Here is a 56,237-nt window from a genome sequence, read left to right as displayed (position 1 = left end):
AGTACTCCACCGTTGCCCGGCTCGCTCAGCGTCTGCTTGACCAGCAGGTTGTCCTGGAAGCACTTGATCGTGGTGATCGGTCCGGAGAACACGTCGCGCCCACCGAACTGGAGGAACTGCGTGTCGCAGCTTCGGATGTCGGGGCCGATCTCGTCTGCCAGGTCTGCGGTTGCCACGGGTTCAGTCATAGGCGTCAGGATAGTGGGACGACTCTGCGGCGAGCGCGTGCCGTGACCATTGCCATGACAGGCACCACCGGGCCCCCTCGCTGCAGCCCTTGGCGTAGTACCGCAACAGCTACACTTGACGCGTCCTGGCATAGCGAGCGGTAGATAGGTCATCATGGTCAGCTCATCCAAGGGTGCGACGCCCACCGTGGTCGGCAATGCAGCAGACTGGCGCCGCCTCGAACCCACGAAGTTGACGCCGATCCTCAGCGCCTCTCTCGACGCATTCTACGAACACGGCTTCCACGGCACCTCGGTACGGGACATCGCCCGCCGAGTCGGTGTCACGGTACCCGCTCTTTACTACCACCACGAAAACAAGGAAGCCGTTCTCCTCGCTCTCCTGGAGCTTTCCACCAGCGACGTGCTGGAACGGGCGCACGCGGCGAGTGCCGACGGCGGGGACGACCCCGTTCAGCGACTCGCCAATGTCATCGAGGCAATCGTGCTGCGGATGACCATGCGATCCCGTCTGGCGGCGCTTGAAAGCGAGGTGCGCTACCTGAGCCCGGAGAACCGGCAGCGGTACAGCACGGTCCGCAAGGGTGTCGAAGAACTGGTCCTCGAGATCGTCAAGGAAGGCAAGAAGCGGGAGCTCTTCGACGTCGCCGATGCCGCGGAGACCACGCGGGCGCTGCTCGGGATGTGCCAGTCTATTCCGCGGTGGTACCACGCCGAAGGCAAGCTGACCCCGGACGCCGTGGCCCGCAAGTATGTAGAGATCGCCATGAAGACCGTCGGATCCACGGTAGCCCCCACCAAACCGAAGCGCAGGCGCACCGCCGAAGTGTGACCGGCGGTGCCCCTGGCTTCGGCCCGAATCCGATCTAGGAACCCAGACTCGGTCCCTCGACGACGTCGAATTCTGTTGTAGTGGTGGCCGGTTCGTCGCTGTTGGGTGGGTCGTAGGTGAACTCGGCGACGTATCGGCCGGCCTCATGGACGCGGGTTGCGACCGTGGCGCCACCGAGCGTGAGGGGAAGGGTCCGGGTCGTCACGTCACCGTCTGGTTCCGTGAGTTCGAGAAGGACCGGTGTGGTGCCGTCTTCGCCGGTCGGTGTCGGCATCACGAGTACGCCGAGCGTCACGAGGTTGTTGGCGTAGACGGTGCCGATCGGGGGCAGAACGTTGATCTGGTATGCGGTGGCTGCGGTTGCTGTGGGAGCCAGCCCTACCGTGGCCGCACCGGCCAACGCGGCAATGGTCATGGTCGCTCGCGAGAAGTTCATGCACGATCCCTTCCTGTCGACGGCGTCTCAGACCGCAGTCACGTTACGGCAGGGAAGGGGTGAGTCGATGGATCTTCACCGCGTGTTCGAGAACAGTTCGACCGCAGGAGTTTCCGGATCATCGCACCCGAAAACTCTTGAAGGTGAGGCGGTATCCGTGCTCTTCATACCCGGAGTGCGCTGCACATGGGGCGTTTCGGGGAAGGTGTCCGCTTTCGCGACCTTGTACCGGGGTGGCGGCCGCTGTCCACGGCCGCCACCCGTGAGTACTTCTCAACAACGGGCTGAGAAGTACTCACAAGCTATTTCAGCTCGGCGAGGACGGTGCCTTGGGTGATGGCGGCGCCGGGTTCGACGGTCAGGCCGGTGACGATGCCGGCCTTGTGGGCGTTGACCGGGTTTTCCATCTTCATGGCCTCGAGGACGGCGATGAGGTCGCCCTCGGCGACTTGTTGGCCTTCCTCGACGGCGACCTTGACGACGGTGCCCTGCATCGGGGCGGTGACGGCGTCACCGGAGGCGGCACCGCCACCGGCGCCGCCGCGGGTGCGGGCCTTCGGCTTCTTCCGGACGGCACCATTACCGCCGGTGGTGGGGGCGCCGAGGCTGAACTGGCCGGGCAGGGACACCTCGACGCGGCGGCCGCCGACCTCGACGACCACGTTCTGCCGGGGCAGAGAGTCGTCCTCGTCGACCGGTTGGCCGCCGGTGAACGGTTCGATCTGGTTGTTCCACTCGGTTTCGATCCACTTGGTGTAGACGTCGAAGCCGGTGCCGTCACCGATGAACGCGGGGTCGGAGACGATGGCCCGGTGGAACGGGATGACCGTGGCCAGCCCCTCGACCTGGAATTCGGCGAGGGCGCGGCGGGCGCGGGCGAGGGCCTCGTCGCGGGTGGCGCCGGTGACGATGAGTTTGGCGAGCATCGAGTCGAACTGGCCGCCGATCACCGACCCGGTTTCCACACCGGAGTCCATCCGCACACCGGGGCCGGTGGGCGGGACGAACTTGGTGACCGGGCCGGGGGCGGGCAGGAACCCGCGGCCGGCGTCCTCACCGTTGATCCGGAACTCGAAGGCGTGCCCGCGGGGGGTGGGGTCCTCGAGGATGTCGAGTTTCTCGCCGTTGGCGATCTTGAACTGTTGCAGCACCAGGTCGATGCCGGCGGTTTCCTCGGTGACCGGGTGTTCGACCTGCAGGCGGGTGTTGACCTCGAGGAAGGAGACGGTATCGCCCTGGACCAGGTATTCGACGGTGCCGGCGCCGTAGTAGCCGGCCTCTTTGCAGATGGCCTTGGCGGAGGTGTGGATCCGGTTGCGTTGGTCGTCGGTGAGGAACGGGGCGGGGGCCTCCTCGACGAGTTTCTGGAAGCGGCGCTGCAGGGAGCAGTCGCGGGTGCCGGCGACGATGACGTTGCCGTGCTGATCGGCGATGACCTGGGCTTCGACGTGGCGGGCCTTGTCCAGATATTGTTCGACGAAGCATTCCCCGCGGCCGAACGCGGCGACGGCCTCGCGGGTGGCGGAGTCGAACAGTTCGGGGATTTCTTCGATGGTGTGCGCGACCTTCATGCCGCGGCCGCCGCCGCCGAACGCGGCCTTGATCGCGACCGGAACCCCGTATTCCTTCGCGAACGCGACGACCTCGTCGGCGTTTTTGACCGGGTCTTTGGTGCCGGCGGCCATCGGGGCCTTCGCTTTTTCGGCGATGTGCCGGGCGGTGACCTTGTCGCCGAGGTCGCGGATCGATTGCGGGGAGGGGCCGATCCAGATCAGGCCGGCGTCGATCACGGCCTGGGCGAAGTCGGCGTTCTCGGAGAGGAAGCCGTAGCCGGGGTGGATGGCATCGGCACCGGACTTCGCGGCGGCGTCGAGGATTTTGTCGAACACCAGATACGATTCGGCGGAGGTCTGCCCACCCAACGCGAACGCTTCGTCGGCCAGGCGCACGAACGGGGCATCGGCGTCGGGTTCGGCGTAGACCGCGACACTGGTGTACCCGGCATCGGCGGCGGCCCGGATCACCCGCACTGCAATCTCACCGCGGTTCGCGACGAGCACCTTGGAAATACGTGCACTACTCATCGAAATGTCTTCCCTTTTCTGCAAGTGTCAGTAGCCTGCGTTGACTAGTACCGCGGCGGCGGCCACCTGTCGGCGCAGGATGAGAGCTGGTGTGCCCCACGGGTCTTCGTCGGAAACGGGAGCGTCCGCGGTGGAGCCCGCCGAGGCGAGTGCCGCGAAGACCGCCAGCACCGCGGCGATGTCCGTATCGCTCGGGTTCCCCCGGAACGTCACGACCGGCGCCGCCGGTGCCTGTTCGGTCATCGCGACTCCCGACGCGATCTCGTCGAACACCTCGTCGACCACAAGTTCGGCGGTCATAGTGCCGAATGATTCGCCGCCGCTCATAGCGGAATGTTTCCATGCTTCTTGGGCGGGAGGGTGACCATTTTGCGTTCGAGGAGGCGCAGGGCGGCCACGATCTGTCCGCGGGTGTGGGAGGGCGGGATGACGGCGTCGACGTAGCCGCGTTCGGCGGCGACGTAGGGGTTGACGAGGGTGTCTTCGTATTCGCGTTGCAGTTGCAGGCGCAGTGCGTCGACGTCGTCGCCGTTCTTGGCGGCCTCGAGGAGGCGTTTGCGGTAGACGAAGCCGACGGCGCCGGAGGCGCCCATGACGGCGATCTGGGCGGTGGGCCAGGCCAGGTTGACGTCGGCGCCCATGTGTTTGGAGCCCATCACGTCGTAGGCGCCGCCGTAGGCCTTGCGGGTGATCACGGTGATCTTCCCGACGGTGGCCTCGCCGTAGGCGTAGAGCAGTTTCGCGCCGCGGCGGATGATGCCGTTGAACTCCTGGTCGGTGCCGGGCAGAAAGCCCGGGACGTCGACGAGGGTGATGATCGGGACGTTGAACGCGTCGCAGGTGCGCACGAAGCGGGCGGCTTTTTCGGAGGCGTCGATGTCGAGGCAGCCGGCGAAGACGGTGGGCTGGTTCGCGACGATCCCGACACTGCGGCCGTCGACGCGGCCGAAGCCGACGACGATGTTGCCGGCGCGTTCGGCCTGGACTTCGAGGAATTCGTCGTCGTCGAGGATCCGGCGGATCACCTCGTGCATGTCGTAGGGCTGGTTCGCCGAGTCCGGGATCAGGGTGTCGAGTTCGAGGTCCTCGTCGGTGAGGAAGTCTTCGATGGCGCCGGGGATCGGGTCGGTGGGCTGGGTGCGGGGGGCGGCGGCCTGGTTGTTGCTGGGCAGGTAGGACAGCAGGTCCTTGACGTAATCCAGGGCGTCTTGTTCGCCGGAGGCGACGTAGTGGGCGACGCCGGATTTGACCATGTGGGTGTGTGCGCCGCCGAGGTCTTCCATGGTGACGTCTTCGCCGGTGACGGTTTTGATCACGTCGGGGCCGGTGACGAACATCTGGGAGGTTTTATCGACCATCACGACGAAGTCGGTGAGGGCGGGGGAGTAGACGTGGCCGCCGGCGGCGGGGCCCATGATCAGCGAGATCTGGGGGATCACGCCGGAGGCCTGGACGTTGCGGTGGAAGATTTCGCCGTACAACCCGAGGGAGACGACGCCTTCCTGGATGCGGGCGCCGGCGCCTTCGTTGATGCCGATCAGGGGGCGGCCGGTCTTGAGGGCGAGGTCCATGACCTTGACGATTTTTTCGCCGTAGATTTCGCCGAGGGAGCCGCCGAAGACGGTGGCGTCCTGGGAGAAGACGCACACGTCGCGGCCGTCGATGGTGCCGTAGCCGGTGACGACGCCGTCGCCGACGGGGCGGTTGTCGGCGAGGCCGAAGTTCACGCTGCGGTGGCGGGCGAGGGCGTCGAGTTCGACGAAGCTGCCGTCGTCGAGCAGGGCGGTGATGCGTTCGCGGGCGGTGAGCTTGCCCTTCGCGTGGACCTTCTCGACCGCTGCTTCACCGCTGGGGTGCTGCGCCTCGGCCTGACGATTACGCAGGTCGGCGAGCTTTCCCGCGGTCGTGTGAATATCGGGCGTAACCGCCGAATCTGTGACTGTCATCTAGAACTGCTTCCCGTCGAGGCTGTCGGAACCTGCGGTCACCCTCAGGGGTGCGCGGCTCGTGGGGCTACCACTCGGACGTCGCCACTTTAACGCACTACTTATCGATCGCTCACGTGTGCTGCGTCACTCCACCCCACGGCCATGGCGCTTTTCATAGTCCTCTCGGGTGCGGTCGGCCCGGCGCTGAGCCTTCGCCGTGAGGAGGTCGGGGTCGAGTCCGTGACTGAGAAGACGGTGCCGACGATAGATGTTCATCAACGCGACCGCGAAGTACAACAGCGGCAGCAGGAGCAGCGCCATCATGGCCAAGGGGACCCAGATCGGACCGGGTATGAGAAGGAACAGCAACAGTACTGCGACGACCGGAAGCATGAATCGAAGGACGTACCGCACGGAGGCGCCGGGACCCACGAGGTCGTTGCGGACCCATTCCTGCATGGAGTCCGGAAGCGTGCGACCGAACAGATACCCGACGTACTGGCTGGGACTGGGACGCTGCGGATCGGCCATGGGTTTCAGAATAGTGCCGACATGCGGAAACGAACTCGACGGCAGTGTGCCGTCGAGTTCGCTCCATTCGGTCCGTCAGCCGCGCGGGTTACTTGGGCCCACCACCTCCGCCCGTCCCGCCGCCAGTCCCACCGCCGGTTCCCGTTCCGCCACCTGTTCCGCCCCCGGGACGACCGGGGCAGGGCTTCGGCATCGTGGGACCGGTGCCGGTGTTCGGTGCGGAGCTGGCGAGCGGCACGGCGGCCCTGACTACCGGCGGACAGTCCGGCTTCGGCTGCGGCTGTGGTTGCGGGGCAATCGGCAAGGTGTGGGCGGGGCTTGCCTGGGACACGGGGCCGACCGCGAAGGCAGGTCCTGCCGCCGCAGCTGTGACAGCGAGTGCCGCCGCGGCGACGGCGACTGCGGTACGGATCTTCGAGTGGGACATGCGATACCTCCGGGGTCGGGTTGTGGGGCCCACTTAGATTGGCCTCCAATCGCATTCGGAACTAGATGCCCTAGGGTGCGTGAAACGCACCCCGTCCCGTCATTGCTGCTCGGCGTTCGCGACAATGATGTCGCGAACGAACTGCGCCAACCCGGGCGCGATGTCGTCGTAGTGCTGACGAAAACGATCGTCCGCGACGTACATCTCGGCGAGGTTCACCTGCATCGGGTGGTCACAGTCGTAGAACTTCGCGATTCCGGCGCGGTGTTCCTCCGCCAGGGCGTTCGCACGATCCGAGCCGGGTTCGACGCCCTCCGCCATCGCTTCGGCGAGCTTCGCCTCGAGAGCGTCGCCCTCGGCCTTGATGCGCTGCCAGTCCTTCTTGTCGAACTTGGCCGTGCGCTGCTGTGATTGCTTCCACGCGTCGGTGTCGCCCCATCGTTCCTCGGCCTCTGCGGCGTACTCTTCACCCGGCCAGTCGGCACCGAAGATTTCGTTCTGCTCTTCGGGGGTGAGCTGAATGCCCATGCTTTTCGCCTCCATCATCTTCTCCACGGCGGCAGCCATCTCGTGTAAGCGATCGATCCGTTCGCTCAGCAGTTCGTGCTGTCGCCGCAGATGCGCGAGGGCATCCACGGCCGGGTCGTCGAGAAGGGCTGCGATCTCCTCGAGAGGGAAACCCAGCGCCCGGTACGTCAGGACGCGGTGAAGACGTTCGACGTCTGCATCCGAGTAGCTGCGGTACCCGCTGGGTGTGCGGTCCGACGGCGTCACCAAGCCGATCTCGTCGTAGTGATGCAGCGTGCGCACACTCACTCCGACCAGCTTGGCGACGACGCCTACTGTGTGTTTCTCGCTCACGTCTCTACCGTGGGGCCTGACGCCGCGTGAGGGTCAAGTCAGCTGTAGAGATCCTGGAGTTCGTCGGAGAAGTTGTTCATCACAACCTTGCGCTTGAGTTTCATGCTCGGCGTGATTTCGCCGTTCTCGACGGTCAATTCTCGATCGAGAATCTGGAACTTCTTGATCTGCTCCCACCGGTTGAGTCCGGCGTTGAGCTCTTCGACATAGCCGCCGATCAGGTTGCGTGTCTCCTGTGCCTGCGCGATCTCGGAGAACGACTTGTCGCCCATACCGTGATGTTTCGCCCATTCGCCGATGGCCTCGGCGTCGAGGGAGATGAGCGCGACACAGTACGACTTGCCCTCACCGTCGACGATCAGCTCGCCGACGTAGGGGCAAATGCCCTTGAAGGTGGAGGCCACCGCGGACGGTGCCACATACTTGCCGTTGGACGTCTTGAACATGTCCTTCTTGCGGTCGGTGATCCGCAGGTAGCCGTCTTCGTCGATCTCACCGATGTCACCGGTGCGGAACCAGCCGTCCTCGGTCAACGCCTCCGCAGTCGCCTCCGGGTTCTCGTGATAGCCGCTCATCACGCCGGGGCCCTTGATCAGAATTTCACCGTCTTCGCCGATCTTCGTCTCGGTTCCGGGGATAGCCCAGCCGACCGTTCCGAAGCGGTAGGCCGACGGCCGGTTGACGAAGGATGCCGCGCTGGTCTCGCTCAGTCCGTAACCCTCGAGAACCTTGATGCCGACGGCGTCGAACCATTGGGCGACATCACGATTGAGCGCAGCGGATCCGGAGATGAAGAATTTCAGGCGTCCACCGAACCGCTCCCGAATCGTGCTGTACACCAACCGATCTGCGAGTGCATGCTGCACCGACTCGAGCAGGGATGGGCTCTTTCCTGCCTGTTTGGCCCTGGACACCGCGAGTCCGACCCCGATGGCCCAGTCGAAGATCTTCGCTTTCACACCGCCCTCTTCGTGGACGGTGGAGACGATGCGGGCGTAGGCCTTTTCGAAGATCCGGGGGGCGGCGCCCATGAAGGTCGGGCGCACTACCGCAAGATTCTCGACGATTTTGTCGACCCGTCCGTCGACCGCGGTGGCGAAGCCGATCTGCAGTGGCAGGACGAGCAGCACCTTTCCGAAGACGTGCGAGAGCGGTAGCCACAGATACTGCAGGTCGTCGGGATCGAGTAGACCGGTGGAGTCGATCGCGGCCGCCACATAGGTCCACGCCGAATGCGGAAGACGCACGCCTTTCGGTTTTCCGGTTGTCCCGGAGGTGTAGATGAGGGTGGCCAGATCATCCGGCTTGATCGCGTCGATCCGCTCGTTCACCGCATCCGGCTTCTCTGCCAGTAATTCGGCGCCGAGGTCGTGTAACTGCTCGAACGTGATCACCCAGTCGTCGCCTTCGCCGGGTGTGCCGTCGATCAAAACGACCCTCTCGACATCCGTGAGCTCAGTGCGATTGTCCCGCAGCTTCGCCAGTTGCGAGTCGTCCTCGGCGATGACGACACGGCTCCCCGAGTTGGCGACGATGTAGGCCACATCGGGAGCGGTCGTCGTGGGATACACCGTGGTGGTGGCGGCGCCGGCGCACATCACCGCGAGGTCGGCCAGCACCCATTCGTAGCGGGTGGCGGAAGCCAGCGCCACGCGCTGCTCGGCCTGCACCCCGAGCGAGATCAGGCCGGCGGCGAGGTTGCGCACACGATCACCGGCCTCGGACCAGGTGACGCTCACCCACTCGTCACCGTTCCCGGGTCGGATGTAGCGGAACGCCTCGTGACTCGGCGATGTGGCTACCCGATTGATGAACATTGCGGCCACCGACGGTGCCCGATTCTCGATCTTGGAGTGGTCGACGACCTCGTCCGATGCGCGTTGAGCTGCCATACATGGATCTTAGGAAGCGAGGCGGCGTCGAGGAGGCGGATTCGCCCAGGCCGCGTAACCGTGACCTCAGGCGATCGCGCGCGGCGCCTTCGCGACGATGGCCAGCGACATGACAGCGGCGATCGCACACAGACCCCCGGCAACGTAGAACGCGGCGTCGTATCGACCGAACTCGTCGCGCACAAACCCCGCCAGAAACGCGACGATGCCGGCCCCGATCTGGTGCGAGGCCAGCACCCAGCCGAACACGATCGGCGCATCGGCGCCGAAGTGCTTGCGGCAGAGGGCAACTGTTGGGGGCACCGTGGCCACCCAGTCGAGGCCGTAGAAGATGACGAACGCGATCATCGGGGGGTGAACTGTGCTCGCGAAGAGGATCGGCAACAGCATCAGGGAGAGACCGCGCAACAGGTAATAGATGCCGAGCAGCTTGCGCGAATCGAACCGGTCGGTGAACCACCCCGACGCGATGGTCCCGACGACGTCGAAAATTCCGATGACGGCGAGCAGGCTCGCCGCCGCGGTGGTCGGCATGCCGTGATCGTGGGCGGCGGGCACGAAATGGGTGCCCACCAGACCATTGGTGCTTGCACCACAGATCGCGAAGGTGCCCGCCAACAGCCAGAAGACCCGCGTGCGGGCCGCGGAGAACAACACGGTGACGGCCCGGCCCGCAGCACCACCGCGGCCGGTCGGTGCGGGTGGTTCCGCGAGGTAGTCGGGCCCGGCGCCGTACGGCACCGTACCGACATCCGATGGCCGATTGCGGAGAAACACCAGCACCAGCGGGACGACGGCGAGGGCCGCGAACGACACCGTCAGCGCCACCGTCTGCCAGTTGTATCGCTCGGCGAGCACGGCGAGGATCGGCAAGAACACCAGCTGTCCCGCCGCGCTCCCAGCGGTGAGGATGCCCGTGACCAGACCGCGCCGCGCCACGAACCAGCGATCGACCACGGTGGCGACGAACGCGAGCGCCATCGAACCGGTGCCTAAACCGACGAATACACCCCACAGCAGCACCAGCTGCCAGGTGGCGGTCATGAAGATGGTCAGCCCACTGCCGGCAGACACGAGGACGAGCGCCGCCGTCACAACCCGGCGCATGCCGAACCGCTCCATCAGAGCTGCGGCAAACGGCGACGTCAACCCGTACAGCACCAGGTTGATCGACACCGCGGAGGAAATGCTCGCCCGCGACCAGCCGAAGTCCTCGTGCAACGGGTCGATGAGGATGGACGGCGCAGCACGGAAACTTGCCGCCCCCACCAGAGCGAGGAAAGCGACCATCGCCACCAACCAGGCGTAGTGCAGGCGGGGCGGGGCTATTCGGGCCGGGGGTGCCGGTGGCGCGATGTCGGACGTCACGACGATAAGTCTGCGGGACGGCGTCCCGCCGAAAAAGTTGCCGGAATGCCAACATGTGAAAGAATCTGGCCATGGTCGAACGTCATCGGGTGGTCGTGCTCGCCTTGGACGGTGTGATCCCGTTCGAACTCGGCATCCCCTCGCGCGTCTTCGGCCGGGCGCACGACGCGGATGGCAATTCGCTGTACGAGGTACAGACGTGCACGGCCGACGGCAGACCGGTGCGGTCGGATGCCGACTTCTCGATATCCGTCGATCACGGGCCTGAGCTGCTCGCCGAGGCCGACACGGTCGTGATTCCCGCGTCGTACGAACTCGGCCCCGCCTACGACGAAGGCCGTCTGCCGCCGAATATCGAGGCGGCACTCGGGTTCGTCCGGCCCGGCACGCGATACGTCTCCATCTGCACCGGCTCCTACATTCTCGCCGCGGCGGGTCTCCTCGACGGTCTGCGCGCCACCACCCACTGGCGCAACACCGAGCACTTCCAGCGGACGTACCCGCAGGTCCTGGTCGATCCCGACGTCCTGTTCGTCGACGAGGGACAGATCCTCACCTCGGCGGGCGTCGCCGCCGGACTCGACCTCTGCCTCCACATCCTGCGCCGAGACCACGGCTCCGACCTGGCCAATCAGGTGGCGCGCCGATGCGTCGTCCCGCCGTGGCGCGACGGCGGGCAGGCGCAGTACATCGAGCGGCCGATTCCGGCTGCCGGTGCGGAGTCCACCGCGGCCACCCGGAACTGGGCTTTGGAGCGGCTCGGGGAATCGTTGACGCTGACCCGGATGGCTGCACACTCGAACATGAGCGTTCGCACCTTTACCCGGCGGTTCGGTGAAGAGGTCGGCACCACCCCGAACCGCTGGTTGACTACCCACCGGGTCGACCGCGCCCGGCAACTCCTCGAGACCACCGACCTGTCCGTCGACGTCATCGCTCGCGAGGTCGGTTTCGGTACGACGGCGTCCTTGCGCCAGCACATGGGTGCCGTGCTCGGCGTCCCACCGTCGGCCTACCGCAAGACGTTCCGCGGTCGCCGCATTTCTCATGCCGAGCGCAGATCCAGCCTGCTGATGTAGTGGGCCCCGTCGTCTATGGGGTTGTCAGGCGGGAGGTAGCCCGCACCGACGCGGCGGAAGCCGGCCTTCTCCAGTGCCCGCCAGGACGCACGATTCGGTACGACGACGGGAACGATGATTGCTGTCGCGCCGGGTGAGTCCGCGCGGCACTTGTCCACGAAAGCCCTGATCATGGCAGTTCCTACGCCGCGGCCGATGTGTTCCGGGTCGCCGATGAAGTAATCGATCGACAAGCTCCCATCCGGCACCTCGACGAGTGCGGTGAGCAGTGCGATGTCTTCGGGGTAGTCGGCGAGTCGATACCGCTGGATGAACCCGAGAGGGCGGCCACCGCGCACAATCAGGAAGTCCTCACATGGTTCGGTGCCGTCGATACTTCCCCCGAAGTCCCGCTCGATATCGGCGTCCGATGTCTCGTGATTCCAGAACCGCGCGACGTGGGGTTCGCGTAGCCACTTCTGAAGCTGGGGGAAATGGTCCCGGGTAGTACGGAGAAACTCGAAGTCGGCGCCTGAGTCTGTCCGCTCGGCGGAGTCGGTCACGCAGGCGACGCTACTCGGTCGGCGACCGCGTGGGCGGCCCGTTGTGGCGCACCGTGCGGGTGGCCTCGAGTACGGCGCGGACGAGTTCGCTGCGGCTCCCCCGGGTTTCGGCGAGGAACACGGCCACGGGTGACTGGGTCGGCCGGTGCCGGCTGGATGTCGATGTCGGCGGCGGCACTAATCGGTGAATAACGCCCATACATGCCGGTATACCCGGTCCAAGCGGCGCTGGGCGCCATCTGATGCCCCAGCGTTGCGCGCCCATCCGCATACAGTGAACCCCCGTCGCAGATTCGAGGGGCGTTCTCGGGTTTCGTGGTCAGTGTCGGAGTTGTTGTGCCCAGGCGGCGAAGAAGGCACGAAGTTGGGGTATCTCGGCGGCGGCGGTAGGGATCGCGTGGTCGGGGAATCGCTGGAGGGTGTCGAACATCGTGGCGAGTATCTGCGGGTCGAACCCGGCGTCGATCTCGGCTGCCCGCGTCAGCAGTGTTTGTTTGTCGTAGATGGCCGAGAGTGCGTAGATGTCGGAGAAGTCGCGGGCTTCGGCGCGGTCGGGCGATGAGTTTGCGGCCGGCGAGTTCTTCGGGCGCGTAGGTCGGTCCTGCCACGCTCGCGGTTGCCGGTAGTCCCGGGGCGGAGTCCAGCACCATGTCGACCAGGAGTTGTTCGGGTCCATGGATGAGTAAGCGACAGAAGGTGGTCCCGTCATGGATGCGATCGATTCGCCAGCCGCGGGTGTCGGCGGCCTGCTCGAACTCGTCACGAGCCCTGGTGACGTTGCCGCGGTCGGGGCCGGTGAAGAAATCGAGGTCTTGTGTCGGGCGGGTGCTCAGTTGCTGGGCGATCAGTGCTGCGCCGCCGGCCAGGAGGAAGCCCTTGCTGGCCGGCAGGGTGAAGAATAGCTGGGCAACCTCGAGCTGGAACTCGGTCAGCACGACGATGTCCGGTGGTGCCGAGATTGCTCCGCTGTGCTCATCGGGCGGGGAGAATCTGTTCGATCACCGGTGTCCAAGCGATGCGCAGGTCACGAGGCAGGACGAGCTCGGACCAGAGGTCGATCAGTAGTGCTCCGTCGATGTAGGTCAGCACGTGGTCGGGGGTGCCTTCGCGCAGGACGATCTCGTACACCCGCGATCGCTCGGACCGGTCGGACAGCCGAAACGAGCGCCCGGGATCGGACCAGTTCAAGGCCAGGGGCAACTCGACTGTCGCCATCGCTCGCTCGAGAGGCAGGCGGGGAAGACGATCCGGGACGAGGTAGTTTCGGCCGCGCGCCCCGGGGACCGGATGGAAGGTGATGTGCGGGGTGGCGTCGAGGTCGTAGCCGGCTTCGTTGAGGAGTCGTTGCACCGTGTCCAGGGATGGGGACTTGCGTCCGTTTTCGTAGGCCGAAAGGGTCGGTCGTGAGGTGTGGGCGCGGCGGGCGAGTTCGTCCTGGCTCAGGCCGGCGGCCCGGCGAACGCGTTCGAGAAGTGCTGCTCCTTTCATGCTGCGTTTCCGTCCTTCCAGCCGCAACTATCGCCATATGTATCCGATTGGATACGCTACGCGCGTGGGGATTGCACGGCAACCAGTCTCATCGAGCACGTGGAGGATGTCCGTCGCCGGACATCGGTTCAATATGAGCATTGATCACGACTTTTTTTGACTTGGACATGTATCGAACGCGGCTCTAGCGTGGCTTTATGACTCAGGTCACGCCGGTGAACCAGCGTGCACCGGGTAGCCCCGTCGTTACACCAGAAACCGAGAGGAGTCACCGATGACCCTCCCCCTCGCCGTCTCACCGGCGGTCGACAGTGCGGTATCGAAGATCTTCCGCCGCGTCGTGCCGTTGTTCATCGTCATGCTGATCTGCAATCAGCTCAACCGGTCGAACATCGGTTATGCGCAGACCCACCTCGAGGCCGATGTCGGCATCGGGGCCGCAGCCTACGGTTTCGGTGCGGGTGTCTTCTTCATTGCCTATGCGATCTTCGAACTGCCGTCGAACGTGCTCATGGAGAAGTTCGGCGCCAAGGTGTGGCTCACCCGCATCATGATCTCGTGGGGCCTGGTGTCGGCGGCGATGGCGTTCGTCAACGGCCCGGAGATGTTCTACGTCCTGCGGTTCCTCCTCGGTGTCGCCGAGGCCGGTTTCTTCCCGGCGATCATCTTCTACTTCACCCGCTGGCTGCCGAACAACCACCGCAGCCGCGCTACGGCACTGTTCATTGCGGGGTCCTCTATTGCAGCCGCGATTTCGGGACCGCTGTCCGGACCGCTGCTGTCCCTCGACGGGCTCGGTGGACATCACGGCTGGCAGTGGATGTTCGCGCTGGAGGGACTGCTGTCGGTGGTCGTCGGGTGCATCGCCTACCGGTTGCTCGACTCGAAGATCGACGACGCGAAGTGGCTCACCGGCGTGGAGAAGCACGATCTGCAGGCCGTCATCGCCGAGGAGGACGTGCTGCGCAGTGAGGCGTCGGTGAAACGTGGCGAGTCGGGTTCGCGCTGGAAGCTGCTTCTGCAGCCGCGGATCCTGGTGTGCTGCGGCATCTTCTTCGCGATCACCATGGCGATCTACGCCAACACGTTCTGGCTTCCGTCGATCATCCGCCGTATCCCCGGTACCAACGACGTGACCGTCGGGCTGCTGTCGTCGCTGCCGTGGATCTGCGCGATCTTCGCGATGTACTTCTCCAACCGCTCGGCCGACCGCACCGGAAGGCACAAGCCCTACCTCGTCGCCGCGCTGCTCATCGGCGGTGTCGGCACGATGGCCGCCGCGTTCGTCACCCCATGGCTGGCGCTTCCGCTGCTGTGCGTCGCGACGATGGGTTTCAAGAGCGCGAGCCCACTGTTCTGGTCGATTCCACAGCGCACGCTGCACCCGATGGTGCTGGCACCGGCGATCGCGATCATCAACTCGCTCGGCAACCTGGGTGGCTTCGTCGCCCCATTCGGCTTCGGGGTGATCAAGGAACAGACCGGCACGGTGACGATGGGCCTCGTCGTGCTGTCGCTCTTCGCCCTCGCCGCCGCCGCAGCGGTGACGTACTTCCGGCGCGACAAGGAAGACATCGACGACGTCGCGAACCTGGCGGAGGTGGGCTCCGACGAGCCAACCGTGGCAGCCAAATGACCCCTCACCGGCGGCACATACGAAACGCAGAGAACTAGAGGACCCACATCATGACAGCAACGGTGAACCGGACCGACGTGACCGGACAGATGATCATCGCCGGCAAGCCCGTGCAGGGTACGGGCCCAACGATTCACGGCGTCAACCCCGCCACCGGCGAGCGGCTGGAACCGGGTTTCGCGCACGGGACCGAGCGGGACGTCGAGACCGCCTGCGCAGCGGCCGACGAGGCGTTCGCGCCGTACCGCGCAACGAGCAGCGAGGACCGCGCCCAATTCCTCGAAGCGATTGCCGACAACATCGAGGCCCTCGGCGACACGCTCGTCACCCGGGCGTGTGCGGAATCCGGACTTCCGCAGGGTCGCATCACCGGTGAAGTGGGCCGCACGTCCGGACAGCTGCGGTTGTTCGCCGGCGTCCTCCGTGACGGTGGCTGGAACGGTGCCCGCATCGACCCCGCCCAGCCCGACCGGATCCCGCTGCCCCGGGCCGATATCCGCCAGCGCAAGATCCCGCTCGGACCGGTTGCGGTGTTCGGCGCGAGCAACTTTCCCCTGGCGTTCTCCGTCGCCGGTGGCGACACCGCGTCCGCGCTGGCGGCGGGCTGCCCCGTCGTCGTCAAAGCCCACGACGCACACCCGGGTACCTCCGAACTGGTCGGATGGGCCATCGCGGACGCCGTCGCGAGCACCGGTATGCCGGCGGGAACCTTCTCGCTGCTCTACGGTGCCGGTCCCGGGCTCGGCACGGCACTGGTGAAGGACTCCCGGATCAAGGCGGTCGGATTCACCGGATCCCGTTCCGGTGGAACCGCTCTGGTGGCGGCAGCCGCCGGGCGACCGGAACCGATCCCGGTGTACGCGGAGATGAGCTCGATCAACCCGGTGTTCCTGCTCGAGAGCGCACTCGCCACCCGCGGTGCCGACCTCGGTCGCGCATTCGTCGCGTCCCTGACGCTCGGCTCCGGTCAGTTCTGCACCAACCCCGGACTCGTCATCGCCGTCGACGGTCCCGGCCTGGCCGCGTTCGTCTCGGCCGCGAATGCGGCCGTCGCCGAGACTGTGCCGACGCCGATGCTCACCCCGGTCATCGCCGGCTCCTACGCCGACGGGGTTGCCGCCCTCGAGGGTGCTGCCACCGTGGAGGCCCGCGGCGCCGAGTCGGACGCACCCAATTCGTGCCGGGCGGCACTCTTCAGCAGCGACGCCGACACGTTCCTGGGCTCGGACGTGTTGCAGCAGGAGGTGTTCGGCGCCTCCAGCCTGGTCGTCAAGTGCCGCGATGCCGAGCAGGTGCGCTCCGTGGCGGCGAGGCTCGAAGGTCAACTGACCGCGAGCGTCCACGCAGACGAGGAAGACCTGGACGAGGCCGGACGCCTGCTGAGCGTTCTCGAACTCAAGGCCGGCCGAATCCTGTTCGACGGCTGGCCCACCGGGGTCGAGGTCGGACACGCGATGGTGCACGGCGGTCCCTACCCCGCGACATCCGACTCGCGCACTACGTCGGTGGGGTCGCTGGCGATCGAACGCTTCCTGCGACCCGTTGCCTACCAGGATGTTCCGCCGTCGCTGCTGCCCACCGCCGTCGCCGACGGCAACCCCGAACAGTTGTGGCGTCGTATCGACGGCCGCCTCACCCAAGACTGACATCCACTCGTGAAGGAGAAACCAATGCTCGACGGAGTCCTGTTCTTCCCCGTGACACCGTTCACCGAATCCGGTGACGTCGACTACGACCGGCTCGCCGAGCACGTCGCCAAGGGGGTGGACGCCGGACCGGGTGGCGTCTTCATCGCCTGCGGCACCGGCGAATTCCACGCCCTCGGGCTCGAGGAGTTCGGCAGGATCGTGGCCACGGCCGTCGACGCCGTCGCGGGACGGGTCCCGGTGTTCGCCGGTGCGGGCGGCTCGATCGCGCAGGCCAAGGAATTTGCGTCGAGCGCCAAGACCAACGGCGCCGACGGCATCCTGTTGCTGCCGCCCTATCTCGTGACGATGCCGCAGGCCGGGTTGGTGGAGTACACCCGCGCGGTCGCCGACACCACCGACCTGCCCCTCATCGTCTACAACCGCAGCAACGCCCGTTTCGACGAGGCGTCCGCCGTCGCGGTGGCCCAGTTCCCCACCGTCATCGGCCTGAAGGACGGTACCGGTGACCTGGACAAGGTCGCGCGTATCGTCCGCGCCGTGAAGGATGCTCTCGCACCGTCGGGTAAGCAGTTCCTGTTCTTCAACGGCATGCCCACGGCGGAGATCTCCCAGCAGGCGTACCGGGCCATCGGTGTCACGCTGTACTCGTCGGCGACCTTCGCGTTTGCACCCGAACTGGCTCTCGGTTTCTACGACGCACTCGAATCGGGCAACGAGGACCTCACCGACGCGCTGCTCCGCAGCTTCTTCCATCCTCTGGTCCGCCTGCGCGATCAGGTGCCGGGTTATGCGGTGTCCCTCGTCAAGTTCGGCGTCACCATGGAGGGCCTCGAGGCCGGGCCGGTGCGCCCGCCGCTCGTGCAGCCGAGCGAGGCTCACAAGCGGGAACTGGCCCAGATCACCGCGGCCGGACGGGCAGCGCTCGCGGACGCTCTCGCGGTTCAAGCGGTGCGCTGATGTCCTCGGAGCCCATCCGCATCACCGGTGCCCGCATCACACCGGTCGCCTTCGTGGATCCGCCGTTACTCAACACGGTCGGCGTGCATCAACCATATGCACTGCGTGCGATCATCCAACTCGACACGGACAGCGGTCTCGTCGGGTTGGGTGAGACCTACGCGGATACCGCGCACCTCGCTCGACTCCAGGCGGCCGCGGAGTCCATTACCGGACTCGACGTGTTCTCGCTGAACGCCATTCGGGCGGTGATCGACGCGAAGATTGCCACGCTGTCGATCACCGGCGGTGACGGGGTCGCCGGGATGATCACCACCGCCAGTACGACCGATCGCGTGTTCTCCCCCCTCGAGGTGGCGTGCCTCGACGTGCAGGGCAAGGCGCTCGGCCGGCCGGTGTCCGATCTGCTCGGCGGCAAGGTGCGCGACACGGTGCCCTTCAGTGCCTACCTCTTCTACAAGTGGGCCGGGCACCCCGGGGCCCACCCGGACGAGTGGGGTGAGGCGCTGGACGCGGACGGACTGGTGCGTCAGGCGCAGAAGATGATCGGCGAGTACGGTTTCGAGGCGATCAAGGTCAAGGGTGGGGTGTTCTCACCCGAGGAGGAGATCGCCGGCATCAGGGCGTTGCGCGCCGCGTTCCCCGACCTGCCGCTGCGCCTCGACCCCAACGCCGCGTGGACCGTCGACACCTCGATCCGGGTCGCGTCGGAACTCGACGGCATCGTCGAGTACCTGGAGGACCCGACGCCCGGACTCGACGGCATGGCCGAGGTCGCGCGCGAGGCGAAGATGCCGTTGGCCACGAACATGTGCGTCGTCGCATTCGATCAGCTCAAACCTGCCGTGCTGAAAGACTCCGTTCAGGTCGTGCTGTCGGACCATCATTACTGGGGTGGCCTCCAGCGGTCGCGGTTGCTCGCCGGCATCTGCGACAACTTCGGCCTGGGACTGTCGATGCACTCGAACTCGCACCTGGGCATCAGCCTGGCCGCCATGGTGCACCTCGCAGGCGCCACGCCGAACCTCACTTACGCCTGTGACACGCATTGGCCGTGGAAGACGGAGGACGTGGTCAAGCCTGGCGTGCTGAAGTTCGTCGACGGCGCGGTCGCGGTGCCGACGACGCCGGGATTAGGCGTCGAGATCGATGAGGACGCGCTCGGCGCATTGCACGAGCAGTATCTCGACTGCGGAGTGCGCGACCGCGACGACACGGGATACACGCAGTCGATCGATCCGACTTTCGAGAACACCTGCCCACGCTGGTGAACCGGGTGGCCGTCGATCCGGGGTGCACGTGCGCAGGTCCGTTACATTGTTCGGACGAGCGCCCCGGCTCGACGGCAGAGGAGTAGGTCGATGTTTTCCCTTGCGCGGCTGTCATGCTTCATCGCCGTCGCGGAGGAATTGCATTTCGGGCGCGCCGCGGAACGGCTCCACATGACTCAGCCTCCGCTGAGCCGGCAAATTCAGCAGCTCGAAAGCGAACTGGGCGTGCAGCTGATCGACCGCACCAGCCGATCGGTCACGCTGACCGCCGCGGGAACGGCGTTCCTGCCCGACGCGCGCCGCATCCTGTCCCTGTCGGAGAGCGCGGTACTGACGGTGCGACGGGTACCCGCGGGTGATCTGGGAACTGTGGTCGTCGGGTTCACCGGCGCCTCGGCCCACGCGGTATTACCGCGACTGCTCGAGGCTGCCCGCGACACTCTTCCCGATGTGAAGATCGATCTCCGTGAAATGGTGACGTCGGTGCAGATCGATGCTCTCACCAGCGGTGAATTGGACCTCGGACTGATCCGGCCCATCCTCACCCGGCCCGGAATAGACACCCGGCCCATTCACCACGAGAACCTCGTCGCCGCGCTCCCGCAGGGACACCCGCTGGCCGAGCAGGACCACCTGACCGTGGAGGACTTCGACGATCAACCCGTGGTCATGTATTCACCCGTCGATGCACGGTATTTTCACGAACTGCTGATCAGCACCTTCACCATCGTCGGAGCGTCGCCGCGGTACGTGCAATATGTGACGCAGGTTCATACGATGCTCGTCCTCGTGCGTTCCGGTCTGGGAATGGCGCTGGTGCCGGAATCTGCGCAGACAATGCATCCCGAGGGTGTGGTGTTCCGGCCGGTCACCTCGGTGCGGGATCGGCCCGTGCAGATGAACGCCGCCTGGCGCGCGGACAACCGCAACCCCGCACTGCAGCGGATAATGAACGACGTTCTGCCGCAGCACGAATGGAATTGACAGATCAGAGCGTGAGCCGGCAGCTCTGACCGATGTCGAGCACCCGCAGCACGCGGCCGGTTCCCAACCACAGCGCGCACGACAAGGCGAGGTCGGTGAGAAGTTCGTCGGAGAAGTGTTCATGACACCGCTGCCAGAAATCCTCGTCTTCGCGTAGCGCGGTGTGGTCGGTGGCGAATCGGTAGGCGAACTCGGCCGCCGTCCGCTCCCGCTCACCGTATCCCGGCCACGACTCCCACTCGAGGACGTGATCGTAGAAGTGCTCGTCGATACCGGCCTCCGGCCCACCGCCGTCCCGGGCCCCGCGGCACACCGCGCACTCGTTCGCCACTGCGATCGCCATCCGTGCAATCTCCCGTACTCGCAACGGTAACCGGTTCCGGTTGTAAACGGCATCGGTGAAGCCGCCCAGTGCCTTACCCAGCTCCGGCGAAGCCGACAACCAACCGGCCAGGTCATCGTCGCTGTAGCTACCCACTCGGCTCATTCCCGAATGCTACAGCGAACGGCGCGCGAGACGATAGAGTTGACACAGGTTCTAATCTTTCCGTCGCTCCGGCACAGGGGGTGAGTTCCCTGGAGGTCCCGTCGACGCCCGCCCTGTGCCTTTCACGCCGTCAACCGGGGGATGCGCGGGGAACCGATTCCTTCGAACCGGGCCGAAGCCGGGCCGAGAAACCGCGTGTGGGCAGTAGTGTCTTGTGGGCTGTAACCAGATCAAAAGGAGTTCAGGGTGGCGCAGAAAGTGGTCGTGGAATTGGTCGACGACATCGACGGGAGCCTCATCGAGGACGGGAAGGGCGAGCACATCACCTTCTCGGTCAACGGAGTCGACTACGAGATCGACCTGAAGACGAAGAACGCCAGAGAGTTCCTGCGCACCATGGACTTCTACATCGAGCACGCCACCAGGGTCGATGAACGGAAGGGCCGGTCCACCTCGAGCGCGAAGCCGCGCGGCCGCGCCCAGGCGAGTACGGTCCGCGAGTGGGCGGTGGAGAACGGGTACGACATTTCCTCGCGAGGCCGCATTCCCGCAGAGGTGCAGGAAGCGTTCGACGCAGCGCATTGACGAGCGGCAGCCGAGATCGAGGCGCGAAGAAGTCGCTGTTCCGGAGAAGTAGTGCATCTGGTTATCCAAAATCGTGACTGATTCCAGAAAAGTGCGTCATAGTAGTGAGGTGCCCTCGACGCGGGATTACGAAGTGCAGTTGCGTGCAGCCCAGCTACGCGTGACTCGCCCTCGCCTGGCGGTGCTGGATGGCGTCCGCGAGCATCCCCACGCCGACACGGAAACTATTTTCGATGCCGTGCGAACGCACCTACCAGGAGTTTCCCGGCAAACTGTGTACGACGTTCTGCATGTGCTCACCGACGTGGGCTTGGTGCGGCGGATCGAGCCGTCCGGCTCCGTCGCACGCTACGAGTTGCGTGTCGGTGACAATCACCATCACGTCGTGTGCCGGGCGTGCGGGGTTATCGCCGACGTCGACGGCGCCGTCGGCGAGGCGCCCTGCCTGACTGTGTCCGACGACGGCGGTTTCGTCGTCGAGGAGGCCGAGGTCATCTATTGGGGTCTGTGCCCCGACTGCTCGAAACCACACACTTCGCGAAAAAAACCGCGATAACAGCCCGATCTACTCGCTCCTGGAAGGAATGCTGTGTCCGATAGCTGCCCGGTCGCTCATGACGGCAACACTCAGAGCACCAGTGAAAGTGAAAACCCCGCAATCCCGTCCCCCACGGTCAAAGAACATCGTCCGAGGACGAACCGCGACTGGTGGCCCAACCAGCCGGAACTGTCAGTGCTGCATGCACACTCGTCGAAATCCAACCCGATGGGCGCCGACTTCGACTACGCCGAGGAGTTCGCCAAGCTCGACGTCGAGGCGCTCAGGCGAGACGTCATCGATCTGATGACCACCTCGCAGGACTGGTGGCCTGCCGACTACGGCCACTACGGTGGGCTCTTCATCCGAATGAGCTGGCACGCTGCCGGCACCTACCGCATCGCCGACGGTCGCGGCGGTGGCGGGCAGGGTGCCCAGCGTTTCGCCCCGCTCAACAGCTGGCCCGACAACGCGAGCCTCGACAAGGCGCGCCGGCTGCTGTGGCCGGTCAAGCAGAAGTACGGCAAGCAGATTTCCTGGGCGGATCTGCTCGTCTTCGCCGGCAACTGTGCCCTCGAGTCGATGGGGTTCAAGACTTTCGGATTCGGTTTCGGCCGCGAAGACGTCTGGGAACCCGAGGAAGTGTTCTGGGGTCCGGAAGACACCTGGCTCGGCGACGAGCGCTACAGCGGTGATCGCGAACTGTCCGGTCCGCTCGGGGCCGTGCAGATGGGTCTGATCTACGTGAACCCGGAGGGACCGAACGGGCAGCCGGATCCGCTGGCAGCGGCCCGCGACATCCGGGAGACGTTCGCCCGCATGGCGATGAACGACGTGGAGACCGCCGCGCTGATCGCCGGCGGCCACACCTTCGGTAAGACACACGGCGCAGGCGATGCCGACCTTGTCGGCCCGGAGCCGGAGGGCGCCCCGATCGAGCAGCAGGGTTTGGGCTGGAAGAGCGCATTCGGCACCGGCGTCGGCAAGGACGCGATCACCAGCGGCCTCGAAGTCGTGTGGACCCCCACCCCGACGAAGTGGGACAACAGCTTCCTGGAGACGCTGTACGGCTTCGAGTGGGAGCTCACCAAGAGCCCCGCCGGCGCCTGGCAGTGGACCGCCAAGGACGGTGCGGGTGCAGGCACGATCCCCGACCCGTTCGACTCGTCGGCGGGACGCAACCCCACGATGCTCACCACGGACCTCTCGTTGCGCATGGACCCGACCTACGAGAAGATCACTCGGCGTTGGCTCGATCACCCGGAGGAGTTCGCCGAGGAGTTCGCCAAGGCGTGGTACAAGTTGCTGCACCGCGACATGGGACCTGTCACGCGCTACCTCGGCCCCTGGGTTCCGGAGGCGCAGCTGTGGCAGGACCCGGTTCCCGCGGTCGATCACCCGCTCATCGGTGACAGTGAGATCGCTTCGCTGAAGGGCAAGATCCTCGATTCGGGGCTGTCCGTTTCCCAGCTGGTGTCCACCGCCTGGGCGTCGGCAGCCACCTTCCGCGGCACCGACATGCGGGGCGGCGCCAACGGAGCGCGGATCCGGCTCGAGCCGCAGAAGAACTGGGAGGTGAACAACCCCACCGAGCTGTCCACGATCCTGCAGACCCTCGAGCAGATCCAGCAGGACTTCAACTCGTCGCAGTCCGGCGGAGTGAAGGTGTCACTCGCGGACCTGATCGTCCTGGCCGGTACCGCAGCTGTGGAGAAAGCGGCCAAGGCCGCCGGCCACGACATCACGGTCCCGTTCACCCCCGGGCGCACGGATGCGTCGCAGGAACAGACCGACGCGGAAACGTTCACCGTGCTCGAGCCGAGGGCCGACGGGTTCCGCAACTACCTGCGAGCGGGCGAAAAGTTGCCGGCAGAGGCCCTCCTGGTCGACCGGGCTTACATGCTGAACCTGACCGCTCCGGAGATGACGGTTCTCGTCGGTGGCTTGCGGGCCCTGAACGCGAACTTCGGCCGAACCGAGCACGGCGTCTTCACCGACCGGCCCGCGGTGTTGACCAACGACTTCTTCGTCAACCTCCTCGACATGGGTACGGAGTGGAAGGGATCCGCCTCGGCCGAGAACGTCTACGAGGGCAGTGACCGGGTCACCGGTGAGACCAAGTGGACCGCGACCGCCGTCGACCTCGTCTTCGGTTCCAACTCGCAGCTGCGTGCTCTCGCCGAGGTCTATGCCGCCGCCGACGCGCAGCAGAAGTTCGTGCAGGACTTCGTCGCTGCGTGGAACAAGGTGATGAATCTCGACCGGTTCGACCTCGCCTGAATCTCAGCCGAACCGCATACGGCACCCCGTGAGCTGACTACGCTCGCGGGGTGCCGTGCGTGCTGTCGCGCCGTCGGCGGTCAACCCGTGACGCGCGCTGCGTTCCCGGCGTCGACGGGCAGGACGATGCCGCTGATGTGTTCGCTGCCCTCCGCGGTGAGGAACAGAACGACGCGGGTGATCTCGGCGGGGTCGAGCCACGCCACGGGCTGGGCGTGGAGGCTGCGGAAGACCGGTGCGACGTCGTCGGATCCGGGATTGTCGAGGTCGGGCCGCATCATCCGGTACAGGGAATCGTTGTGGATCATGGGAGTCGAGATGTTGCCGGGGGCAACGGCATTGACAGTGATCCCGTGCGGTGCGAGGTCGAGCGCCGCACTCTTGGTAAGTCCGATGACGCCCCATTTGGATGCGGCGTAGGCGGCCATGTTGGCATTTCCGGCCCGCCCCAGCATGGAGGAGACGGTGACGATGCGCCCGTATCCGCGGCGGATCATCCCCGGGGCCACCGCTCCGACGGTGTTGAAGACGCCGGTCAGGTTGGTACCGATGGCCTCGGACCACTGTTCCTGGGTGAGGGACTGGACGGGTGCGGCCACGGACACGCCGGCATTTGCCACGGCAATGTCGATTCGTCCCAGTTCGGATTCGGCTCGTGTGACGAGCGCGTCCATGGCGCTTCGGTCGGCGGTGTCCAGTGTCGCTGTGATGCAGCGACGTCCGGTCGACCGCACCAGCTCCGCGGTCTCGTCGAGATCGGCCTCGGTGGCGAGGGGGTAGCCGACCACCGGGCTGTTCGCGCACCGATCGCACAGGACGATGTCTGCGCCGCGTTCCGCAAACGCCACCGCGTGGCTACGGCCCTGGCCGCGGGCTCCACCGGTGATCAGGGCGACTCGGCCATCGAATCGATCCATCGTTGTCTCCTTGTCCGGACGTACTACCGCAGCTTGATGCTGCCGCCGTCCGCCATCAATGTCTGGCCGGTCATGTACCGCGAATCGTCGGTAGCGAGGAACACCGCCACGGGCGCGATGTCCGTCTCGGGATCGCCGATGCGCTGCAGGGGAACCTTCGCCACGGAGGCCGCCGCGCGTTCGGGAAACGCGGCCTGCCACGCGAGGACTCCTTCGGTGGCCGCGAACGGGCAGATCACGTTCACCCGGATCCCGTCGGCCGCCCACTCGTTGGCGGCCACGCGGCTCACGCCCCGGATCGCTTCCTTCGCCGCGGCATACGACGTCTGGGTGGGCATGCCGTCCAGACCGGATCCCGACGCAAAGTTGATCACCGAACCTTTCGCCGACTTCAGTTGCGGGTAGCACGCTTGCATCAGGTACACAACGGGATAGAACCCGGTCTGGAAGGAAAGGTCGAACATCTCTTGGGTGTGATCGACCAGCAGTGCCTGGCGCGACGCGTGCGCGTTGTTGACCAGAACGTCGACGGACCCGAACGCCTCGACTGCGGCGTCACGGATCTGGTCGGCTGACTCCCGCCGGGAGATGTCGACGTTCAGGAAGCGGGTGGCCGCGCCGAGTTCTTTCTCGAGAGCCGTGCCGCGTTCGTCGTCGATGTCCACGAAGAGAACATTGGCGCCCTCACGGGCGAAGACCCGGGTGATGGCTCGCCCGATCCCGCCCGCCCCGCCCGTCACGATTGCTGTCTTGCCCTGCAGTCTCATGGTGTTCCTTTGCGCGTTCGGGTCAGACGCCGACGGTCGCGGCGGTGGCCAGCGCCGCCTTCTCGAGTTCCGCGACGCTGAACGCGGCGTAGTTCTCGTACGGTCCGCGGCCCGCGAAATAGGGAGTCAGAAGTCCTTCGAGTTCCTCGGGTGAGAAGGCGGATCCCGCTGCATCGAAGCGGTTCTCGACCTTTGGTGCCGCCATCAAGGCGACCATCTTGCCGTAGACGACGAAGACCTGCCCGTTGATTTCGTCCGAGGCGGGGGAGGCCAGGTAGTGGACGAGTGTGGCGACGCGTTCGGGCGAGAGGGGATCGGGCCCCGCGTCCGCGGCGGTGTTTGCCCCGAAGGCGTCGGCCGTCATCGCAGTGCGGGCGCGCGGGCAGATGGCGTTGGCGCGCACTCCATATCGTGAGAGCCCCTGCGCCGTCGACAGGGTGAGAGCGGTGATTCCGGCCTTGGCCGCCGAATAATTGGGTTGGCCGGCCGAACCGAAGAGGAAGGCCTCGGACGACGTGTTGATCACCCGTCCGTACACGGGCCCTCCCGCGGCCTTGCTCGCTTCGCGCCAGTGCACCGAGGCCGCACGAGACGTGGCGGCATGCCCTTTGAGGTGAACGCGAATGACGTCGTCCCAGTCGGATTCGGACAGGTTGAAGATCATCTTGTCGCGAAGGATCCCGGCGTTGTTGATGAGGATGTCCATCGATCCGAAGGTGCCGACTGCTTCCTGGACGAGGCGTTCGCCCAGCGACCAGTCGGAGACGTCGCCCGTGACCGCCGTCGCCTGACCTCCGGCAGCCGTGATCTCCTCCGCGACGGTGTGTGCATTGTCGCCCATGTCGTTGACGACGACGGCGGCCCCGGCCGCGGCGAGGGCGAGGGCTTCGGCGCGGCCGAGTCCCGCACCGGCGCCGGTGACGACGGCAGTGCGTCCAGCCAGGTTCAGCGATTCCGTCATGCGTACTCCTCGATAGAAAAATTAGATTTCATTCTAGTTCTAGCGTATGGCATCCCCGCAAGTCACTAGTCAAAGCCATGTTCTGACGAGAATGTTTTCTACTTTCCGCGAGGTCTCGCTGAGTGGGAATTGTGGTCGAGGTCACTGGCGCGCATGCCAGGTTGAGCGTGCTGATCCTCTCGAAACACCGGAGCCTCATATGAACCACATTCCCCTGTCCCCAGGCGAGGCGGAGCGCGCACCGCTCTCGCGCGGGAAGTCGTACGCCCTCCTGGCCTTGATCATTCTCCTGGTCGAAGTCATTCCCCTCGCCTACAACTTCGTCACCCCGGCACTGCCCGAGATCTCGAAGCACTTCGGGACTGCGAACGTCGGCTGGGTAATCACGATCGTCACGCTCATGCTCGCCGCGTCCACCCCGCTCGTCGGCAAGCTCGGTGACATCTACGGCAAGAAGCGGATGATGCTCGTGTCGGCCGCGGTGTTCGGTGCCGGGTCGTTGCTGGGCGCTCTGGCCCCGAACTTCGAACTCTTCCTGGTCGGCCGCGGGCTCCAGGGCGCGGGCATGGCCATTCTCGTCCTGGCCTACGGCTTGATCCGCGACATTCTGCCGCCCGCAATCATTCCCGTGGCGGTCGGTTTCATCGCTACGGGCATGGGCGCCAGCACCATCCTCGGACCCATCATCGGCGGCTACCTCATCGATCACTTCGGTTACACCGGCGTGTTCTGGGCGCAGCTGCTCCACGTGGCCGTGGTCGGGATTGCGGTCGCAATCTTCGTTCCCGAGACCACGCTGCGGACGCGCTCCAAGCTGGACGTGCTCGGGGCGCTCATTCTCGGAGCCGGGGCGTTCCTGCTGCTGTTCGGCATCGGCAAGGCGTCCACTTGGGGATACACCTCGCCGCAGACGTTGCTCTTCCTCGGCGGTGGCCTCGCCGTCCTGGCCGGTTGGCTGGTCTACGAGCGCACCCCGAAGGAGCCGCTCATCGATCTGCAGATGCTTCGGCACCCGCCCGTCGCGAAGACGCTGGCCGCCAGCGGTTTCGTCCAGTTCGTCCTGGTCAGCCATTCGATGCTGATTCCGATGTTCGTGATGACCGACCCCGACCTGGGGCTGGGGTACGGATTCGGCGCGACCGCACTTGCGGTCGCGATCTACACGGTGCCCACCGGCGTGGTGTCGATGATCGCGGGACCGGTGGGCGGGTACTTCACGCGTCGCATCGGCCCGGCTCCGGTTCTGGTGTTCGGCGGATTCGCGCTCGCCCTCGGATCATTCCTGCTTGCGACGCTGCATGATTCGACGCTTCAGCTGATGTTCGGGCAGTTGGTCATCGGGCTCGGGCTGGGCTCCGCGTCGGCGACGCTCCCCAACCTGATCATGCGCACGGTGCCCGCCGAGACCCAGGGTATCGCCGGCGGGATGCTCAACCTGTCCGGTTCGCTGGGCAGCGCGATCGGCAGCCAGGTGATGATCACCATCCTCGCGATCCCCGGAGTGATGCTCGTGGGTCGTGCCTCGCACTTCCCGGAGCAGGGTTTCGTGTACGCGTTCTTCACCCTCGCCGTCGCGGGTGTGCTCGCCGGAGTCATGGGACTCCTGCTGACCCGCAACAGGATCGACCGTCCCACCGACGTCGCGGTACCGAAGTCCGAGATGGTGGCCTGACCCTCCCACCGACCGCGGGGCCCGCACTTGTGCGGGCCCCGCGGTCGTCTGGATCAGCTGCGGACGCCGGCGGCGAGCAGGGCCCGTGCCTCCTCACGGCCGTCGAGGAGCCGATTGGTCCGGCGGGTCACCTTCCACACGCCGTCGATCTTGGCGAGCTCCCAGCGGTTGGCCGTGATCCGGTGTACACGGAATCCGTCTTCGTCACGAATGATCAACTGCGACTTGCAAGTCGCGACAGCGGTGTCCCCATCGACCCGGATGTGTCCGGGCTCGAGCATGTGCGCGCAACCGCCGCCGATCCAGCCCTGGTGTGCCTGCGACTGCACCATCGCAGTGATGGCCGCATGTCCGCGCAGCACGCCGGTGTCCACGTCGTACACACCGTCCTCGGTCCACAGCCGGGCCACCGCCTCGGCCGAGCCGCTGTCGATGGCGGGACCGTAGGCGGTCATCAATTCGAGGATCGCGAGCTTGTCCTCGAGCACGGCGACCCGTCCGAGGAGAGACTGGAGAAGTTGTTTTTCGGAGTCGGTCACGGATGTGTCCTGTCGTCGGAGGAAGTAGTTCGGAAAGTGAGGCCGAGCTCGTCGCCGAGCTGCCGGAGGGAGCCCAGTTGCTCGCAGTAATGTCCGGCCCCGGTGGAGGCGAGGGTCGCGCTGACGATCGTGGTGCCGGCATCGCGGCGTCGTTCGAGGGCGCGGCGCACGGTGTCGGGGTTATCGATCGGGTCGAGTGGTGCCCCCGCGCTGAGAATCACCTCGAAGCCGGCGGGTAGTTCGACCTTGCCGAGAAGGGTGCACAGTTCGTCGAGCGAGAGACCGAACGGGACCCAGCCGTCACCGAAGGCGACCGCGCGCCGCAGTGAGCGGAGCGTGCGCCCGCCCACCCACAGGGGGACCCGTGGTTGCACGGCATGCGGTTCCACGACGACGTCCTCGAAATCGTAGAAGGCGCCGTGATACTCCGGCCGGGAACGGGACAGCGACGCGCGCAGGGCGGCGAGGGCGTCGTCGGCGCGTGGTCCGCGGTCGTCGAAGTGGGCGCCGAGCAGGGCGAACTCCTCACGCAGGCTGCCTACGCCGAGACCGAGAATCAGGCGGCCACCGCTGACCGCGTCGAGCGTGCCGTACCGCTTGGCGATCTCGAGCGGGTGGTGATAACCGAGCACCAGGACCTGTGTGGCGAGCCGGATGCCGCTCGTCCGCGCGGCGAGAAAACCGAGGGTGGCGAGCGGGTCCCAGTACGTGGAGCCGCGCTCGGCCGCAACATCGGTGGGCACGGCCACGTGCTCGCTGCAGGTGAGATGGTGATAGCCGAGGCGGTCCGCCGTCTCGGCTATCCGGGTCAATTCCTCGATCCCGGCGCCGGCCTCCCACTCCGCTACGACGGCGGGATGCTGGACGACGATGGGCGGCGCGATTCCTATGTGCATCTCTTTCGGTACTCCGCTGTAGGGGATCGGTGGTTGTAGAGGATCGGTGTCCTCACCGTTCTAGCGGAGCTTCCGGCGCGGGGGTCGGGGCATTCCCGGTGACCGGACGCGGTGCTCTGTGGGGTGTTTACATACGGCGAGTGACGACATACCCAGAGACGAGGTTTTACGACATAGTTTTCCGACACGGGTTATCGACGCCCTCGACTTGGTAAATTTGCTGTTCAGGGCGGGTGTCGGAAAACGATCTATTTGTCCTGTCTCACCCAACCCGAGGTAGGGCTCTCCGATCCGAGGTATTCGGTATGGCGTCTCACTAAACTGAGGTGCCGAGTCTGCTGACGTGGTGAGACGGCACTGACGGATCTTTGACGCTTGATGTATTGCCTCATGATCGGCAAGACTTCCTGCGCCTCGAGGAATCTCACGCATATGAGGCATCGCAGCTCAACGACCCAAAACGCGCTGAGCATGTCTCATATGCAATGAGACAGGACACTATTCCCGACGGTGTGCCTCCTCTGCGGCCATGACCGCAGAGGAGATCATCGACTTATGGCGATCACAGGTCACTGAGCCGGTTCAACTCAACTTTCGCTTGGTCGGTTCGCTCACAACTGCCAGGTCCCTTCGAATGTGGGTTCGGTCTTGTCGAGAAACGCCCGCGATGCCATGGGCTCGTCGGTCGCGAAGTTGATCAGCTGGGCACGGGACTCACCTTCCAGGGCCTCACGGAATGTCGAGCTGCTCGCTTGGTTGATCATCACCTTTGACTGTGCAAGCGCGATGGGAGGACCGCTGGCCAGTCGAGTAGTCAGGTCCAGGACGAAGTGGTCGAGTTCGTCCGGTGCCTTCACCCAGGTCGCGATTCCGATCCGCAGTGCCTCGTCGGCGTCGATGATTTCGCCGAAGAAGGCCATTCGCTTCGCCTGCTGGAGCCCTACGACGCGAGGCAGGAGCCACGAGCCGCCGAAATCGACGGACATTCCGCGTCTGGGGAAGATCTCGGAGAAGCGTGCCGTGGTGGAGGCGACAACGAGGTCGCATCCGAGCGCGAGATTGCAACCGGCTCCTACCGCGACGCCTTCGACTCTGGCCACGGTCGGTTGCGGCAGGTGATGCAACTCCTCGGCGATGTCACCCATCCAGCGCATCCGGTTCAGAGGGTGTCGCGGCTCCTTCTCGCCTGCAAGGTCGGCGCCGGAGCAAAAGTCTCCTCCTGCCCCCGTCAGCACGACCACACGAATGGTCTCGTCGGCTCCTGCAATTCGTATCTCATCTCGAAGTCGAGTGAAAGCGGCCTCGTCGAGTGCATTCTTGCGATGGGGCCGGTTGATCGTCAGTGTGAGTATCGCGCCGCTTCGCGTGACGATCACGGAGTTCGTTGCGGATGCCCGCGAATCAGCGGCGCTGTCTCGTGTGGAACTCATCGGCTTGCGCTCCTTGTTCTCCGCGACCAATGGTGGTTGCTCACCGCCCCACGGCTGCGAAACACCTTGTTCGCGGCCGACGCGATCAGCGACCGACATACCGCGGCTCGCGCTTCTCGAGGAATGAGCGGACACCCTCACGGTGATCTTCGGTGGTGAACAACGACGTCTGTGTGGCGGTCACCCAGCGTCCGAATTCATTCCAGTCAGGATCCAGTGCGAGTCGAAGGCCGCGCTTGGTCGCAGTGACCGCCAACGGCGGGTTCGCCGCGATCTTCTCCGCCAGCTCGAGTGCGACCGGCATCACCTGCTCGTCGTCGACGACTCGGCTGACAAGTCCGATCTGCCGGGCCCTCTCCGCATCGATCATCTCGCCAGTGAAAAGCAACTCTGCTGCCAGCTCGCGCCCGACGATCTGCGCGAGGCGGCCGAGCCCCGCTACGTCACTGCACAACCCCCGTTTGATCACCCCGACGTGGCCTACTTCTTGGTAGGAGATATCTTGCATTTCGCCGTACAACCTTTCCGGCCGAATATCCAGACAGTCTGTTGAGAGCAACCGCCGGAGTCGACCAAACCGCTATGTCAGTGAGCCGTGAAATGGTCGCAGGCTGCCTGCGCGGCCTGGTCGAAGATCACGCCCATATAGGGATCGAAGTGCCCACCGTCCGTGACGACAAGCCGCTTCGGTTCGAGCGCTCGTTCGTGGCCCGCGGACGAAAACACCTCGGCGAAGTCGTCGAGATGCATTTCCTTCACGCCGGACAAGCCGTGCGCCATCACGACGGCCGGCGCGGGAGAATCAGTTCCTTGCGCTGTGTAGAACCAGCCGCGCAATGTCACGCCATCGGCGTCGAACTCCACGTCCTCACCGGACATCGGCACATCCTCTTCTCTCGGTTGCGGTCTTCATCGACCGTAAGGGCGCGCAGGGCGGCGCCACAGGGACGAACGCGCCCACCGTCGGGACATAACAGTCGATGAAGCCTCGACTGGGCCTCATCGTGCTGCGCGTTCTGCTGCCCGGCGGCGGAGCTCGTTTCTCGCCAGAGCGTTCTTGTGCACCTCGTCCGGCCCGTCGGCGAAGCGAAGAGTGCGGATCCCGGCATACATGTTCGCGAGGGGGAAGTCCTGTGACAGGCCTGCTGCGCCGTGAACTTGAATCGCCTCGTCGAGGATCCACTGCACCGTTGTCGGTGTTGCGATCTTGATCGCCTGAACCTCGCTGTGCGCGCCCTTGTTTCCGACTACGTCCATCAGCCACCCGCTTGTGTACCGACCTGAGGCCCAAGTCCAAGCCTGGGCAGCCGAACAACAGCGAGAACACAAGAAGCCCGAGCCGGATCCCACGCCTGATCCTGAAAACCGTTTGCCAACAAGAACTCCCGTCACCGCGGCGAAGGTCATCCGCGCCTTCCGTCGCTTGGAAGCCGACCCAGCCACGCTCGCCGACACCCTCGTCGACTACCTCGATGCCGACGGATTGCGAACACTGATCCAGGCACTCACCGATCGACGCTGATTCGGAATTCGTCATTGGGCTGTCCACCACGGTGACAGCCCAATGCCGAGATGCTTGCGACGACGACGACGACGACGTCCGTACGTTTCGTCGACTATGCCTGCGTCTACCCATTTCTAGGACGAGCAGTAGCTGACGGTCGCGGACATCCGCTTCGTCAGCTGTTACCGAGGCCGGTCCAGGAGGCGAAAGGGGCTGAACGCCGTTCTGCGGTCACCTGGGTTCGTTTTGGCCGAGGCCATACCGGAAACCTCCAGATGGCACGGCAACCCGGCGATCACCATCAGTGGCCCGGCGGCAGGCTATCCGTATGCTGCGACACGACCACCGTTCGCCGTGCGCAGGGGCTGGTAGACCGATTCCACCACCACCCAACATTGCCGGGCAGAGCAGGGAATTCAACGCCACGACATGTCGAAGTTCAAGGAGTTCATCGAAGGGGGTGAGGATGATCTCGCGCCGGGCCGCGTGGGGCCCGGCCGAGGAGGTGGGCGTCCTCGGTCCACGCGCGACGGGTGACGGCCCTCGGCCGAAGGGGTCAGCGGTCGAGGGTCTCGCTGCCTGCGAACTGCCGTCGAGCCGCGGTTCCCGGGGAACGGTTTCCCGGGCAGTCCGCTGTATTTCGCCGGGCATTGAATTATGGTGACCTCACGTTGGACTCCCGTGACACAACCCATCCTATGAACTTTTCAGAACAATTGGCTCGTGAAACCGCCGTCGACGGTCAAGGCACTCCCGGTGATCATCGAAGCTTGGTCCGAAGTGAGGAAAAGAGCCGCATCTGCGATATCCCCTGGTGATATCAACCGCCCCTGCTTCTGGTCGATTACCTGAGCGAAACCGCCAGGGGCGAGGCCCATGGTGGACTCCCAAACCGGGACTTCAGAGTCAATGAGCGGAGTATCAACGTAGCCGGGCACCAGGGCGTTGACTCGGACGTTCTGTGCTCTGAGTTCACCTGCAGCTGTTGCGGTGAGGTTGCGAACTGCAGCTTTCGACGCCCCGTAAGCCGCCGCGAGAGGTGTGCCCCCGGTCCCCGAAATGGACGAGAGGGTGAGGATCGATCCACCACCGGAATTCGCGATAGCCGCCGCGCTGTGCTTGATGGTCAGGAAGACACCGTCAAGGTTGACTGACATGGTGGATCGCCAAACATCGAGCGGCGTCTCCGCGATCGGATGCGATGCGCTGATTATCCCAGCGTTGGCGACCACGTGATGCAAAGCCCCATGCTCTTCGACAGTCCGTTCTATCAGCGCAGAAACGTCCTGCTCGCGGGTCACATCAGCCGGGATTGCGCTCGCGCCGGGGATGCGGGAAACAACTGCCTCGGCGGCTCCGCGGTGTCGATCGGAGACGACAACCCGAGCGCCTTCCTTCGCGAACCGGGCGGCGATCACAGCGCCGATTCCGCCGCCCGATCCAGTGACGATCACGACCTTACCTTCGAGTGTTGCAGGCATGGCCACCTTCCTTTCCATTAGACGATGTAGCTGGTTTCGGGGCGAACGAGCCTGGTGAGATTGCCGGAGCCGCTGATGAACGGAACCTGGGCGACGGCAGCGCGGATGCGGCGGTCCACGGCCGCCACACTGAGCGCGTGTCCGCCGGCAAGGCTGGACCCCCCAAACTCCGATGGCATCCGGGTTCACATCTCACCGTCCGGAGACGTACCCCGGGATCCTCAGTCACGAGGCAGCGACGTCGTACGGGACGGGTCGGTTCTCCTTGGCCCAGAGCTTCTCCATGTCCGACTCCGGCGGCGGCGGCACGAGACCCTGCGTGCGCCAGAGGTCCATGGGGGTCTCGTCGATGTGGATCTCCCAGTCGTAGCCGCGTTCCTTGATGAAGGGCGCGAGCTTCTCCTCGGCCACTGTCATCATCAGTGCGCGAACCTCTGCGGTCTCCATCTGCCGGGCGATGTGATCGAGTCGGATCCGGACGAAGTTGTTGTTCGCCTTTCCCCCGACATACATCGTCTCCTTCGGCATGTCCTTGAACAGGACGACCACGTAGAACCGTGGCAGGTTGACGTAGTCCACGTAGATCGACGTGATCGCCTCGGACAGCTGCTCCTTGTCCTCGGGGGTGAAGGCGTTCTCGGGGGTGAAGATCTCCCAGTACGGCATGGCGGTTCCTCCTCATTGGGTTGGTGCGGCGGGACTTGTGCCGCGATAGCGATTGCTTCGGTGTGGGTTTCTCTACGCCAGGGCGCGCACAAAGTGTTCGCACGCAGCCTTTGACGACGCCTCGAACGCGGCACCGGTATACACGTCGAAGTGACCACAAGGCAGCACGAGCAACTGCTTGGGCTGCAGGGCCCGTTCGTAGGCCTCGAAGGCGAGTTCTGCGTACGCACTGATGTCTTGGTCGGCCACGATCATCAGTAGTGGGGTCGGTGAGATTCGGTGGATTCCATCGCCGGGCTCGAACTCGACGATCCGTTCGAGGGAACCGAGGGTCACCTCGTTGCGCCAGGACGGAGCCCTGTCCTGCGCGGTTTTGGTGAAGAACTCCCAGGATTCGACGCTGGCCATCAGCGCGGGAGCCATCGGATCGGCGTCCACGGCCGGCATGAGCGTGGGCTCCCCGCCGTCGTAGAGGTTGCGTCGTTCGCCGTCCAGCTGGGCACGCACCGTTGGCAGGAAGTCGGGACGAACGAGCCGCGTCATCTGGCCGGACCCGCTGATGAAGGGGACCTGAGCGACAACGGCCCGCACCCGACGATCGACCGCGGCCACGCTCAGCACGAGGCCGCCGCCATGGCTGGATCCCCAGATGCCGACACGGCCGGGGTCGACGTCCTCGCGGCCAGTCGCATACGTGATGGCGTGGCGAAGGTCGCGGGCCTGGGTGATCGAATCGATGTGCTGACGCGGAACGCCGTCGCTCGCGCCGAAGTTTCGGTGGTCATACACCAGAACGTTCAGTCCCGCTTGGGAAAAGGACTCGGCGTAGTCGTCGAGATACATTTCCTTGACGGCGGACAGTCCATGGACCAACACCACCACTGGGCCCTTGGAATCGACCCCTTCTGCGGGATAGAACCATCCGCGCAAAGTGACATTGTCCGCTGAGAATTCAATATCCTCACGTGGCATTAAAGATCCTTCCGAAATTTGTACGCTTGTTGAAGAAGGTAGTGACGTGGAACACACCATTGAAGGGATGCTTGCGCCCACTTCGAGGACACGTCCGCCACGTGCGGTTTCCGTTATCCCGGCCGCGAAATCCCAGAAATCCCATCGATATCCGCTTCGGGACTGGGCCGGCCGTCGAGACGCACCCGGTTCGGCCCGGCCTGTTTCACGGCGCGACCTACGACTCGACCGTGGTGCCGTTGCGAGCGAGTCACACAATGTCTCGCGGCCACCACGCGATATCGAGTGGCGGTGCTCAGCCGAACGCCTAGAACTGCACCCATCGCCGCGATGGGCCGGGGCAGGAGGGACCCGCGTCGAGGCTCGAGGCTCGAGGCTCGCTGTTCTGCGAGTTCCGAGCTGCGGCGTCGTTCGCTGGCGCGGGGTCCAGCCTGGGAAGTTACGGCCGGATTTCCGCCGCGGTCGAACCTGCGTCTCGAAGCTGGATCGCGTTCATGGCCGAGAACTGCAGGGTCCAGAGGTTCCCATGCCCCGGGTACTTCGCCGACATGATGCGGACCAGGTCCTCGGCATCGTCCGCAACCTCGTAGGCGGCGGCGAAATCCTGGATGTAGGAACGTGTTTCGGCGATCATGGAATCGACGGCGTGGTCGTCGCCGTCGGGCCTGCGGTGGCCGGCGACGATCACCTTGGGGGCCAGCTTCTCCACCAGGTCCACAGTCTCGAGCCAGTCGTGCCATTCCTCGGGCGTCGACAGACCGAGCATCGGGTGGATCTCGTTGTAGATGGAGTCACCGGCAACGACGACATCGATCTCCGGAATGTGCACGATCGTCGTGGGATGGATGTCGGCCTGCTTCACCTCGACGATGTTGAGAGGCGAGCCGTCGACGTAGAGCGTGTTGTCGTCGATCGGGTCGGGGAGCGCATCACTGACGACGCAGGCGTCGCCGAACAGCATCGCCCACTGCTGTTGCTGCAGTTCCATGGATTCCTTCATGGCCTCGACCACGTGGGGCAGCGCAACGCACTTCGCGTCCGGGAACCGCTCCATCAGGGGACCGATGCCCAGGTAATGATCGGCATGGGCGTGCGTCACGTAGATCGTCGTGAGTTGCTTCCCGGTGCGCTCGATCAGGTCGCCCAGGTCCCGGACGTCATCCTCGAGGTACTGGGCGTCGATGAGCACAGCTTCGGTCGGGCCGCTGATCAACGTCGCAGTGGTGGGCGAGAACTTGCCGCGGGGAACATCAGGCCAGTCTCCCGCGGGGATCTCGGGCCAGCGACCGACGTACACGGTCGCTCGGATCGGCGGGGCGGCTGCGGCGGGCGGGCGGATGTCGGTATTCATGAAGTACCTCCAGAATGGGAGTGATTGGTCAGTGGCATCGGGTGGGCCTGCGGCCCACCGCAGTTAGATCAACGGTATGAGCGCGCCGTTTCCGGGACGTAGGTCGGTCATGCCGGACACCGGTACACAGCCGCCACGATTCGCTGGGCGTGAGTAAACCGATAGGCCCACCGCCAGCTGGTTCTCACGCGCCATGCACCGGTGAGTTCGCGGCACGGGTGGCTGCGTAGCGGGCAAAGGTTTCCAGCAGGGACGGGTCGTCGATCGATCGTGCTTCAGCGACCGCGGAGACGTCGTTGCCTTGCAGGATGCGCTTGACCGGGACTTCGAGCTTTTTGCCCGTTCGGGTGTGCGGGATCGCCCGGACGACGATCACGTCGTCCGGCACGACTCGGGGCGAGACCGCCTCGCGGATCCGTCCGACAATGCGCTCGCGGAGCGCGTCGTCGAGCTCGGCGTGGTCGGACAGTGCGACGAACAGCGGCATCCAGTACTCACCGTTCTGCTGCTCCGCCCCGATCACGAGAGCTTCCGCTACCTCCGCAAGTTCTTCGACGACGCGATAGATGTCGGCGGTACCGAACCGGATCCCGTTACGGTTCAGCGTGGAATCAGACCGTCCGTGGACGATCACGGTGTTCCGTTCGGTGATGGTGACCCAGTCACCATGCCGCCAGACTCCCGGGTAGCTCTCGAAATAGGTCTCTCGGTAGCGGTCCCCGTCGCCGTCGTCCCAAAATCTGGTCGGCATGGACGGCATCGGCTGTGTCACCACCAACTCGCCCACGGCATCGCGCAGGCTTCGGCCGTCGGCGTCCCACGAGTCAAGGGCCACGCCCAGGTACGGGGCCGAGATCTCCCCGGCCCGCACCGGCAGGATCGGCACGAAGCCCGCGAACCCGCTGGCGACATCCGTCCCCCCTGTCACCGAGGCGAGCGGCACATCGCGGCCGACGTGATCGGCAACCCAGAAGTGCAACTCGGGAGCGACCACGGAGCCGGTGGCCCCGAGGGTCCTCAGGCGACGCAGATCGTGGTCGGTGCCGGGTGACCGGCCCGCTCGGGCGCAGGCCTGGAGGTATGCCGGACTCGTGCCCAGCACGGTGACCTCGTGCCGGGCTGCGAGCGCCCACAGCGCGTCGTCGGTCGGGTACGACGGACTTCCGTCGTAGCAGACGATCGTCGCGCCGACGAGGAGGCCGCTCACGAGGGAGTTCCAGACCATCCAGCTCGGCGAGGTGTACCACAGGTACGTGTCGGAAGGCCCTAGGTCGAGATGGAGGGCAAGGGCTTTGAGGTGCTCGAGCACGACTCCACCGTGGCCGTGAACAAACCCCTTCGGCTTCCCGGTCGTACCCGAGGAGAACAGCACCCAGAGGGGGTGGTCGAACCGCACGTGCGCGGGAGTCATGGCCGGCCCACCCCCTGTGACTGCCTCGACCCAGGGCGTGGTGCCTGCGGAAACACTCGCATCAGAGTGAAGTCGGCCGACGACGAGCACCTCACGCAGCGTCGGCATCCCGGCCTGCAGGGCTGGCAGGGCCGCGAGGCGGTCGACCTCGCGTCCGCCGAAGCGGTAGCCGTCAGCCGTGACGAGGACCACCGGCGCGAGCTGTCCGAGGCGGTCGACAACCGCCTCCGGTTGATAGTCCTGTCCGCAGCACGACCAGGTCGCTCCAACGCTCGCGGTGGCGAGGAAGGCGATGACCGCCTCTGCAATGTTGGGGAGGTATCCGACCACACAGTCGCCCTCGCCGACGCCCCGGGCGCGCAACCAGTTCGCCAGCGCGGTCACCTGGCAGGAGAGCTCGGTCCAGGACACCGTCCGCGGCCCGGGCCCGCCAGGTTCGGAATCGTCGATGATCGCTGGGCGGGACGACTGGGCATGGCTCAGCACCATGTCCACATAATTCAGCCGCCTGCCGGGAAACCATTGGGCAAAGGGCATCTCCCGTGTTGCCAGCACCGGGCCAACACCGGTCATGGTCACCCCGAAGTAGTCCTTCATCGCCGCCCAGAACTCCTCCGGACTGGTCACCGACCAGTCCCACAAGGACTGGTAGGAGGTGGCCTCGAATCGGCCCGTAGCCTGCAGCCAGTCGATAAATTCACTGATCCGGGCACTGGCGATCCGTTCTGCCGAGGGCGACCAGGCGACGTCCCTGGGTCCGATCGAACTCACCTCCACGACCGCGTCCATTCCGAAATCCATATCTGCACCCTTCTTCACGCGTTGCTAGTCAGAACGGGCATCAGCAGCCGTGGCTTTCCCGATACTCGCTCGGCGAGACCCCGAAGCAGCGGTGGAACTCCCGGCGAAGGTGGCTGGGGTCGTAGTAGCACCATCGGTGAGCGATCGTCGCGATGGTCATGTTGGAGTTCACAAGCTCCTCGCGGACCGCGGCCATACGCCGTGCACGCACGAGAGCGGTCATGGTGTCCCCGGTCAGCGCGAAGGCCCGGTGGATGGTTCGTGTCGAGACGTTGTGGGCGGCCGCAAGATCCTCGATATGGATCGAACCGCTACGAAGATTGCGCGTGATCCAGTTGTCGATCTGCGCACGCAAATCAGCCAAGACCGATCGACCTGTGACAGAGCCGGTCTCTGCGCGGATGATGCCGACAGTCAGTGCCACCAGCGCCCCGCGGGTCGCCTCGATCTCCGAGGGATGCATGGCTGGTAGCCGGCTCCAGACCTGGTCAAGGGTCGTAAACAGGACGCCGACCAGCGGCCGGTCCTGCTCGAGCACGAGGCAGCCAGGAATGTTCGCGTCGCAACCAGCTGCCAGCAGCGCGGCCCGCGGCAGGGTCAGCGTGCGTTTCCTGACCCGCTCCGGCACCGAGAAGCCGTCACCGTCGTAACCGCCGGTCGCCACGACCACTGTCCCGTTCACCAGCGCGGCCTTCGGGCCCGCAAAGGAAAGTCGCTCGTCGCCCCAGTCACCTGCCACGACAACGACGACATCGCGCTCAGCGTCACAATCTTTACCCAGCGACAGCACGCTTTGCAGGGCGGGGCAGTCCCAGTCCGCGAGCTGGAGGTCGCCGACGTCTCGCGCACGCAAGCGAGTGGCATTGCCCCGCCTCTTGCGGTGTTGCACCGTCATCGGCCCCGAGACATCGCGGACCGCAGTCTCCCACCGGGCCCCAGGCCCGGCCGCCTCGACGTCGAGGACCTCGATTTCGGTGGCTGCGGTCGCGGTCATCGGGGCCTCCCAAAGCAGTGGACTAGGTTTGATCTGCCTGTACAGCCTGCCTGTGGACCACCACGGGGGACATTGTGTGAATGACGTATCCCATTACCTATTCGGCATTACCTATTCGGGCTCTAGCCCGACTCTTCCAAGTCGAAGGCGCGATGGGCTAGGCTGCCCGCACCATGGCCTCACGGTCGGCCAAGCAGCCGGACAACCTGCCCGCGGATCTGACGAGCTTCGTGGGTCGTCGATCCGAGACCCAGACTGTCCGAAAGCTTCTCTCCGCCGATCGGCTCGTCACGTTGACCGGAGTGGGTGGGGTCGGCAAGACCCGCCTCGCGTTGCGGGTGGCCCATGATCTCCGGCACGCGTTCCCGGATGGGGTGTGCCTGGTCGAACTGGCTTCCTTGAAGGACCCGGACCTGTTGCCGCACACGCTGATAGATGCACTCGGGATTCGCGAGCAGTCAGCCCCCGCCCCGTTGGTCCTCACCGACTACTTGCGCCCCCGGCACACCTTGATAGTCCTCGACAACTGCGAGCACATGCTCGAGGCAGCCGCGGATCTGGTGGACCGGCTGCTCCGGGTGGCGCCGAAACTGCGGATCCTCGCCACGAGCAGACAGGCACTGATGATCGCCGGTGAGCATGTGTACCCGGTTCCAACGCTCCCGGTGCCCGACGTCGATGCCCATCTCGCTCCCGGCTCGGCGACGCAGTTCGCGGCGGTCGACCTGTTCGCCGCCCGGGGGGCTGCGGTCGTTCCCGGCTTCGAGATCACCCCCGACAATGAACAGGCGGTCATCCGGCTCTGCCAGCGACTGGAGGGGATCCCGTTGGCGATCGAACTGGCAGCGGTACGGTTGCGCGTGCTCACGGTGGAGGAGCTCGCGCATCGGCTGGATAGTCGGTTCGAGCTGCTTCGCGAGGGCAGTCGTAACCTGCCGGAGCGGCATCAGACCCTTCAGGCACTGATCGACTGGAGCTACGAGCTGTGTACTCCGGCGGAGCAGACCCTGTGGGCGCGCGCATCAGTGTTCGCTGGTGGGTTCGGTCTTGACGCGCTCGAGGCTGTCTGCGCGGACGAGTTGCTCGCCGAGGAGGCCCTTCTCGACACGGTGGCCGGGCTGACCGACAAATCGATCCTGATCCGCGGCGAGCACGGCCGGCGTGTCAGGTTCCGCATGTTGGAAACTATCCGGGAGTACGGCCAGGCCCGACTACGAGAGTCCGGCTCCGAAGCGAAGGTGCAACGCAGGCACCGGGATTGGTACTGGCGGCTCATCGAGAAGGCTGCCGCGGAGTGGTTCGGCCCGGGTCAGGAGGATTGGGCGGCCCTGCTCCGTGTGGAGCATCCGAACGTGCGCGCGGCGCTCGAATTCTGCCTCGCGCGGCCAGACGAGGTGCGCGTCGGACTCCGAATGGCCGGCCGGCCCTGGTTCCTCTGGACTGCGCTCGGCTTCATGACCGAAGGCCGCCTGTGGCTGGACCGGGCGTTGGCAATGGATCAAGAACCGAGTCTCGAGCGGGTTTGGGCGCTGGGCACCGCCGCTGACATCGCTGTCTTCCAGGGCGATGAGGCTGCTGCTACTGCACTGATCGACGCCGTCCACGATCTTGCGGGCCGACTGGGCGACCCACAGGGCCTGGCTTACGCAACCCATATGCTCGGCCTACGCGCACTGGGCACCGACCCGAGAGCTGCGATTCCACTGTTGGTTGAAGCGCTCGAGCGATATGGGCGCGCCGACGTACCCGCCGACTACCCCAACAGTGTGCGCCCTGCACTGACCATGGCCTACGTGCTGTCCGGCGAGCTTGACAGAGCCGCCGACGTGGCCGAGGAGGCATGCGAACAGTGCAAGCAGGCCGGCGAGCGTTGGCTGTTGTCCTACGCCATGTGGGCGAAGGGATTCTTGAGGCTCCTCCAGGGCGAGCTCGAGCAGGCCGAAGCCGACCTGTGCGAGGCGCTCCAGCTCAAGCGGTTCACCCAGGACAGTCTGGGCTCGGCCTTCATCCTGGACGCTCTCGCCTGGACCGCCGCGGCGAGCGGCGACTGCAAGCGAGCCGCCGTGCTCCTCGGCGCATCGGACCAGGTCTGGCAGACCGTTGGCGTCCCACTGCTCGGAGCGAAACACCTGCTCGCGCGGCGCGAACAGTTCGAGAACATGGCTCGGCAGGCGATGGGCAACCCCGGCTTCGACACCGCGTTTGCCCGCGGAGGCCAGCTCACCGTCGAGGAGATGCTGACCTTCGCGCTCCGAGAGCACCGAGTCTCCCCCGTCGAGCCCCGACAGGCCGACAGCTTGTTGACACCTCGAGAGCGCGAGGTCGCGGACCTGGTGGCGCAGGGAATGTCGAGCAAGGACGTGGCGGCCAAGCTGGTCATCTCCCGACGCACCGTCGACGTACACGTGGAGCACATCTTCGCCAAACTCGGGTTCAACTCCCGCACTCAGATCGCGACCTGGGTGGCACAACGGCGCGCGCCGGAATCGCAAAGTCGGTGATAGCTGGGCGGCGACTGTCGCCGACACGGTGACTCGCGATCTCGGAGCCAGCAGTTGCGCCTCGATTAGCGGGCGCGCGAAGCCCAGTCACCGTGGAGGACCGCTTTCCCGGCCCTTCGTGGCTCCGGACGTAGGTGGAAGGCCTCGATACCTCCGTTTGCCCGAGTACCCGCATGTCGTGACCAGCTTCACGATGTTCCAGTCCCTTCCTGGAAGCTGATACTCGAACTGGATGGAGAAGGGCGCTTCTCTACCCCCAGTGGGCACGATTGTCCTACGGGTCGCCCTTCACTGATCCATACCTTGGTGGTGTCCCTGATCCAAGAATTGTCGCGTCCTTTGTCACCAGTCTTAACCGGTTTCCCAGCACTGTTCGACTCAGGAGCCCTCATGACCCATACAATCGCGCCCGACGCGGCGCGGCGCCGTGCGCCGCTGCGCTCCGTCGTAGTCAGCGGTGTCGGCAACGTACTCGAGTGGTACGAGTGGACCGCTTACGCTGTCTTTGCACCGTTCATCGCCGCGGCAGTGTTCAATGCCGACGATCCTGTCTCCTCCCTGCTCTCCACGCTGGCCGTCTTTGCTGTCGGCTTCCTGATGCGCCCGCTCGGAGGAGTCTTCTTCGGTCGGCTCGCCGATCGCCGCGGACGTAAGTTCGTGCTCATCGCGACGATGCTGATGATGGCCGGCGGAAGCCTGGCGATCGGACTGATGCCGACCTACGACTCCATCGGCACCTGGGCGTCGGTGCTTCTGCTGGCACTGCGACTGATCCAGGGCTTCGCGCACGGTGGCGAATCCGCGACCGTGGCCGTCTACATCACGGAAATGTCCACTCCGCAGCGCCGCGGTATGTGGGGCAGCTTCACCTTCGTCGCCGTCTTCGGTGGAGCCGTGATCGCCTACCTGACCGGCGCGACGGTCACCGGCGCCCTCGACGCTACCGCCGTCTCGAACTGGGCCTGGCGCATTCCGTTCCTGCTCGGCGGCGCCTTCGCGGTTGTCGTCTTGATCCTCCGCCGCCAAATGGATGAGAGTGAGGTGTTCGAAGAGCATGCCGCAGGCGTGTCCTCGGGCACGACCACTGCGCCGCCGGTCTCCCGCAGGCAGTTGATCCGCGGCATCCTGCTCTGCTTCGCTCTGATGTCCGGTATCAGCGCCGCGCACTACACCTGGCTGTCCTACGCGTCGACCTACGCCATCGTGCAGAAGGGCATGGACGCCAACTCGGCATTCTGGATGTCACTTATTGCCACCGTCATCGCCACTGTCGCCGTGCCCTGGTTCGGCCTGCTGTCGGACAAGATCGGCCGACGTCCCATGCTCATCACCTTCGGCGTCGGCATCGTCGTCCTTCAGTTCCCGCTGATGACCCTGATCAGCGATCGGCCGTGGACGCTCTTGGTCGCCGCCACTGTCGGCCTGATGATTGTCTGCGCAGGAAGTTGTGTCTCCGCCGCCATGCCCGAGATTCTCCCGACGCCGATCCGGGCGATGGCACTCGGTATCGGTTTCTCGAGTGCCTCGGCGATCTTTGGCGGAAGTGCCCCCTACGTGAACCAGCTGCTCAACAGCCTCGACGTCCCCTGGGCCGCGAACTTCTACATCATGTCACTCGCCCTGCTCACCGCGTTCACGGCCTGGCGCCTGATCCCCGAGACCAAGGGCATCGACCTGGCCGCGGCGGGACGCGATGACACCGCCGCCCGTCAGCGGGGGGTTGCGGTAGTACTCGCCGAGAATCGGGCGTATATGCCTGGGTAGGTCCTTCGCGCTGGGGATCTTCGGGTTCTTCTGGGCTAAGGACAACGGGGCGATGCGATCGGAGCCGAACCCTGATGACGGCGTCAAACGTGAAGAACCGGAACAACTCTCTCAACCGATCGCGCAACGGCCGGGTTCGCATAAACGACCGGATGTGAGAGTCCGAATGTGAGAGTTCTGAGAACGGCCCGATCCGTACCACGTTCTCGCAGGTCGCGATTCGCACAACACCTCTCACAACCTCGGTGTTGCGAGAGGGAGTTCTGAGAGAATCGGGAATGGACGTGAACCCGGAACAGGCCGCCGCCGCGGTCGAACGCCATACCTAAGTGCGAGGCGCCGACGGGAAACCCATGCCGGACACGGGCCGGGAAGACCGCCGCCCGCCCGGATCATCCTCGTGCCGTCGCTGCGCGACGAGCTCACCGTCGCTGTCCCGGGCGACCGGGGCCCCGGCAAGAAGTGGACGCAGGGACCGCAGGTCGTCGCGGCGAAGCCGGAGACGAACGGGGCGCCGATCCGGATCGGGTACGCCCGCTGCAGTACGGCCCAGCAGGAGCTGCAGGGCCAGCTCGACGCGCTCGCGGCCGCGCACTGCACGCGAGTGTTCTCCGAGAAGATCAGCACCCGCATCACGAATTGGAACTATTCGTCGGGTGCCGAGGCTTTGCTGGCGAGGCGCCTCCCGCAGGCCACGTTCCCTATCGCGAGTCTGACCTGCCGGAGCCACTTCCGTCGTCGGAGACCGCGGCGACGCAGTCAGGTCGCTGAGCTTGCGGCCTGGATTCCGGCATCCTTCGACGCGAGAACGTTGATGGCTGAGAACTGCAACGTCCAGAGATTGCCGTGGTGCGGGTACTTCGCGACCATCGCATCGACGATCTCCTCGGGCGACGTGGCGCCGTCGTAGGTGGCAGCGAAGTCGCGGATGTAGGTTCGAGTCTGACTGATCATCGCCTCGACCGCACGGTCGTCGCCATCGGGACGACGATGGCCGGCCACGATCATCTTGGGCGCCAGGCTCTCCACGAGGTCGATGGTCTCGAGCCAGACCTCCCACTCCTCGGGCCTCGAGATTCCGAGCATGGGATGAATCTCGTTGTAGATCGAGTCGCCTGCCACCACGAGGTCGATCGAGGGAACGTGCACGATCGAGGTCGGATGGATGTCGGCCTGTTTGACCTCGATGACGCGCACCTCCACGCCGTCGACGGAGAGCGTGTCGCTCTCGGAAGCCGCGTCCACAGCGTGGTCCTCACCGATGGATCCCGCATCGCCACAGATTTCGTTGTCGTCTGCATCGGTGCCGCACCGAATACCCAGTGGCTGAATAGGTCGAGCACAGCGTTGGGCAACGGCGTCCTATGCGATGAGCATGGACGCACCAGCGGCGAAGATGTCTGGGCAGTAGGCGATGTCGCGGCCTGGAAGACAGGAGAGCGCTATCGGAGGACCGAACACTGGAACAACGTTGCGGGTCAAGTGGCGCGTATTGTGCCGCAAGTGCTCGGACTCGATGTCCCCGAAGGCGTGCCCACGATCCCATATATCTGGAGCGACCAGTACGACCTGAAGTTGCAGATCCTAGGTCAGACCATTGACAAGCCGGTCACCGGGTTGGAACAGGTCGGATCGTGTGGCCTTCGCCGCGATGTGTTTCCGCATCGCCATCACTGAGTTCGTTGCGTTGCTGCCCGCTACGCCGATGATCGTGCGCCGCGATCAAGTCGTTGTCCGCGTGCACACACGGCTGGAGTCGATCCCGCCGACACTTACATTCGGAGCGGTACCTATTCTTTCGGTCTTCCTGAACTTCCCTACACCCCTGGATTCGACTGTGGGGGAGTAGTCGAGGAAGTGGGAGTGGAGGTCGATCCGTCACTCGTCGGTGAGCGCGTCCTGGTGGCATCTCTCGGGTCGCCTAGCTCCGGTGCTTACGCCGATTTGATCGTGTGCCAACAGCACTCAGTCTGCTTCGCGATCACTCTGACGAAAGGACCCCTTCATGGATTCCCGAACACTTGACGTATCGTCCGAGCCCCGAGTTCACCGCGACCGCAAACGCCTGACCCGAACTCCAGGCCGAGGCAGATGCCGCCCGCCAATGGGCACGGATGATGCATCTGATGCAATATGGGGCAGTTTAGTCGACATAATCTGTGTTTTCGGTGATCGGAAAGTATTGTCTGACAGTGCGTTTGGTTACCCAAGGCGAATCGTCAATCGCCCCGGGTCGCTGCAGTATCAAGCTGAAGTTCGTTGGCATCGGGACTTCCGCGTGGTTGATGCGCAGAGCATGGGGACCCGCGATTGATGATTCGGGCATCTCTTTATCCAACGCGGCCCGCAGAGTGAACCCGAGGTCGTCCAACTCGGCCAGGGTGCGGTGCACCGCCGGTCGATCGGCCATCCGTGCAGCGAGCGTCGTCGTACTGTGTCCGCCGTCGAAGACGGGGAATACGACTCGTATCGCTCTGCCGATGTCAATCTCGCTTGTGGGCTGACGGGTACCCAAGCCGTGGCCCCTGTGTCTGTAACCTCCCACTCACGCGAAGAGACCGGGGCTGAGGATTCTAACAAGTTCGTCAGAACTACACACTGACACGACGTCGAGAACTCGCAACTCAGAAGCTCAGACAAGTGACAAACGAGCCGAAACCCTACACTTCGGCCAACCGATAAGCATTGTCATGCGCCGGCGAAAGATAAATCGTCTGCCGAACTGGCTACTGATCGTGTCATCCTCGAAGCAACAGAAGGCTAACGAAAGTAGGGAACGTCGTGAAGGTAGCGATTGTCGGGTGTGGGGAAGTTGGGCGTGCGTACGCTTTGGCGGGTGCGGCCGCCGGCTACGAACTCGTGCTCGTGGACCCTCGTCCGTCAGCGACGACGACCGCAGTCGCCGATCAGACCCGGGCGGTGCTCCATCTCTCGCTGGACGAGGCCGTCGGCGACGTGGACCGGGTGTGGATCTGCGTGTCCGGAGACTTGGTGAAGTCCATTACCGCGTCTCTGATCGGAAAGCTGCCCAGTCACGCCGTGGTGGTCGATCTGACGACCGCTTCACCCGATGATAAGCGCGAGTGCTCGACCACGCTCGCGGCACACGGTATCGAGTATGTCGATGCCGTGATTATGGGGTCAGTGACACTGACCGGGTCGCGCACCCCGTTGTTGGCTGCGGGCCCGAAGGCTGGTGAAGTACTTGCCGAGTTCGCAGTGTTTGGGGCGCCGGTGCAGACGATGACCGGCGGCCGGGCGGGTGATGCCGCCGCAATCAAGCTACTGCGTACGATTCTGACCAAGGGCCTCGAATCACTTGTGGTCGAGTGTTTCATGGCCGCCGAGCAACAGGGTCTTCGCAGCAGTCTCTATGACGTACTGACCGATGTCGACACCATTGGGTTCGTTCCCTTCTTGGAGATGCTGATCACCAGCCATGTTCAGCACGCCGAGCGTCGGATGCACGAGGTAGAACGGGCCCGTGCCCAACTTGCGGAGATGGGTTGCCCGTCGGTGGTTCTGGCTGGCAGCGAGGCACGCTTCGCTCTCACCTCAGCGGCGTTGAAGGACAATGGCCCTGGGGAACTCGCCGCCGGTGACGTTGCTTCGACCATCGCATGGCTGTTGAATTCAGCTCGGGCATCGGAGACTGTCTGACAGACTCCACCGGTGTCAGTGGCCGGTGCCCGGCGGACCCATCGGGCATATCTGCCTCCTGCAGCACTACGCAGCTCCGGTCGAGTCCGTGGAACGGATTGTCTTTCGGTCGAAGACCTCTGGGCGTGATTGGGTGGGTGGCGTGTGTTCTTCCGCTTACCGAACCCTAGGGTGGTCATCTCACCGTTAAGAGGATTTCTCTGCAGGAGGTGCGTGAGACACCTAGTGGGACAACTCATGTCGTGGGAAACTTGGTGCGTGAGAGTAACCGTCATTGGTGTCGGCCGGATCGGCGAGGCACTCGTAGCAGGACTGTGTCGAGCGGGGACGTCTGCTGAATCGATCACCGTCGTCGGTCGCAGTATGGAACGGACATTCGATGTCGCGCACCGGCACGGCGTGCGAGTAGCCGACTTGCGGAATCTGCCCGGCGAGTGTGACGTCCTGGTCGTGGCGGTGAAGCCGCAGCAGATCGAGGGGGTGTTGACCGACCTCGGCTCGGCGTTGCGCGGATCGGCTCTCCGTCCGGTCGTGTTGTCGGTGGTAGCCGGGATGCCCACCAACAGAATCGAGCAATTTCTTCCCTCGGTGGTGCCGGTGGTACGCGCGATGCCGAACACCCCCATGACGGTGGGTGCGGCGGTCACTGCGATCGCCCGTGGCGCCGGGGCAACCGAACACGATCTGCGGCTTGTCGAATCCGTGCTGGAATCGGTCGGTGAGGTACTGCGCGTTCCCGAGGACCAGCTCGACGCTGTCACCGCGGTCTCCGGTTCGGGCCCTGCGTACGTGTTCCTCGTCGCAGAGATGATGATCGACGCGGCGATGACGCTGGGATTGGACCGGGTGACAGCGGACCGGTTGGTGACCGGAACCCTCGCCGGCTCGTCGGCGATGCTAGGTGTCGGTGACGTCGGCCCGGTCCAGCTGCGTGCGGCTGTGACCTCGCCCGCGGGGACAACGGCGGCGGCGTTGGAGGTCTTCGAACAATCCGACATTCGGCGAACGTTCCGAGGAGCATTGACCGCGGCACGCGACCGTTCCGTGGAACTGTCCGGCGTGGGGCGCCCGCCCCTTACTCCGGCATCTGCCGACCAGCACTGAGTGTGTGTTTCGCCCGCCCGGGCGTCGAGATCGCTACGAGCGCACCGGGTCCGGGATGTGGTCCTCGGATTCCGGCGCACTGCGGGCCGTGTCGCCGTGTGGGATCACTTCGGGGTCGGCGCCAAGCGTGCCGGACGGTTCACCCTCCGTGGCGGCATCGCAACCACCCGAATGGCGAGGGTGACCATGACGACACCGACGATCTGGGTGAGGGAAAGGCGCTCGCCGAGGACCACGACACCCAAGACGACGGCGAGAACGGGTTGGAGCATCAGGATGCTCGCCCCCACGCCGGGGGTGAGGCGCGGCAGGGATACGCCGACGAGGATCCAGCCGGCGACCTGGCCGACGATCGCGAGTGCGGCGAGCCAGCCGATCGCCGCCCACCCGGGCGACAGATCGAGCGGGTCCCATATGAGGGCGAGCACTGTGCCGGTGGCCCACGCGACGACGGACGAGCAAAAGACCTGAGAGGAGGCACGGTTCGGTGGGCACCACGCGCCGATGGCGAAGACGTAGGCGCCGTAACAGATCCCGGCTACCAGGGCCAGCGCGGATCCGTACACAATCGTGTGGAGGTCGGCCGTGGGCTGTGCGATACCGCTGGTGAGCGCCACCCCGGACAGCAGAAACGGGACTGCGACGACGTAGGCCTTCGACGGCCGTTTGCCCGTGATGCACAGTCCGAGTAGGGGAGCGACCACGACCTGGATGTTGACCAGAACACTGGAGACGCCGGCTCCGACGAGCATGACCGATTGGGCCCACATCGCCATATCCACACCCAACAAGACACCAGCAACCAACTGTACGGCCAGCACCCGCCGTGGCAGCGGGCCGTGCTTGCGGTATTCACGCCACGCGAGGACCGCGAGAATCGGGACCGCGATCAGATAGCGGACCAGAATCGTCGTGGCGGTCGACACCGAGGCGAGGGCGATGAAGATTCCCGACGCCCCCAGGGCTGCCGCCCCGAGGCCGAGTTGGAGGGTGGGCGGCAGCTGCCGCCGGGTTCGAGCTGGGCGGTTAGCGAGCAGCACGGATTTGCAAGGTGATGCCCGCGCCGGCGGTGTCGGTATCGAAGTAGGTGAATCCGGCACCGCTAGGCAACCGCCCCCGCAACTTGGGAGTCGGTCCGGCGGCGGTGACCCGGGCTTCGGCCTCGTCGACGTCGGGAACGGAGAAACCGAGGTGGAACACCCCTTCGCCGTGTTCGTCGAGGAACTGGCGCTGCAGCGTGTTCCCCTCCGGCGGGCAGCACAGCTGCAGTTGCACGTTGCCGAGATCGGCGTATCGGTACTCGAGCTTCATGAAGTCGTCGACGTCGGGGGCCTGGAGGTTCGGGCGGTAGGCCTCGAGCGACGGAAAGGGATGCCAGGGGCCGATCCCGAGGGACTCGTAGTAGGCCACGGCCCGGTCCATGTCCCTCACGACGACACAGACGTGGTGGAGGGCCTGGAAATCTCTGGTCACGGTCTTGGTCACCTCTCTGTTGCCGCACGTCGGTCGTACTCCTGCGCGGCCTGCTCGAACGTCTGGCCGGCGCTCGGATTCCACTGGACACCGGAGCGCGCCTTGACGCCGGGCTTGAGCCGCTGAGTCCTGTCGTAGTCCTCCCAGGGGTGGAAGAACAACGGTTCGGTGTCCTCGATGGTCGTCAGGGAGCGGGCGTACGCGTCCAGGTAGCCCTGACGCTCTTCGGCGGTGACGTTGCCGGGCATCCAGGCCGCGAACGGCGGCAGAACGGTGAATCCGGTGTAGGCGAGTATCCCGTTGTGGATGGGCCACAGCACGTGGAGCAGGTCGCCGTCGATGCCGTTCGGCTCGTACAGCGTGGAGGCGGTTCCGGTCGTCAGGCACACCATGGCCTTCTTTCCAGTGAAGTGGCCCGTCCCGTACTTGCGGCCGGCGGAGTAGGCGAAACCGCGGGCGAACACCCGGTCCACCCATCCCTTGAGGACGGCGGGCATCGAGAACCACCACACCGGGAAGTGGAAGAGGATCAGGTCGGCCTCGGCCACCTTCCGCTGTTCCAGCTCGATGTCGAACGCCTGCGTCTGGGTGGCGAAGGCGTGCTCCTGCTCGCGGGAAAGGTCCAGGTAATTTTCATCGACTCGCTCGCCGGTGAAGTCCTGGGCATCGAGCTCGGCGTTCCATTTCATCGCGTAGAGGTCGGAGACCGACACATCATGGCCGAGGTCGGTCAGTGTCCGCACCGCGGTGTCCTTGAGCGCGCCACAGAACGAGCGCTGTTCCGGGTGCGCGAAGACCACGAGGATGTTCATCGAGTATCTCTTTCGATAGGAATCGAGTGGTCGATGGTCTGACCAACGATCGCACGATGGGTCTGTGAGGTCAAGAGCAGACTGCTCGTCCCGGCTGGTTACCGGTTCGGGCTCTGCCGGATCTCGAGCGTGACACCCGCCAGCTCAGGGGTCTGTAGATAGGTGAACCCGGTCGAGTCGGGGCGTCGCCCGTACATCCACGGTTCCAAGCCGACCTCGCGGGCGGCCTCGGTTCCCGCATCGACGTCGTCGACGACGAAACCGATGTGGAAGACACCGCCGCCCGTACGGTCGAGGAACTGTCGCTGCGGCGAGCCCCCGGGACCGGGCTCACACAGTTGCAGTTGGAGTCCCGGGGCGTCGGTGTACTTGTAGGTCAGGTCCAGGAAGGCCTCACGGTCCGGGACATCGAGGTCGGTGAACGCGCTGAGCGGGGGGAAATCCTGCCACTCACCGATCCCGATCTCCTCGTAGAACGTCACGGCGGCGTCGATGTCGGGCACGACGATGCAGACGTGGTGGACAGCGTCGAATGGTGGGGTCATGGCGGGCGTCCTCTCGGATGAACAGTGAACTGTGCTCAGGAGTGGGTGAATCCGTACAGCCGGTGTGCGTTGGTGGTGAGGATCGCCTCGCGGGTCGCGGGGTCCGGTGCCCAGTCGGGCAGCAGATCCAGGAGGTCACCGACGTTGGGCATCTGTCCCCAGAACCCGACGTGCGGCCAGTCCGAACCCCACACGCAGCGCTCGGGCGCGGCTTCGATCAGGCTCTGCGCGAACGGAATCGTGTCGGAGTAGTCGGCCGTTCGCGCCATTCGGAACGCCCCGGACAGTTTGGCCCACGCGCCGTCCGCCATCAGTTTCAGGAACTGGGTCCACTCGGGCGCGTCGACACCGGCGGTGACGTCGAAGTCGCCCATGTGATCGACCACGTAGGGCACGGTCAGCGTGCGCAGGTCCGCGGCCGCGGCGGCGAGATGCCGGGTGTTGGTGAGGAACTGTAAGTGCCAGCCCATCTCCGCGCAGATGGCGTCGTACCGGGCGAGCTGATCGAGTCCGATGCCGCCGCCCGAGAGCGTGTTGAGCCGCAACCCCACGACACCCGAGTCCTGCAGGTGGGCGAGCGTGCGGTCGCCGACGTCGGGGGCGACCACGGCGACCGCACGCAGCCGGTCACGGGCACCCTCCACGGCCTCGAGCATGACCGTGTTGTCGGTGCCGTGCACGCTGATCTGCACCAGCACCCCGTAGGTGGTGCCCACGGCGTCGAGCATGGACAGGTACTGCTCGGTCGACGCGGGCGGCGGGGTGTAGCTGCGCTCGGGAACGAAGGAGTCCCCCACGACGTGCGCGTGGGTATCGACCGCCCCCGCGGGCAGGGTGAACCGTCGCGGCGCATGCGGGGCCGGGTCCGGGGCCGGGCACACCTGGTCGACTTTGTCCGTTCCGAAATCCACGGGTGTTCTCCTTGCTCTCGGCGTCTGGTCAGCGGGCCGACTTGATCAGGGTCTTGGCGATGGTGTTCTTCAGGACCTCGGATGAGCCCCCGGCCACCTCATAGGCCTTGGCGTCGCGGAAGTAGCGCCCGAACGGTGAGGTTTCTTGGGTGCCGGTCGCCCCGCAAACCTGCACGGCCATGCTCGCGACCTTCGTAGCCAGTTCGGCGGCAAGCAGTTTCGCCGCGGACGAGGACCGCTGGTAATCCCCGCCGGAGTCGAGGTCGCGGGCGGCCTGATACGTCACGAGTCGGGCGGCATCGATCTCCGCGGCAGCCTGGGCGAAATACCATTGGATGCCCTGGAAGTCGATCACGTTGCCGTCGAACGCGGGCCGGGTGCGCACGTAGGCGAACGCGTCGTCGAACGCCGCACGCGCGATGCCCAGGGAAATGCCCGCCGCGAGGGTGCGACTGTTCGACAAGGTGACCAGGGCCTGCCGCAGCCCGTTGCCTTCCTCACCGATGAGGGCGTCGCCGGGGATCTCGACATCGTCGAGAACGAGGTTGACGTGCGGGCCGTTGCGCAATCCGAAGGTCTGTGCTTCCCGGGTCTGCCGGGTGCTGACACCGGGGGCGTCGCGATCGACTGCGAAGGTGGAGACTCCGACCGGGGTTTCGGCCAGCACGACGAAGAACTCCGCCCGCGATCCGGAGGTGATGAATGCCTTCTCTCCGGTCAGTACCCACCCGTCGCGTTCGTTGCCGCGGGCTTTGGTGTCGAGGGTGCGGATGTCGCTGCCGTGCCCGCGCTCGGTCAGTGCGTAGGAGGCGCGCAGGCCTTGTGCGTACCGTGGAAGGACGCGTTCCTTGAGGCTGTCGCGGCCGTAGAGTTCGATGATCTTGCTGCTCTGCAGGATGGTGATCAGTGAGACGCCCAGGCTCGCCGACCCGGCTCCGAGTTCCTCGAAGACCCCGAGCGCGTTCTCCATCGACTCACCCTGCCCGCCGAACCGGGTTGGCAGGGTCATCGCGTTCCACCCCAGCTTCGCGGTCTGCTCGACCAGATCCACCGGATACACGTCCTGGTGGTCGATCTCGTCGGCGACGGGTTTGACGACGTCTTCGCTGAATTGGCGTGCGGGGGCGGCGATCTTCTCGTCGACCAGATATCTCCAGAAACTCATGATTGGACCTTTGCTCGTGATCTCGGTATCGGAAGTGAGGCAGGGTTGGTGTCGGATGGGTGGCCGGGACGGTTCATCGGGGGCGCCCCCGCGTGCCCGCCACTCAGGCAGGCTGGAGCGCTTGTAGTTGGTCGAGAATCCGGGCGTTGTAGCCGTCCATGTCGACGAGTTCCTGCTCGGGTGTGGCGAGGTCGTAGGTGCGCACACCCGAACGGTGCACCAACTCGAGCGCGGAACGGATCCGGGTTGCCTGGCCCAGGGGCCGCAGGTCGGGGCACCAGTCAAGCAGTGCTGCCAGCGCGAGCCAGGCGCCCGTCGGGTTGGAACGGCGGGTGCCGGTCCGGTGTGGTGAGGACCCGTGTGCCGGCTCGAACAGCGCGGTGATGCCCGCCCCGAAGTTCCGGTCGGGGTTGATGGTCGCGGACCCGCACAGAGCGGGGGAGCCGGCCCGGGCGCAGACGATATCGGACAGGATGTCGCCGAAAATGCCCTCCGTGGCGATTACTGCGGGCAGCTGCGGATCACTGACCAGTTCGTAGGCTGCGCGATCGACGTTGACGTGATCGAACGCAACCCCGGTCCGGTCGGCGACCTGTTCGGCAGTGGCTCGCCACAGCCGTGAGGTCGCGAAAACGCTGGCCTTGTCGACACTGATGTACCTGCGCCCGGGAGCATCTACGGTGAAGTCGGCCGCCATCTCCAGGACCTCGCCGACACGAGTGGGCAGGAGCCGGAGCTGGTCGACTGCGGCGCTGACACCGTCGCTCTCCTGCCGCTGGCTGGGATCGGCGTAGGCGCCGCCGGTGATGTTGCGGACGATGGTGACGTCCTCGCTCAGCTGCGGGACCCAGACGGTGCGGACACTGACCCGCAGGTCGAACAGGTTGCGGAGGGAAATCAGCGCCGCCTCCGGATTGGGGCACTGCGAGGCGGTGACCCCTGGATGCGTTCCGACTGCCCCGCTGAGCACGACATCGGCGGTGCGGCACACCTCGATGGTCTCCTCCGGCAGGATCGAACCGGTCGCCTGCCAACCGGAGGTGCCGTAGGGCAGCGGTTCGGTCAGCGTGAGAGGAGCTCCGTCGGCAGCGAGTCGGCGGAGGAACTCGAGTGGTCCGTCGAGGATCTCGCTGCCGATCCCGTCGCCGGGTAGTACTGCGATGACAGTCATGGGGTGCGTCTTTTCGTGGAGGGGAGGATCGCCGGACCGGCCGGAGTCGGTCCGGGCGCGGTCGTCAGGACATCGCAGTCCAGGACAGGACCTGCTGATCGTGAAGAAGCCGACGCTGTACCTTGCCGGCGGCCGCGTCGCGGGGAATCGTCGCCACGCGCGCGATGTGGGCGGGACGCATGAACACCGGCAGATCGGCGACGGCGTCGCGGATGGACTCGAGCGGCACGCTGTCGGCGACCACGTAGAGGACGACGTCGTCGTCGACCAGTTCACCGGGCTTCTTCCACAGCGCGAGGTCGGTGAGGGCATCGATCGTGCCGAGTCGTTCCTCGACGTACGGAATGGGCACGAACTCGCCCTTGACGCGGATGCTTTCGGCCGCCCGCTCGAGGAACACCAGGCGACCCTGTTCGTCGCGTCGGCCGAGGTCACCGGTGGCGAACCATCCGTCCTCGTCGCGGCTCGGGTCGACGGCGCCGTCCCGGAAGTATCCGGCGAACAGGGTGTTCGGCGCGGTCTCGCGCACGTAGATCTGACCGTCGTGGTCGAGGCGGTCCTCGACGTCGGGTCGGGTCTGACCGCCGAATCGGCTGGCGTTGGACGGGATCTCGGATTCGTCGGCGAGGGACCAGCGGTGCAGGTGGCTCACTCCGGCCGCCTCGGTGGAGCCGTAGCCGGACACGGCGACGGGAATCCCGAAGCGGGACATGAACTCCCGGTCGG

The 56,237-nt window shown here is 65.3% G+C and carries 57 protein-coding genes and 2 pseudogenes (2 of these 59 running past the window's edge); 20 read left to right on the top strand and 39 right to left on the bottom strand.

All coding sequences use genetic code 11. The features are described from left to right. Positions 1 to 188, bottom strand: the 5' end (the start) of a protein-coding gene (gene rraA / locus L1080_RS25990; protein ID WP_109325459.1) for a ribonuclease E activity regulator RraA. The gene continues 283 nt to the left of window position 1, outside the view; the window shows 188 of its 471 coding nt (coding positions 1-188); the start codon lies at positions 186 to 188; its stop codon lies off the left edge, out of view. Between the two features lie 154 nt (positions 189 to 342). Between rraA and L1080_RS25985 the strand changes: the two genes are divergently transcribed. After that, on the top strand, positions 343 to 1,020 hold the full coding sequence (locus L1080_RS25985; RefSeq protein ID WP_159918491.1) for a TetR/AcrR family transcriptional regulator: 678 nt from the start codon (positions 343 to 345) through the stop codon (positions 1,018 to 1,020). Positions 1,021 to 1,054: 34 nt separating this feature from the next. Here L1080_RS25985 and L1080_RS25980 read toward each other — a convergent pair whose 3' ends face one another. The 5 genes from L1080_RS25980 to L1080_RS25960 form a co-directional block, all read right to left on the bottom strand. Further along, positions 1,055 to 1,456 (bottom strand): hypothetical protein, encoded by a 402-nt coding sequence (locus L1080_RS25980; protein WP_159918492.1) that lies wholly within the window; start codon positions 1,454 to 1,456, stop codon positions 1,055 to 1,057. 302 nt (positions 1,457 to 1,758) lie between these two features. Further along, positions 1,759 to 3,540 carry an acetyl/propionyl/methylcrotonyl-CoA carboxylase subunit alpha gene (locus L1080_RS25975; protein WP_159918493.1) on the bottom strand — a complete coding sequence of 594 codons (1,782 nt, stop codon included), beginning with the start codon at positions 3,538 to 3,540 and terminating at the stop codon, positions 1,759 to 1,761. 27 nt (positions 3,541 to 3,567) lie between these two features. Continuing rightward, positions 3,568 to 3,840, bottom strand: a complete 273-nt coding sequence (locus tag L1080_RS25970) for an acyl-CoA carboxylase epsilon subunit (protein WP_236603331.1) — start codon at positions 3,838 to 3,840, stop codon at positions 3,568 to 3,570. Positions 3,841 to 3,863: 23 nt separating this feature from the next. Then, positions 3,864 to 5,486 carry an acyl-CoA carboxylase subunit beta gene (locus L1080_RS25965; RefSeq protein WP_159918494.1) on the bottom strand — a complete coding sequence of 541 codons (1,623 nt, stop codon included), beginning with the start codon at positions 5,484 to 5,486 and terminating at the stop codon, positions 3,864 to 3,866. A 126-nt stretch (positions 5,487 to 5,612) separates the two neighbouring features. Beyond that, positions 5,613 to 5,999: a DUF5313 family protein gene (locus L1080_RS25960; RefSeq protein ID WP_109325471.1), complete on the bottom strand. Its 387-nt coding sequence runs from the start codon at positions 5,997 to 5,999 to the stop codon at positions 5,613 to 5,615. Positions 6,000 to 6,202: 203 nt separating this feature from the next. On the opposite strand from L1080_RS25960, the gene L1080_RS25955 reads away from it, so the two are divergent. Further along, positions 6,203 to 6,463, top strand: coding sequence for a hypothetical protein (locus L1080_RS25955; protein ID WP_459031763.1), 261 nt, complete (start codon positions 6,203 to 6,205; stop codon positions 6,461 to 6,463). Positions 6,464 to 6,525: 62 nt separating this feature from the next. Here L1080_RS25955 and L1080_RS25950 read toward each other — a convergent pair whose 3' ends face one another. The 3 genes from L1080_RS25950 to L1080_RS25940 form a co-directional block, all read right to left on the bottom strand. Continuing rightward, a complete protein-coding gene (locus L1080_RS25950) occupies positions 6,526 to 7,287 on the bottom strand; it encodes a MerR family transcriptional regulator (protein ID WP_250775351.1) in 762 nt (253 codons plus the stop codon). A 38-nt stretch (positions 7,288 to 7,325) separates the two neighbouring features. After that, on the bottom strand, positions 7,326 to 9,179 hold the full coding sequence (locus L1080_RS25945; RefSeq protein WP_250775349.1) for an AMP-dependent synthetase/ligase: 1,854 nt from the start codon (positions 9,177 to 9,179) through the stop codon (positions 7,326 to 7,328). 66 nt (positions 9,180 to 9,245) lie between these two features. After that, entirely contained in the window at positions 9,246 to 10,547 is a 1,302-nt protein-coding gene (locus tag L1080_RS25940; RefSeq protein ID WP_250775347.1) for an MFS transporter, read from the bottom strand. A 71-nt stretch (positions 10,548 to 10,618) separates the two neighbouring features. Between L1080_RS25940 and L1080_RS25935 the strand changes: the two genes are divergently transcribed. After that, on the top strand, positions 10,619 to 11,626 hold the full coding sequence (locus tag L1080_RS25935) for a GlxA family transcriptional regulator (protein ID WP_250775345.1): 1,008 nt from the start codon (positions 10,619 to 10,621) through the stop codon (positions 11,624 to 11,626). On the opposite strand, the gene L1080_RS25930 is transcribed toward L1080_RS25935, so the two are convergent. Both L1080_RS25930 and L1080_RS25925 read right to left on the bottom strand, forming a co-directional pair. Continuing rightward, positions 11,593 to 12,168, bottom strand: a complete 576-nt coding sequence (locus tag L1080_RS25930; RefSeq protein WP_250775342.1) for a GNAT family N-acetyltransferase — start codon at positions 12,166 to 12,168, stop codon at positions 11,593 to 11,595. The two genes, L1080_RS25935 and L1080_RS25930, sit on opposite strands and share 34 nt — an antisense overlap. A gap of 319 nt (positions 12,169 to 12,487) precedes the next feature. Then, entirely contained in the window at positions 12,488 to 12,844 is a 357-nt protein-coding gene (locus tag L1080_RS25925; RefSeq protein WP_201453485.1) for a hypothetical protein, read from the bottom strand. Between the two features lie 31 nt (positions 12,845 to 12,875). Between L1080_RS25925 and L1080_RS25920 the strand changes: the two genes are divergently transcribed. Beyond that, a complete protein-coding gene (locus L1080_RS25920; RefSeq protein ID WP_201453486.1) occupies positions 12,876 to 13,070 on the top strand; it encodes a hypothetical protein in 195 nt (64 codons plus the stop codon). 70 nt (positions 13,071 to 13,140) lie between these two features. Here the strand turns inward: L1080_RS25920 and L1080_RS25915 are convergent, their stop codons facing one another. Then, complete coding sequence (locus L1080_RS25915) at positions 13,141 to 13,656, bottom strand: helix-turn-helix domain-containing protein (protein ID WP_159918501.1); 516 nt, start codon at positions 13,654 to 13,656, stop codon at positions 13,141 to 13,143. A gap of 274 nt (positions 13,657 to 13,930) precedes the next feature. Here L1080_RS25915 and L1080_RS25910 point away from each other — a divergent pair, with 274 nt between their 5' ends. From L1080_RS25910 to L1080_RS25890, 5 genes are all read left to right on the top strand, one after another. After that, positions 13,931 to 15,292 carry an MFS transporter gene (locus L1080_RS25910; protein ID WP_250775340.1) on the top strand — a complete coding sequence of 454 codons (1,362 nt, stop codon included), beginning with the start codon at positions 13,931 to 13,933 and terminating at the stop codon, positions 15,290 to 15,292. 50 nt (positions 15,293 to 15,342) lie between these two features. Then, a complete protein-coding gene (locus L1080_RS25905; protein WP_250775338.1) occupies positions 15,343 to 16,938 on the top strand; it encodes an aldehyde dehydrogenase (NADP(+)) in 1,596 nt (531 codons plus the stop codon). A 24-nt stretch (positions 16,939 to 16,962) separates the two neighbouring features. Further along, entirely contained in the window at positions 16,963 to 17,898 is a 936-nt protein-coding gene (locus tag L1080_RS25900; protein WP_250775336.1) for a 5-dehydro-4-deoxyglucarate dehydratase, read from the top strand. Then, on the top strand, positions 17,898 to 19,169 hold the full coding sequence (locus L1080_RS25895; protein ID WP_250775334.1) for a glucarate dehydratase family protein: 1,272 nt from the start codon (positions 17,898 to 17,900) through the stop codon (positions 19,167 to 19,169). Before L1080_RS25900 ends, L1080_RS25895 begins: the two co-directional genes overlap by 1 nt. Positions 19,170 to 19,259: 90 nt before the next feature. Next, positions 19,260 to 20,153 carry a LysR family transcriptional regulator gene (locus L1080_RS25890; RefSeq protein WP_159918506.1) on the top strand — a complete coding sequence of 298 codons (894 nt, stop codon included), beginning with the start codon at positions 19,260 to 19,262 and terminating at the stop codon, positions 20,151 to 20,153. Between the two features lie 4 nt (positions 20,154 to 20,157). Here the strand turns inward: L1080_RS25890 and L1080_RS25885 are convergent, their stop codons facing one another. After that, positions 20,158 to 20,640 (bottom strand): carboxymuconolactone decarboxylase family protein, encoded by a 483-nt coding sequence (locus L1080_RS25885; protein ID WP_250775331.1) that lies wholly within the window; start codon positions 20,638 to 20,640, stop codon positions 20,158 to 20,160. 246 nt (positions 20,641 to 20,886) lie between these two features. On the opposite strand from L1080_RS25885, the gene L1080_RS25880 reads away from it, so the two are divergent. From L1080_RS25880 to katG, 3 genes are all read left to right on the top strand, one after another. Beyond that, positions 20,887 to 21,225, top strand: coding sequence for a histone-like nucleoid-structuring protein Lsr2 (locus L1080_RS25880; RefSeq protein WP_159918508.1), 339 nt, complete (start codon positions 20,887 to 20,889; stop codon positions 21,223 to 21,225). A 109-nt stretch (positions 21,226 to 21,334) separates the two neighbouring features. Then, complete coding sequence (locus tag L1080_RS25875; protein ID WP_250775329.1) at positions 21,335 to 21,781, top strand: Fur family transcriptional regulator; 447 nt, start codon at positions 21,335 to 21,337, stop codon at positions 21,779 to 21,781. Positions 21,782 to 21,814: 33 nt separating this feature from the next. Continuing rightward, on the top strand, positions 21,815 to 24,043 hold the full coding sequence (katG, locus tag L1080_RS25870; RefSeq protein ID WP_250775327.1) for a catalase/peroxidase HPI: 2,229 nt from the start codon (positions 21,815 to 21,817) through the stop codon (positions 24,041 to 24,043). An 80-nt stretch (positions 24,044 to 24,123) separates the two neighbouring features. Here the strand turns inward: katG and L1080_RS25865 are convergent, their stop codons facing one another. From L1080_RS25865 to L1080_RS25855, 3 genes are read right to left on the bottom strand one after another with little or no spacing between them, the layout of a single operon-like run. After that, entirely contained in the window at positions 24,124 to 24,960 is an 837-nt protein-coding gene (locus tag L1080_RS25865) for a mycofactocin-coupled SDR family oxidoreductase (protein WP_159918511.1), read from the bottom strand. Between the two features lie 23 nt (positions 24,961 to 24,983). Next, the gene (locus L1080_RS25860; RefSeq protein WP_250775325.1) at positions 24,984 to 25,727 is read right to left on the bottom strand and encodes an SDR family NAD(P)-dependent oxidoreductase; all 744 of its coding nucleotides are present in this window, start codon (positions 25,725 to 25,727) and stop codon (positions 24,984 to 24,986) included. A gap of 22 nt (positions 25,728 to 25,749) precedes the next feature. Continuing rightward, positions 25,750 to 26,688, bottom strand: coding sequence for a 3-oxoacyl-ACP reductase (locus L1080_RS25855; RefSeq protein WP_250775316.1), 939 nt, complete (start codon positions 26,686 to 26,688; stop codon positions 25,750 to 25,752). A 199-nt stretch (positions 26,689 to 26,887) separates the two neighbouring features. On the opposite strand from L1080_RS25855, the gene L1080_RS25850 reads away from it, so the two are divergent. Then, a complete protein-coding gene (locus tag L1080_RS25850; protein WP_159918514.1) occupies positions 26,888 to 28,360 on the top strand; it encodes an MFS transporter in 1,473 nt (490 codons plus the stop codon). Between the two features lie 53 nt (positions 28,361 to 28,413). Here L1080_RS25850 and L1080_RS25845 read toward each other — a convergent pair whose 3' ends face one another. The 6 genes and pseudogenes from L1080_RS25845 to L1080_RS25820 form a co-directional block, all read right to left on the bottom strand. Continuing rightward, positions 28,414 to 28,899, bottom strand: coding sequence for a nuclear transport factor 2 family protein (locus L1080_RS25845; protein ID WP_159918515.1), 486 nt, complete (start codon positions 28,897 to 28,899; stop codon positions 28,414 to 28,416). Further along, positions 28,896 to 29,795 (bottom strand): TIGR03619 family F420-dependent LLM class oxidoreductase, encoded by a 900-nt coding sequence (locus L1080_RS25840; protein ID WP_250775314.1) that lies wholly within the window; start codon positions 29,793 to 29,795, stop codon positions 28,896 to 28,898. Before L1080_RS25840 ends, L1080_RS25845 begins: the two co-directional genes overlap by 4 nt. 611 nt (positions 29,796 to 30,406) lie before the next feature. Beyond that, positions 30,407 to 31,225, bottom strand: coding sequence for an enoyl-CoA hydratase/isomerase family protein (locus tag L1080_RS25835; RefSeq protein ID WP_250775312.1), 819 nt, complete (start codon positions 31,223 to 31,225; stop codon positions 30,407 to 30,409). Positions 31,226 to 31,310: 85 nt separating this feature from the next. Further along, positions 31,311 to 31,733, bottom strand: a complete 423-nt coding sequence (locus L1080_RS25830; protein ID WP_250775310.1) for an enoyl-CoA hydratase/isomerase family protein — start codon at positions 31,731 to 31,733, stop codon at positions 31,311 to 31,313. A 77-nt stretch (positions 31,734 to 31,810) separates the two neighbouring features. Continuing rightward, positions 31,811 to 32,089 (bottom strand): hypothetical protein, encoded by a 279-nt coding sequence (locus L1080_RS25825; RefSeq protein ID WP_250775308.1) that lies wholly within the window; start codon positions 32,087 to 32,089, stop codon positions 31,811 to 31,813. 135 nt (positions 32,090 to 32,224) lie between these two features. Further along, positions 32,225 to 32,494: pseudogene (locus L1080_RS25820) on the bottom strand (acyl-CoA dehydrogenase family protein); the annotation flags it as partial. A gap of 100 nt (positions 32,495 to 32,594) precedes the next feature. Between L1080_RS25820 and L1080_RS25815 the strand changes: the two are divergent. Continuing rightward, positions 32,595 to 32,747 (top strand): hypothetical protein, encoded by a 153-nt coding sequence (locus tag L1080_RS25815; protein ID WP_250775306.1) that lies wholly within the window; start codon positions 32,595 to 32,597, stop codon positions 32,745 to 32,747. Positions 32,748 to 33,436: 689 nt separating this feature from the next. On the opposite strand, the gene L1080_RS25810 is transcribed toward L1080_RS25815, so the two are convergent. From L1080_RS25810 to L1080_RS25780, 7 genes are all read right to left on the bottom strand, one after another. Further along, positions 33,437 to 34,210: an SDR family oxidoreductase gene (locus L1080_RS25810; protein WP_250775304.1), complete on the bottom strand. Its 774-nt coding sequence runs from the start codon at positions 34,208 to 34,210 to the stop codon at positions 33,437 to 33,439. Between the two features lie 17 nt (positions 34,211 to 34,227). Then, positions 34,228 to 34,389, bottom strand: a complete 162-nt coding sequence (locus L1080_RS25805; RefSeq protein WP_236603332.1) for an acetylxylan esterase — start codon at positions 34,387 to 34,389, stop codon at positions 34,228 to 34,230. Between the two features lie 46 nt (positions 34,390 to 34,435). Continuing rightward, positions 34,436 to 34,876, bottom strand: coding sequence for a tautomerase family protein (locus L1080_RS25800; protein ID WP_120661785.1), 441 nt, complete (start codon positions 34,874 to 34,876; stop codon positions 34,436 to 34,438). Between the two features lie 72 nt (positions 34,877 to 34,948). Further along, positions 34,949 to 35,848, bottom strand: a complete 900-nt coding sequence (locus L1080_RS25795) for an alpha/beta hydrolase (protein WP_250775302.1) — start codon at positions 35,846 to 35,848, stop codon at positions 34,949 to 34,951. Between the two features lie 439 nt (positions 35,849 to 36,287). After that, positions 36,288 to 37,199, bottom strand: a complete 912-nt coding sequence (locus tag L1080_RS25790) for an MBL fold metallo-hydrolase (RefSeq protein WP_250775293.1) — start codon at positions 37,197 to 37,199, stop codon at positions 36,288 to 36,290. Positions 37,200 to 37,383: 184 nt separating this feature from the next. After that, positions 37,384 to 39,411 carry an acetoacetate--CoA ligase gene (locus tag L1080_RS25785; protein WP_250775290.1) on the bottom strand — a complete coding sequence of 676 codons (2,028 nt, stop codon included), beginning with the start codon at positions 39,409 to 39,411 and terminating at the stop codon, positions 37,384 to 37,386. A gap of 40 nt (positions 39,412 to 39,451) precedes the next feature. Further along, positions 39,452 to 40,405 carry an AraC family transcriptional regulator gene (locus L1080_RS25780; RefSeq protein WP_250775288.1) on the bottom strand — a complete coding sequence of 318 codons (954 nt, stop codon included), beginning with the start codon at positions 40,403 to 40,405 and terminating at the stop codon, positions 39,452 to 39,454. A 173-nt stretch (positions 40,406 to 40,578) separates the two neighbouring features. Between L1080_RS25780 and L1080_RS25775 the strand changes: the two genes are divergently transcribed. Next, the gene (locus L1080_RS25775) at positions 40,579 to 42,906 is read left to right on the top strand and encodes an ATP-binding protein (RefSeq protein ID WP_159918524.1); all 2,328 of its coding nucleotides are present in this window, start codon (positions 40,579 to 40,581) and stop codon (positions 42,904 to 42,906) included. A 390-nt stretch (positions 42,907 to 43,296) separates the two neighbouring features. Continuing rightward, positions 43,297 to 44,670, top strand: coding sequence for an MFS transporter (locus L1080_RS25770; protein WP_250775286.1), 1,374 nt, complete (start codon positions 43,297 to 43,299; stop codon positions 44,668 to 44,670). Positions 44,671 to 44,995: 325 nt separating this feature from the next. Here L1080_RS25770 and L1080_RS25765 read toward each other — a convergent pair whose 3' ends face one another. Together L1080_RS25765 and L1080_RS25760 are read right to left on the bottom strand one after the other, a co-directional pair. Next, entirely contained in the window at positions 44,996 to 45,265 is a 270-nt protein-coding gene (locus tag L1080_RS25765) for a hypothetical protein (protein WP_374435111.1), read from the bottom strand. Positions 45,266 to 45,429: 164 nt separating this feature from the next. Next, positions 45,430 to 45,915: an MBL fold metallo-hydrolase gene (locus L1080_RS25760; protein ID WP_374435108.1), complete on the bottom strand. Its 486-nt coding sequence runs from the start codon at positions 45,913 to 45,915 to the stop codon at positions 45,430 to 45,432. Positions 45,916 to 45,918: 3 nt separating this feature from the next. Between L1080_RS25760 and L1080_RS25755 the strand changes: the two genes are divergently transcribed. The 4 genes and pseudogenes from L1080_RS25755 to proC all read left to right on the top strand — a co-directional run bounded on the left by L1080_RS25755 (position 45,919) and on the right by proC (position 49,434). Then, positions 45,919 to 46,347, top strand: a complete 429-nt coding sequence (locus L1080_RS25755; protein ID WP_250775284.1) for an FAD-dependent oxidoreductase — start codon at positions 45,919 to 45,921, stop codon at positions 46,345 to 46,347. Between the two features lie 75 nt (positions 46,348 to 46,422). Continuing rightward, positions 46,423 to 46,695, top strand: a pseudogene (locus tag L1080_RS25750) (alcohol dehydrogenase catalytic domain-containing protein); the annotation flags it as partial. A 756-nt stretch (positions 46,696 to 47,451) separates the two neighbouring features. Further along, positions 47,452 to 48,330: an NAD(P)-binding domain-containing protein gene (locus L1080_RS25745; protein ID WP_250775282.1), complete on the top strand. Its 879-nt coding sequence runs from the start codon at positions 47,452 to 47,454 to the stop codon at positions 48,328 to 48,330. 258 nt (positions 48,331 to 48,588) lie between these two features. After that, positions 48,589 to 49,434 (top strand): pyrroline-5-carboxylate reductase, encoded by an 846-nt coding sequence (proC, locus tag L1080_RS25740; protein WP_250775280.1) that lies wholly within the window; start codon positions 48,589 to 48,591, stop codon positions 49,432 to 49,434. Positions 49,435 to 49,538: 104 nt separating this feature from the next. Here proC and L1080_RS25735 read toward each other — a convergent pair whose 3' ends face one another. The 8 genes from L1080_RS25735 to L1080_RS25700 all read right to left on the bottom strand — a co-directional run. Further along, positions 49,539 to 50,474: a DMT family transporter gene (locus L1080_RS25735; protein ID WP_250775278.1), complete on the bottom strand. Its 936-nt coding sequence runs from the start codon at positions 50,472 to 50,474 to the stop codon at positions 49,539 to 49,541. Then, entirely contained in the window at positions 50,461 to 50,907 is a 447-nt protein-coding gene (locus tag L1080_RS25730) for a VOC family protein (protein WP_250775276.1), read from the bottom strand. The genes L1080_RS25735 and L1080_RS25730 overlap by 14 nt, the downstream gene beginning before the upstream one ends. Before the next feature lie 8 nt (positions 50,908 to 50,915). After that, on the bottom strand, positions 50,916 to 51,719 hold the full coding sequence (locus tag L1080_RS25725) for an NAD(P)H-dependent oxidoreductase (RefSeq protein WP_250775275.1): 804 nt from the start codon (positions 51,717 to 51,719) through the stop codon (positions 50,916 to 50,918). 98 nt (positions 51,720 to 51,817) lie between these two features. Continuing rightward, a complete protein-coding gene (locus tag L1080_RS25720; protein ID WP_250775274.1) occupies positions 51,818 to 52,264 on the bottom strand; it encodes a VOC family protein in 447 nt (148 codons plus the stop codon). Positions 52,265 to 52,299: 35 nt separating this feature from the next. Then, positions 52,300 to 53,175 carry an amidohydrolase family protein gene (locus L1080_RS25715; RefSeq protein ID WP_250775265.1) on the bottom strand — a complete coding sequence of 292 codons (876 nt, stop codon included), beginning with the start codon at positions 53,173 to 53,175 and terminating at the stop codon, positions 52,300 to 52,302. Between the two features lie 28 nt (positions 53,176 to 53,203). Beyond that, positions 53,204 to 54,340: an acyl-CoA dehydrogenase family protein gene (locus tag L1080_RS25710; RefSeq protein ID WP_250775257.1), complete on the bottom strand. Its 1,137-nt coding sequence runs from the start codon at positions 54,338 to 54,340 to the stop codon at positions 53,204 to 53,206. A gap of 103 nt (positions 54,341 to 54,443) precedes the next feature. Further along, entirely contained in the window at positions 54,444 to 55,511 is a 1,068-nt protein-coding gene (locus tag L1080_RS25705; protein WP_250775255.1) for an isocitrate/isopropylmalate family dehydrogenase, read from the bottom strand. 64 nt (positions 55,512 to 55,575) lie between these two features. After that, positions 55,576 to 56,237: the 3' end of a class I adenylate-forming enzyme family protein gene (locus L1080_RS25700; RefSeq protein WP_250775253.1), read on the bottom strand. 793 nt of this gene lie beyond the right edge of the window; only the last 662 of its 1,455 coding nucleotides appear in the window; the start codon falls outside the window, past its right edge; its stop codon occupies positions 55,576 to 55,578.

The sequence above is a fragment of the Rhodococcus sp. MSC1_016 genome (assembly GCF_023667485.2).
GTDB classification, from domain to species: Bacteria; Actinomycetota; Actinomycetes; order Mycobacteriales; family Mycobacteriaceae; genus Rhodococcus_F; species Rhodococcus_F oxybenzonivorans.
This window is presented reverse-complemented; position numbering and strand designations above follow the sequence as displayed.

Excerpts from the sequence above, each read along its gene's own strand:
- L1080_RS25865 (WP_159918511.1), bottom strand. The coding sequence starts at position 24,960 with ATGGATCGATTCGATGGCCGAGTCGCCCTGATCACCGGTGGAGCCCGC.
- L1080_RS25770 (WP_250775286.1), top strand. The coding sequence starts at position 43,297 with ATGACCCATACAATCGCGCCCGACGCGGCGCGGCGCCGTGCGCCGCTG.
- L1080_RS25900 (WP_250775336.1), top strand. The coding sequence starts at position 16,963 with ATGCTCGACGGAGTCCTGTTCTTCCCCGTGACACCGTTCACCGAATCC.
- L1080_RS25720 (WP_250775274.1), bottom strand. The coding sequence starts at position 52,264 with ATGACCCCACCATTCGACGCTGTCCACCACGTCTGCATCGTCGTGCCC.
- L1080_RS25885 (WP_250775331.1), bottom strand. The coding sequence starts at position 20,640 with ATGAGCCGAGTGGGTAGCTACAGCGACGATGACCTGGCCGGTTGGTTG.
- L1080_RS25945 (WP_250775349.1), bottom strand. The coding sequence starts at position 9,179 with ATGGCAGCTCAACGCGCATCGGACGAGGTCGTCGACCACTCCAAGATC.
- L1080_RS25905 (WP_250775338.1), top strand. The coding sequence starts at position 15,343 with ATGACAGCAACGGTGAACCGGACCGACGTGACCGGACAGATGATCATC.
- L1080_RS25935 (WP_250775345.1), top strand. The coding sequence starts at position 10,619 with ATGGTCGAACGTCATCGGGTGGTCGTGCTCGCCTTGGACGGTGTGATC.
- L1080_RS25785 (WP_250775290.1), bottom strand. The coding sequence starts at position 39,411 with ATGGATTTCGGAATGGACGCGGTCGTGGAGGTGAGTTCGATCGGACCC.
- L1080_RS25810 (WP_250775304.1), bottom strand. The coding sequence starts at position 34,210 with ATGCCTGCAACACTCGAAGGTAAGGTCGTGATCGTCACTGGATCGGGC.
- L1080_RS25985 (WP_159918491.1), top strand. The coding sequence starts at position 343 with ATGGTCAGCTCATCCAAGGGTGCGACGCCCACCGTGGTCGGCAATGCA.
- L1080_RS25890 (WP_159918506.1), top strand. The coding sequence starts at position 19,260 with ATGTTTTCCCTTGCGCGGCTGTCATGCTTCATCGCCGTCGCGGAGGAA.
- L1080_RS25960 (WP_109325471.1), bottom strand. The coding sequence starts at position 5,999 with ATGGCCGATCCGCAGCGTCCCAGTCCCAGCCAGTACGTCGGGTATCTG.
- L1080_RS25970 (WP_236603331.1), bottom strand. The coding sequence starts at position 3,840 with ATGACCGCCGAACTTGTGGTCGACGAGGTGTTCGACGAGATCGCGTCG.
- L1080_RS25775 (WP_159918524.1), top strand. The coding sequence starts at position 40,579 with ATGGCCTCACGGTCGGCCAAGCAGCCGGACAACCTGCCCGCGGATCTG.
- L1080_RS25805 (WP_236603332.1), bottom strand. The coding sequence starts at position 34,389 with ATGCCATCGGAGTTTGGGGGGTCCAGCCTTGCCGGCGGACACGCGCTC.
- L1080_RS25705 (WP_250775255.1), bottom strand. The coding sequence starts at position 55,511 with ATGACTGTCATCGCAGTACTACCCGGCGACGGGATCGGCAGCGAGATC.
- L1080_RS25710 (WP_250775257.1), bottom strand. The coding sequence starts at position 54,340 with ATGAGTTTCTGGAGATATCTGGTCGACGAGAAGATCGCCGCCCCCGCA.
- L1080_RS25915 (WP_159918501.1), bottom strand. The coding sequence starts at position 13,656 with ATGAAAGGAGCAGCACTTCTCGAACGCGTTCGCCGGGCCGCCGGCCTG.
- L1080_RS25895 (WP_250775334.1), top strand. The coding sequence starts at position 17,898 with ATGTCCTCGGAGCCCATCCGCATCACCGGTGCCCGCATCACACCGGTC.
- L1080_RS25925 (WP_201453485.1), bottom strand. The coding sequence starts at position 12,844 with ATGGACCCGAACAACTCCTGGTCGACATGGTGCTGGACTCCGCCCCGG.
- L1080_RS25795 (WP_250775302.1), bottom strand. The coding sequence starts at position 35,848 with ATGCCACGTGAGGATATTGAATTCTCAGCGGACAATGTCACTTTGCGC.
- L1080_RS25920 (WP_201453486.1), top strand. The coding sequence starts at position 12,876 with ATGGATGCGATCGATTCGCCAGCCGCGGGTGTCGGCGGCCTGCTCGAA.
- L1080_RS25975 (WP_159918493.1), bottom strand. The coding sequence starts at position 3,540 with ATGAGTAGTGCACGTATTTCCAAGGTGCTCGTCGCGAACCGCGGTGAG.
- L1080_RS25850 (WP_159918514.1), top strand. The coding sequence starts at position 26,888 with ATGAACCACATTCCCCTGTCCCCAGGCGAGGCGGAGCGCGCACCGCTC.
- L1080_RS25835 (WP_250775312.1), bottom strand. The coding sequence starts at position 31,225 with ATGAGTTCCACACGAGACAGCGCCGCTGATTCGCGGGCATCCGCAACG.
- L1080_RS25780 (WP_250775288.1), bottom strand. The coding sequence starts at position 40,405 with ATGACCGCGACCGCAGCCACCGAAATCGAGGTCCTCGACGTCGAGGCG.
- L1080_RS25840 (WP_250775314.1), bottom strand. The coding sequence starts at position 29,795 with ATGCACATAGGAATCGCGCCGCCCATCGTCGTCCAGCATCCCGCCGTC.
- L1080_RS25980 (WP_159918492.1), bottom strand. The coding sequence starts at position 1,456 with ATGAACTTCTCGCGAGCGACCATGACCATTGCCGCGTTGGCCGGTGCG.
- L1080_RS25855 (WP_250775316.1), bottom strand. The coding sequence starts at position 26,688 with ATGACGGAATCGCTGAACCTGGCTGGACGCACTGCCGTCGTCACCGGC.
- L1080_RS25725 (WP_250775275.1), bottom strand. The coding sequence starts at position 51,719 with ATGAACATCCTCGTGGTCTTCGCGCACCCGGAACAGCGCTCGTTCTGT.
- L1080_RS25910 (WP_250775340.1), top strand. The coding sequence starts at position 13,931 with ATGACCCTCCCCCTCGCCGTCTCACCGGCGGTCGACAGTGCGGTATCG.
- L1080_RS25860 (WP_250775325.1), bottom strand. The coding sequence starts at position 25,727 with ATGAGACTGCAGGGCAAGACAGCAATCGTGACGGGCGGGGCGGGCGGG.
- L1080_RS25965 (WP_159918494.1), bottom strand. The coding sequence starts at position 5,486 with ATGACAGTCACAGATTCGGCGGTTACGCCCGATATTCACACGACCGCG.
- L1080_RS25800 (WP_120661785.1), bottom strand. The coding sequence starts at position 34,876 with ATGCCGTACTGGGAGATCTTCACCCCCGAGAACGCCTTCACCCCCGAG.
- L1080_RS25830 (WP_250775310.1), bottom strand. The coding sequence starts at position 31,733 with ATGCAAGATATCTCCTACCAAGAAGTAGGCCACGTCGGGGTGATCAAA.
- L1080_RS25790 (WP_250775293.1), bottom strand. The coding sequence starts at position 37,199 with ATGAATACCGACATCCGCCCGCCCGCCGCAGCCGCCCCGCCGATCCGA.